This is a genomic window from Rhodococcus sp. YH1, assembly GCF_009939605.1.
In the GTDB taxonomy this organism is placed as follows: domain Bacteria; phylum Actinomycetota; class Actinomycetes; order Mycobacteriales; family Mycobacteriaceae; genus Rhodococcus; species Rhodococcus aetherivorans.
Genome location: NZ_WVTE01000011.1, coordinates 1 through 57,125 on the forward strand (window position 1 = coordinate 1; position 57,125 = coordinate 57,125).

The 57,125-nt window shown below is 68.4% G+C and carries 50 protein-coding genes and 3 pseudogenes (1 of these 53 running past the window's edge); 27 read left to right on the top strand and 26 right to left on the bottom strand.

Annotated elements, in window-relative coordinates; genetic code table 11:
* From AIIKEEIJ_RS01115 to AIIKEEIJ_RS01130, 4 genes are all read left to right on the top strand, one after another.
* A partial coding sequence (locus AIIKEEIJ_RS01115; RefSeq protein WP_161994729.1) for an alpha/beta fold hydrolase occupies positions 1-1,452 on the top strand: 1,452 nt, incomplete at its 5' end.
* Between the two features lie 1,077 nt (positions 1,453-2,529).
* Entirely contained in the window at positions 2,530-3,324 is a 795-nt protein-coding gene (locus tag AIIKEEIJ_RS01120) for an acyl-CoA thioesterase domain-containing protein (RefSeq protein ID WP_161994730.1), read from the top strand.
* A gap of 155 nt (positions 3,325-3,479) precedes the next feature.
* The gene (locus AIIKEEIJ_RS33895) at positions 3,480-3,938 is read left to right on the top strand and encodes a helix-turn-helix domain-containing protein (protein WP_161994731.1); all 459 of its coding nucleotides are present in this window, start codon (positions 3,480-3,482) and stop codon (positions 3,936-3,938) included.
* Between the two features lie 13 nt (positions 3,939-3,951).
* A complete protein-coding gene (locus tag AIIKEEIJ_RS01130) occupies positions 3,952-4,308 on the top strand; it encodes a HepT-like ribonuclease domain-containing protein (protein WP_050036019.1) in 357 nt (118 codons plus the stop codon).
* A gap of 151 nt (positions 4,309-4,459) precedes the next feature.
* Here AIIKEEIJ_RS01130 and AIIKEEIJ_RS01135 read toward each other — a convergent pair whose 3' ends face one another.
* Positions 4,460-5,065, bottom strand: coding sequence for a DUF2510 domain-containing protein (locus AIIKEEIJ_RS01135; protein WP_238406149.1), 606 nt, complete (start codon positions 5,063-5,065; stop codon positions 4,460-4,462).
* 143 nt (positions 5,066-5,208) lie between these two features.
* Positions 5,209-5,352 (bottom strand): annotated as a pseudogene (locus tag AIIKEEIJ_RS01140) (DUF4352 domain-containing protein); the annotation flags it as partial.
* Between AIIKEEIJ_RS01140 and AIIKEEIJ_RS01145 the strand changes: the two are divergent.
* A pseudogene (locus AIIKEEIJ_RS01145) lies at positions 5,347-8,334 on the top strand (type I restriction endonuclease subunit R); the annotation flags it as partial. The pseudogenes AIIKEEIJ_RS01140 and AIIKEEIJ_RS01145 sit on opposite strands and share 6 nt — an antisense overlap.
* Before the next feature lie 115 nt (positions 8,335-8,449).
* Here AIIKEEIJ_RS01145 and AIIKEEIJ_RS01150 read toward each other — a convergent pair.
* Both AIIKEEIJ_RS01150 and AIIKEEIJ_RS01155 read right to left on the bottom strand, forming a co-directional pair.
* Complete coding sequence (locus AIIKEEIJ_RS01150) at positions 8,450-8,938, bottom strand: hypothetical protein (RefSeq protein ID WP_144415053.1); 489 nt, start codon at positions 8,936-8,938, stop codon at positions 8,450-8,452.
* Positions 8,939-9,076: 138 nt separating this feature from the next.
* Positions 9,077-10,600: a serine hydrolase gene (locus AIIKEEIJ_RS01155; protein ID WP_161994733.1), complete on the bottom strand. Its 1,524-nt coding sequence runs from the start codon at positions 10,598-10,600 to the stop codon at positions 9,077-9,079.
* 200 nt (positions 10,601-10,800) lie between these two features.
* On the opposite strand from AIIKEEIJ_RS01155, the gene AIIKEEIJ_RS01160 reads away from it, so the two are divergent.
* Positions 10,801-12,537: a SulP family inorganic anion transporter gene (locus AIIKEEIJ_RS01160; RefSeq protein WP_161994734.1), complete on the top strand. Its 1,737-nt coding sequence runs from the start codon at positions 10,801-10,803 to the stop codon at positions 12,535-12,537.
* Between the two features lie 73 nt (positions 12,538-12,610).
* Here the strand turns inward: AIIKEEIJ_RS01160 and AIIKEEIJ_RS01165 are convergent, their stop codons facing one another.
* From AIIKEEIJ_RS01165 to AIIKEEIJ_RS01235, 14 genes and pseudogenes are all read right to left on the bottom strand, one after another.
* Positions 12,611-13,441, bottom strand: a complete 831-nt coding sequence (locus AIIKEEIJ_RS01165; RefSeq protein WP_161994735.1) for an alpha/beta fold hydrolase — start codon at positions 13,439-13,441, stop codon at positions 12,611-12,613.
* Between the two features lie 172 nt (positions 13,442-13,613).
* A complete protein-coding gene (locus AIIKEEIJ_RS01175; protein WP_006939919.1) occupies positions 13,614-14,021 on the bottom strand; it encodes a carboxymuconolactone decarboxylase family protein in 408 nt (135 codons plus the stop codon).
* Positions 14,018-15,598 (bottom strand): AMP-binding protein, encoded by a 1,581-nt coding sequence (locus AIIKEEIJ_RS01180; protein WP_161994736.1) that lies wholly within the window; start codon positions 15,596-15,598, stop codon positions 14,018-14,020. The genes AIIKEEIJ_RS01175 and AIIKEEIJ_RS01180 overlap by 4 nt, the downstream gene beginning before the upstream one ends.
* 40 nt (positions 15,599-15,638) lie before the next feature.
* On the bottom strand, positions 15,639-16,286 hold the full coding sequence (locus tag AIIKEEIJ_RS01185; protein WP_006939917.1) for a CoA transferase subunit B: 648 nt from the start codon (positions 16,284-16,286) through the stop codon (positions 15,639-15,641).
* Entirely contained in the window at positions 16,283-17,047 is a 765-nt protein-coding gene (locus AIIKEEIJ_RS01190) for a 3-oxoacid CoA-transferase subunit A (protein ID WP_161994737.1), read from the bottom strand. Before AIIKEEIJ_RS01190 ends, AIIKEEIJ_RS01185 begins: the two co-directional genes overlap by 4 nt.
* Positions 17,048-17,144: 97 nt before the next feature.
* Positions 17,145-17,738: an alpha/beta hydrolase gene (locus AIIKEEIJ_RS01195; protein WP_161994738.1), complete on the bottom strand. Its 594-nt coding sequence runs from the start codon at positions 17,736-17,738 to the stop codon at positions 17,145-17,147.
* A gap of 51 nt (positions 17,739-17,789) precedes the next feature.
* Positions 17,790-19,121, bottom strand: a complete 1,332-nt coding sequence (locus tag AIIKEEIJ_RS01200; RefSeq protein ID WP_006939914.1) for an MFS transporter — start codon at positions 19,119-19,121, stop codon at positions 17,790-17,792.
* Between the two features lie 175 nt (positions 19,122-19,296).
* On the bottom strand, positions 19,297-20,349 hold the full coding sequence (locus AIIKEEIJ_RS01205; RefSeq protein ID WP_006939913.1) for a 3-keto-5-aminohexanoate cleavage protein: 1,053 nt from the start codon (positions 20,347-20,349) through the stop codon (positions 19,297-19,299).
* A gap of 42 nt (positions 20,350-20,391) precedes the next feature.
* The gene (locus AIIKEEIJ_RS01210) at positions 20,392-21,291 is read right to left on the bottom strand and encodes a TauD/TfdA dioxygenase family protein (protein ID WP_029546439.1); all 900 of its coding nucleotides are present in this window, start codon (positions 21,289-21,291) and stop codon (positions 20,392-20,394) included.
* Between the two features lie 64 nt (positions 21,292-21,355).
* A complete protein-coding gene (locus AIIKEEIJ_RS01215; protein WP_161994739.1) occupies positions 21,356-22,330 on the bottom strand; it encodes an NADPH:quinone reductase in 975 nt (324 codons plus the stop codon).
* A gap of 475 nt (positions 22,331-22,805) precedes the next feature.
* A pseudogene (locus tag AIIKEEIJ_RS01220) lies at positions 22,806-25,593 on the bottom strand (cation-translocating P-type ATPase).
* Between the two features lie 28 nt (positions 25,594-25,621).
* Positions 25,622-26,422 (bottom strand): polyphosphate kinase 2, encoded by an 801-nt coding sequence (ppk2, locus tag AIIKEEIJ_RS01225; RefSeq protein ID WP_238406150.1) that lies wholly within the window; start codon positions 26,420-26,422, stop codon positions 25,622-25,624.
* A gap of 520 nt (positions 26,423-26,942) precedes the next feature.
* The gene (locus tag AIIKEEIJ_RS01230; RefSeq protein WP_006939902.1) at positions 26,943-27,986 is read right to left on the bottom strand and encodes a YeiH family protein; all 1,044 of its coding nucleotides are present in this window, start codon (positions 27,984-27,986) and stop codon (positions 26,943-26,945) included.
* Positions 27,987-28,042: 56 nt separating this feature from the next.
* A complete protein-coding gene (locus tag AIIKEEIJ_RS01235; RefSeq protein ID WP_161994741.1) occupies positions 28,043-29,080 on the bottom strand; it encodes an AraC family transcriptional regulator ligand-binding domain-containing protein in 1,038 nt (345 codons plus the stop codon).
* Between the two features lie 390 nt (positions 29,081-29,470).
* Between AIIKEEIJ_RS01235 and AIIKEEIJ_RS01240 the strand changes: the two genes are divergently transcribed.
* The 4 genes from AIIKEEIJ_RS01240 to AIIKEEIJ_RS01255 are packed head-to-tail and all read left to right on the top strand — an operon-like array spanning position 29,471 to position 31,890.
* Positions 29,471-29,968, top strand: coding sequence for a methylated-DNA--[protein]-cysteine S-methyltransferase (locus AIIKEEIJ_RS01240; protein WP_102800137.1), 498 nt, complete (start codon positions 29,471-29,473; stop codon positions 29,966-29,968).
* Positions 29,955-30,446 (top strand): RNA polymerase sigma factor, encoded by a 492-nt coding sequence (locus AIIKEEIJ_RS01245; protein ID WP_006939896.1) that lies wholly within the window; start codon positions 29,955-29,957, stop codon positions 30,444-30,446. Before AIIKEEIJ_RS01240 ends, AIIKEEIJ_RS01245 begins: the two co-directional genes overlap by 14 nt.
* The gene (locus AIIKEEIJ_RS01250) at positions 30,443-31,030 is read left to right on the top strand and encodes a methylated-DNA--[protein]-cysteine S-methyltransferase (RefSeq protein ID WP_161994742.1); all 588 of its coding nucleotides are present in this window, start codon (positions 30,443-30,445) and stop codon (positions 31,028-31,030) included. Before AIIKEEIJ_RS01245 ends, AIIKEEIJ_RS01250 begins: the two co-directional genes overlap by 4 nt.
* The gene (locus tag AIIKEEIJ_RS01255; protein ID WP_161994743.1) at positions 31,027-31,890 is read left to right on the top strand and encodes an AlkA N-terminal domain-containing protein; all 864 of its coding nucleotides are present in this window, start codon (positions 31,027-31,029) and stop codon (positions 31,888-31,890) included. Before AIIKEEIJ_RS01250 ends, AIIKEEIJ_RS01255 begins: the two co-directional genes overlap by 4 nt.
* Here the strand turns inward: AIIKEEIJ_RS01255 and AIIKEEIJ_RS01260 are convergent.
* From AIIKEEIJ_RS01260 to AIIKEEIJ_RS01275, 4 genes are all read right to left on the bottom strand, one after another.
* Complete coding sequence (locus AIIKEEIJ_RS01260) at positions 31,869-33,416, bottom strand: bifunctional 3'-5' exonuclease/DNA polymerase (protein ID WP_029546430.1); 1,548 nt, start codon at positions 33,414-33,416, stop codon at positions 31,869-31,871. The genes AIIKEEIJ_RS01255 and AIIKEEIJ_RS01260 overlap by 22 nt on opposite strands.
* A gap of 274 nt (positions 33,417-33,690) precedes the next feature.
* Complete coding sequence (locus AIIKEEIJ_RS01265) at positions 33,691-34,557, bottom strand: 3-hydroxyacyl-CoA dehydrogenase (protein ID WP_161994745.1); 867 nt, start codon at positions 34,555-34,557, stop codon at positions 33,691-33,693.
* Positions 34,554-35,219 carry a TetR family transcriptional regulator gene (locus AIIKEEIJ_RS01270; RefSeq protein WP_161994746.1) on the bottom strand — a complete coding sequence of 222 codons (666 nt, stop codon included), beginning with the start codon at positions 35,217-35,219 and terminating at the stop codon, positions 34,554-34,556. Before AIIKEEIJ_RS01270 ends, AIIKEEIJ_RS01265 begins: the two co-directional genes overlap by 4 nt.
* A 260-nt stretch (positions 35,220-35,479) precedes the next feature.
* A complete protein-coding gene (locus tag AIIKEEIJ_RS01275; RefSeq protein WP_050036004.1) occupies positions 35,480-36,805 on the bottom strand; it encodes a YhgE/Pip domain-containing protein in 1,326 nt (441 codons plus the stop codon).
* A 211-nt stretch (positions 36,806-37,016) separates the two neighbouring features.
* On the opposite strand from AIIKEEIJ_RS01275, the gene AIIKEEIJ_RS01280 reads away from it, so the two are divergent.
* The 14 genes from AIIKEEIJ_RS01280 to AIIKEEIJ_RS01345 all read left to right on the top strand — a co-directional run bounded on the left by AIIKEEIJ_RS01280 (position 37,017) and on the right by AIIKEEIJ_RS01345 (position 50,673).
* On the top strand, positions 37,017-37,214 hold the full coding sequence (locus AIIKEEIJ_RS01280; protein WP_161994728.1) for a hypothetical protein: 198 nt from the start codon (positions 37,017-37,019) through the stop codon (positions 37,212-37,214).
* Between the two features lie 274 nt (positions 37,215-37,488).
* The gene (locus tag AIIKEEIJ_RS01285) at positions 37,489-38,976 is read left to right on the top strand and encodes an AMP-binding protein (protein WP_161994747.1); all 1,488 of its coding nucleotides are present in this window, start codon (positions 37,489-37,491) and stop codon (positions 38,974-38,976) included.
* 60 nt (positions 38,977-39,036) lie between these two features.
* Entirely contained in the window at positions 39,037-40,104 is a 1,068-nt protein-coding gene (locus tag AIIKEEIJ_RS01290) for a zinc-binding dehydrogenase (RefSeq protein ID WP_161994748.1), read from the top strand.
* A gap of 122 nt (positions 40,105-40,226) precedes the next feature.
* Positions 40,227-40,991, top strand: a complete 765-nt coding sequence (locus AIIKEEIJ_RS01295; protein ID WP_161994749.1) for a glucose 1-dehydrogenase — start codon at positions 40,227-40,229, stop codon at positions 40,989-40,991.
* A 79-nt stretch (positions 40,992-41,070) separates the two neighbouring features.
* Positions 41,071-42,189, top strand: coding sequence for an extracellular solute-binding protein (locus AIIKEEIJ_RS01300; RefSeq protein ID WP_161994750.1), 1,119 nt, complete (start codon positions 41,071-41,073; stop codon positions 42,187-42,189).
* A gap of 85 nt (positions 42,190-42,274) precedes the next feature.
* Entirely contained in the window at positions 42,275-43,102 is an 828-nt protein-coding gene (locus AIIKEEIJ_RS01305) for a mycofactocin-coupled SDR family oxidoreductase (protein WP_161994751.1), read from the top strand.
* The gene (locus AIIKEEIJ_RS01310; RefSeq protein ID WP_161994752.1) at positions 43,099-43,911 is read left to right on the top strand and encodes an SDR family oxidoreductase; all 813 of its coding nucleotides are present in this window, start codon (positions 43,099-43,101) and stop codon (positions 43,909-43,911) included. The genes AIIKEEIJ_RS01305 and AIIKEEIJ_RS01310 overlap by 4 nt, the downstream gene beginning before the upstream one ends.
* Positions 43,912-44,011: 100 nt before the next feature.
* Positions 44,012-45,199: a thiolase C-terminal domain-containing protein gene (locus AIIKEEIJ_RS01315; protein WP_003934399.1), complete on the top strand. Its 1,188-nt coding sequence runs from the start codon at positions 44,012-44,014 to the stop codon at positions 45,197-45,199.
* Positions 45,196-45,684 carry an OB-fold domain-containing protein gene (locus AIIKEEIJ_RS01320; protein WP_161994753.1) on the top strand — a complete coding sequence of 163 codons (489 nt, stop codon included), beginning with the start codon at positions 45,196-45,198 and terminating at the stop codon, positions 45,682-45,684. Before AIIKEEIJ_RS01315 ends, AIIKEEIJ_RS01320 begins: the two co-directional genes overlap by 4 nt.
* Positions 45,681-46,118 carry an OB-fold domain-containing protein gene (locus AIIKEEIJ_RS01325; RefSeq protein ID WP_161994754.1) on the top strand — a complete coding sequence of 146 codons (438 nt, stop codon included), beginning with the start codon at positions 45,681-45,683 and terminating at the stop codon, positions 46,116-46,118. The genes AIIKEEIJ_RS01320 and AIIKEEIJ_RS01325 overlap by 4 nt, the downstream gene beginning before the upstream one ends.
* Positions 46,115-47,257 carry a thiolase C-terminal domain-containing protein gene (locus AIIKEEIJ_RS01330; RefSeq protein WP_161994755.1) on the top strand — a complete coding sequence of 381 codons (1,143 nt, stop codon included), beginning with the start codon at positions 46,115-46,117 and terminating at the stop codon, positions 47,255-47,257. The genes AIIKEEIJ_RS01325 and AIIKEEIJ_RS01330 overlap by 4 nt, the downstream gene beginning before the upstream one ends.
* Before the next feature lie 43 nt (positions 47,258-47,300).
* Positions 47,301-48,590, top strand: a complete 1,290-nt coding sequence (locus AIIKEEIJ_RS01335) for an acyl-CoA dehydrogenase family protein (RefSeq protein WP_161994756.1) — start codon at positions 47,301-47,303, stop codon at positions 48,588-48,590.
* A complete protein-coding gene (locus AIIKEEIJ_RS01340) occupies positions 48,590-49,714 on the top strand; it encodes a phosphotransferase (protein WP_161994757.1) in 1,125 nt (374 codons plus the stop codon). Before AIIKEEIJ_RS01335 ends, AIIKEEIJ_RS01340 begins: the two co-directional genes overlap by 1 nt.
* A gap of 89 nt (positions 49,715-49,803) precedes the next feature.
* Complete coding sequence (locus tag AIIKEEIJ_RS01345; protein ID WP_161994758.1) at positions 49,804-50,673, top strand: TIGR03619 family F420-dependent LLM class oxidoreductase; 870 nt, start codon at positions 49,804-49,806, stop codon at positions 50,671-50,673.
* Between the two features lie 12 nt (positions 50,674-50,685).
* Here the strand turns inward: AIIKEEIJ_RS01345 and AIIKEEIJ_RS01350 are convergent, their stop codons facing one another.
* The 4 genes from AIIKEEIJ_RS01350 to AIIKEEIJ_RS01365 all read right to left on the bottom strand — a co-directional run bounded on the left by AIIKEEIJ_RS01350 (position 50,686) and on the right by AIIKEEIJ_RS01365 (position 54,645).
* A complete protein-coding gene (locus AIIKEEIJ_RS01350) occupies positions 50,686-51,402 on the bottom strand; it encodes an SDR family NAD(P)-dependent oxidoreductase (protein WP_161994759.1) in 717 nt (238 codons plus the stop codon).
* 51 nt (positions 51,403-51,453) lie between these two features.
* The gene (locus AIIKEEIJ_RS01355; protein WP_161994760.1) at positions 51,454-52,350 is read right to left on the bottom strand and encodes an enoyl-CoA hydratase; all 897 of its coding nucleotides are present in this window, start codon (positions 52,348-52,350) and stop codon (positions 51,454-51,456) included.
* A 141-nt stretch (positions 52,351-52,491) separates the two neighbouring features.
* Positions 52,492-53,607: an MFS transporter gene (locus AIIKEEIJ_RS01360; protein WP_161994761.1), complete on the bottom strand. Its 1,116-nt coding sequence runs from the start codon at positions 53,605-53,607 to the stop codon at positions 52,492-52,494.
* A 249-nt stretch (positions 53,608-53,856) separates the two neighbouring features.
* Complete coding sequence (locus AIIKEEIJ_RS01365) at positions 53,857-54,645, bottom strand: GntR family transcriptional regulator (protein ID WP_161994762.1); 789 nt, start codon at positions 54,643-54,645, stop codon at positions 53,857-53,859.
* 126 nt (positions 54,646-54,771) lie between these two features.
* On the opposite strand from AIIKEEIJ_RS01365, the gene AIIKEEIJ_RS01370 reads away from it, so the two are divergent.
* From AIIKEEIJ_RS01370 to AIIKEEIJ_RS01380, 3 genes are all read left to right on the top strand, one after another.
* Complete coding sequence (locus tag AIIKEEIJ_RS01370) at positions 54,772-55,578, top strand: SDR family oxidoreductase (RefSeq protein WP_202916408.1); 807 nt, start codon at positions 54,772-54,774, stop codon at positions 55,576-55,578.
* A gap of 249 nt (positions 55,579-55,827) precedes the next feature.
* Positions 55,828-57,045, top strand: coding sequence for a CaiB/BaiF CoA transferase family protein (locus AIIKEEIJ_RS01375; RefSeq protein ID WP_029546412.1), 1,218 nt, complete (start codon positions 55,828-55,830; stop codon positions 57,043-57,045).
* Positions 57,042-57,125 carry the 5' portion of an LLM class flavin-dependent oxidoreductase gene (locus AIIKEEIJ_RS01380; protein WP_338020889.1) on the top strand. The gene runs 978 nt beyond the window's last position, so only the first 84 of its 1,062 coding nucleotides appear in the window; it begins with the start codon at positions 57,042-57,044; the stop codon falls past the right edge of the window. Before AIIKEEIJ_RS01375 ends, AIIKEEIJ_RS01380 begins: the two co-directional genes overlap by 4 nt.

Genomic DNA, 57,125 nt, shown 5'->3' on the forward strand with positions numbered 1-57,125 from the left:
GTCACCATCGACGCGCCGCCCGAGCAGGTCTGGCCGTGGCTGGTGCAGATGGGCTGGGACCGCGGTGGGTGGTACTCCTGGGATCACCTGGACAATGCCGGTCGCCCGAGCGCCCGGGAAGTGCATCCGGAATGGCAGGACATCCGGCCCGGCGACCAGCTGAAGTACTGGGCGCCCGGCGCGGGACCGATGGACGCGTACAAGGTCGCGCGGATCGAGCCGAACCGTTTCCTCGGGCTGTACGGGCTGATCGATCTGCGGGGCCGCACCCTCGACCCCGGGCAGCCGCGACCGTCCGGCTATCTGGAAGGACTGTGGGGCTTCCAGCTGAAGGAGCTGCCCGGCGGGCGCACCCGCCTCGTCATCAGCGGATATCAGGCGGGCCGACCGCGATGGATTACGCGCCTCGTCTACTCCGGAATCTTCCCCCCGGTCGTGTGGATCATGCAGGCGCGCATGCTGGTGGTCCTCAAAAGAAGAATCGAAAATAACTCGCGGGCAACAGATTCGAACACGGCGACAGGAGAGGCGCGAGGACGCGACTCGCGTGGTCCTTCGTCGGCGGTGGTGAAATGGCGCGGCAGCCTGCACCGCGTCCGGCCCGGCCGGGTCCCGATCCGGGACACCTCCCTCTACGTCGACGTGGTCGGGCAGGGACCTCCGTTGGTGGTCATGCACGGCGGACCGTCGGCGGACATGTGGACGATGCAAGCCTTCCGGCAGTGCGCGGACCGGTTCACGTTGGTGTTCTACGACCACCGCTGCAACGGGCGCTCGATCGGTGCACCCGTCGAAACGATGACGTGGGAGAACCTCACCGCGGATGCCGACGCCCTGCGCGAGAGTCTCGGTTTCGAGCGGTGGGCGGTGCTCGGGCATTCGTTCGGCGGGCAGGTCGCGCTCGAGTACGCTCTGCGCTACCCCGAGCGGGTCTCGCATCTCGTGCTGCTCGACACCGGCGCCGACAGTCACTGGGAGCGCCAGAACGTTCCGAAGGTGCTCCTCGAACGCGGCTACAGCCGGGAGAAGGCGGAGCTGGCGCGGCGGTGGTTCACCGGCGAGTTCACTCCCCGCGAGTACTTCCCGATCTTCGCGCAGATCGGGGACGCATACTTCTACCGTTCCGGCCTCGACATACTGGCTCGCGAGCTGAGCAGCGGAGCGTGGCGTTCGAGGCTGCGGCCGGCGCCGCTCATCTTCGCCGGCCGGCATCTGCTGAAGGACTGGACGGTCACCGATCGTCTCGGTGGGATCACCGCGCCCACGCTCGTCGTGGCCGGGCGCGAGGACTTCGTGTTCCCGCCGGAGTGCCAGCGGGAGCTGGCCGCCGGCATTCCCGGTGCGCGCCTTCGGATCATCGACCGGGCCGGGCACAACCCGCACGACGAGCAGACGGCCGAGGTCGTGCGGGCACTCGAAGACTTCCTGGGTGCCGACATTTCCGCCGGATAGATCGCGCGCCTCGGTTGTGGCGTAGGTGAACGTGCCGCGGCGCAGGACGCTTCGAGGAGACGGACGCCCTGCGGGCGACTGTCCTCGACCGAGCGGAGACCCTACGGGTCCCTGAGTCTTTCGGCCCCTTCCCCAACGCTGCCCGGTCGCCATACCCCGATAGACCTTCTCGGCCAGCACTTTCGGCCCCACGTCGCGGGCGACGTGCGGCTGTGCTGGACCCGAACGAACGTGTCGACCCGCGCGATCAGGTGCCCCGCCACCAGCTACGGGGACAAAGGTACTGGTGCCCAGTCGGTTTCGAGCACGACGAAGTCGCGCTCGCAGCGTCCGTGCGCTGACGTCGGACCACGGGAGAGTAGCGACGTGGACCGGTGTGTCTCGGTTACCGTTGCGCACACCGGGAACAGCGATGCACGACGAGCCCCTCGAAGCCGAGGGGCTCGTGCGTCAGGACGTCGACCGGGCGCGGCGGTGTGAGATCGGCGCGACGGAACGTGCGCGCGGTTGCGGATACACGCCCCTGCCGGGCGTGTGGATAGACTCCACCCTACGGTGCATGACAGCTCTTTCTGTCGTGTGCCCAGACCCCGGTGCGGTGCTGCAACACCTGCCGGGGTCGACCTGTTTTCAGGCCAATGGAGGGATGGTGGCACGGCCGACGCGTGCCGTCAACTCGAACGCGCGTTCGGATTCTGGGGCGCGCGTGGCGAAATCCGAAGAGAGGCCGGCGCGTCGAGCACGCCCGAGGTGGGACGCCCGGCGATGGTAGGGCGTGGCGTCAATTTTCCGATATGTCCTTCTTGTCGTCGGCGGGTTCACTGCGGGGCTGGTGCTGGCTGCCCCGAGCGTCGACACCTATCCCTTGGCCGACGGGTTGCTGCCCGGCCCGGTGTTCACCTCCGATGTCGCTGCCGCCGGAGCCGGAGGGCTCGCGGCACTGGCCGTGGCGACAGCGATTCGCCGGCGCGTGCTCGCGACCGCCCTGGTCGGCGCGATGGTCGTGGCCGTCGTCGCGCTGCCGGGAGGGTGGCGGTTCGACATGTACGTCGCGACGATCGGTGCGGGCCTGACTCCATGCGCGGATACTTCACCGAATCGGACGGCACGTACCTTCCCACGAAGTACGCCGTCAGCCCCTGGTCGTCGACGATGCTGGCCGGACCGTGCGTGACCGGCCTGCTCGCCCGGGAACTCGACAAGGACCACGGTCCCGACGGGTTCGTCCCCGCCCGGCTCACCGTCGACCTGTTCAGGCCGGTGCAGAACGCGCCCGTCCGGTTCGAGACGACCCGCGTGCGAGACGGCAACCGCATCCGCGTCGCCGACGCCTACCTGATCCAGGGCGACGACGTCACCGCCCGCGGGACCGTCGTCTACCTGCGCCCATCCGAGCAGCCGCCGGGCACCGTCTGGACCCGTGACGAGCACCCGACGCCGCCCGCCGAAGCACTCGACGGCCCGGAGGCGGGATTCGCACCCACCTGGTTCGGCAGCGACGCGCACCCTGAGGGCTGGTCGCAGGTGCGGTCCGAGCATCAGAACGCGAGCCGGAAACGCATGTGGTCCCGGCAGATTCCGGTGATCGTGGGGGAGGAGATGTCGCCGTTCGTGCGGACCGCGGTCGTCGGCGAGGGCACCAGTTTCATGGCCAACTGGAGCGACGAGGGCGTCGGCTTCATCAACGGCGACCTCACGCTGACCCTCTCGCGGCTGCCCGTCGGCACCGAGGTCGGCGTCGAAGCCGATCACCACCTCAGCGCCGCCGGCGTCGCGGTGGGCACCTCGGTGCTGTTCGACCGGTTCGGTCCGTTCGGGACGGGCGCCGTCACATGCCTGGCGAACGCTCGTCGTCAGGTGAACTTCGGTTGAGCGGCACTGTGCCGAGCGCGCAGTTCTCGTGGACGTTGCCCGGCGTGTCGTCACGAGAACTGCACATCCGAGCGAACCCGTGACTCCCCGCGGGGCATGGGCCGCGTCCGGCCCACATCGCTTCAAGCGATAACAAAATCTGTTATCGTGATGTCGTGGCCGTCGGCTTCGGTGACTTCGTTCGCATCCGGCGGGGGATTCTGAGTCTCTCGCAGCGGGAGCTCGCCGAGCGCTCCGGCATCAAGCAGCCTCTGATCGCCGCAATCGAGACCGGACGACGGCAGCCGTCCGAGCCGGCCCGTTCGGCGCTGACGGCAGCCCTGCCCGTTCGCCCCTCCGAGGCTCTGGCAGCCCGACGTGAAGAAGTGCGCGAACTCTTCGCCGAGGCGGGACTGCCGAACCCGAGGGTGTTCGGATCTGTGGCGCGCGGCGACGACGACTTCGCCTCGGATATCGACCTCATCGTGGATTTCAGCGATCGCCACGACATCGTCGACCTCCTCGGGTTGCAGCAAGCATTGGAAGACCTGCTCACCGTGCGGGTCGAGATCGTCGACGGGCGAGCCGGGGGGCGCGTGGGGGACCGGGCCCGGGAGGAAGCCGTGGCGCTGTGACATCGGAGAAGCTGTGACGTCGGAGGAGAATGCGGACGAGCGTGTTCGCCGTCGTTTACAGGACCTTGCCGACTTCGCGGCGGATGCCGCCTACACGGTGGGACTCGGTCTGGATGCCTACCTGGAGGACAGTCCCTACGGGCGCGTGCTGCGGAACAACGGTCGGCACATCCTGATCCAGGTGGCCACGGTCGTCGAGAAGCTGCCGGAGACGTTCAAGTCCGAGTTCCCCGGCGTCGACTGGGTGGCGATCGGACGGATGCGAAACCTGATCGCGCACCACTACGACAAGGTGAACGACCGTCTCGTCTACTCCGCCTTGGCGACCCGGATCCCCGAACTGAGCGCCACGCTGGGGCTGGGGCACTGAGCTCGGTTCTCCTCCGCTCACCTCGCAGGCTGGACAACGCCGGACATCGACAACCGTCGCTTTCGTTGTCGATGTCCGGAGCAGGTGTGGAGGGACGGGCGTAACGCCCTGAGGCGCGACAGGACGCCGAAGCGTGCGGCTGTCGTCGTCGCTACGGCGCCCCGAACCCGTAGGTGAAACTGCCCGTCGTCCAGTTCATCGTCGCGTGGTACTTGTACCCGCTCATCGTGCCGTCGCCGTTGTCCTCGGTCGCGACGAAGCATTCGAACACCGTCGTCGTCTCGGTGAGGTTGTCGGTGGACCCGCCGTTGACGGGTGAGCAGGTCACCTCGATCACCGGCCCGCCGAACATTCCGTTGTCGATGTGCTTGCTCGCCATCTGCTCCACACTCGACTCGATCTCAGAGACGGATCGCGCGCGGGAGGCGCGCTCGGCGTTGTCGCGCTGCTGCTGCGCCGCCTTCTCGGCGGCCAGGCGTTCCGCTTCGCGCTGTGCAGCTTCCTCTGCCGCCGCAACCTGCGCCGCAACCTGGGCGTCGTGATTCAGCTTCCAGGTGAACGCCCCACCACCCACGGCGAGCAGCAGAATTGCCAGCACGATCAGGAGCGGCTTCTTCCTGATTCGGCGCTTCTTGCCGTCGACGGCGCCGGAACCGGGGAAGTCCAGCCACCGGGTGCCGTCCCAGTAACGTTGTCCCCCGTTCGGATCGGGGTACCAGCCGGCGGGTGCGGGCGTCTTGTCGTCCGACATCGTCATGCCCTTCTTGGAAGTTGGGAGCGCCGGAACGAGCGAATGTGTCGTTCCGTCGATCTGAGGAGGTGAGCGATACATTCGCTCGCTCCGAAGGTGGGAAATTCCGGTGCGCCCGACCCCTCGCGGGCGCACCGGCCCCGGGGACGTCACCGCAGGGAGACGGTGACTCCGCCGGAGAACATGGAGTCGTGCAGTTCGATCGAGGCGGGAACCGCATCGACCGGCATGTCGAACACGACCGGCATCGTGACGGTGTTGCCGGGGTTGATCTCGTCCCAGAACGCGACGTCGAGCAGGCCGTGGACGTGGTCACCACCGCCGGATCCACCGACGCGATCTCCGAGAATCGCGCCGTGCACGCATACCTCACCGAAGGCTTGCGCAAGATCAACTATGTCGACGACAGCGGCGTGGAGGTCACACCCACGATCCGCCTGATTTCCGTGGACCCGGACGACAACGACTGGCTCGCCGCGCGTCAGGTGACCGTTATCCGCGGCGACCACGAGCGCCGCTTCGACGTGGTTCTGTACCTCAACGGGATGCCTGTCGCGGTGATCGAACTGAAGAACGCCGGCAGCGAGCATGCCGGGCTCAACGGTGCCCACGCCCAGCTGCACACCTACCTACGGGAGTTCCCGCTCGCGTTCCGCTTCGCCGTCGTCGCGCTCGTCTCCGACGGCATCACCGCCAAGTACGGGACGCCCTTCACCCCGTACGAACACTTCTCCCCCTGGAACGTCGACGACGACGGCCGCCCGATCGAACCCACCGGCGACCACACCGCCCTCGACGTCGCCCTGTACGGGCTGTTCAACCTCGAACGGTTCCTGCAGCTCGTACGCGACTTCACGGCGTTCGATCAGAGCGAGGGCGGGCTGATCAAGCGCATCGCCAAACCGCACCAGTACTTCGCCGTCACCAAAGCCGTCGCGTCGACCGTGCACGCCGTCGATTCCGAGGGCAAAGCGGGCGTCGTCTGGCATACCCAGGGCTCCGGCAAGTCGATGGAAATGGAGCTGTACGCGAACCAGGTGATCCGCCACCCCCGGCTCGCCAACCCGACCGTCGTCGTCATCACCGACCGCAACGAACTCGACGGCCAGCTCTACGAGACGTTTCTGCGCTCCCAGCTGCTGCCCGAGAAGCCGCGGCAGATCCGGCGCCGTGACGAACTCCGACAGGAACTGTCCGGCCGGACAACCGGCGGGATCTACTTCACGACCCTGCAGAAATTCGGGCGCAGCCGTGACGAACGCGAATCCGGCCACAGCCACCCCCTCCTCTCGGCCCGGCGCAACATCATCGTCATCGTCGACGAGGCGCACCGCAGCCACTACGACAACCTCGACGGCTACGCGCGTCACCTGCGCGACGCGCTGCCGCACGCGACCCTCATCGCCTTCACCGGCACGCCTGTCTCGTTCGAGGACCGGGACACCCGGGCGGTGTTCGGCGACTACATCGACGTCTACGACCTCACCCGTGCGGTCGAGGACGGCGCCACCGTCCCGGTCCACTTCGAAAGCCGGCTGGTCAAGGTCGCGTTCGCCGGCGACGTGACCGAGGAGCAGATCGACGCGTCCGCCGACGAACTCACCATCGGACTCGACGACACCGACCGCGACCGCATCGAGAAGTCCGTCGCGGTCGTCAACGCCGTCTACGGCGCGCCGGCCCGGCTGCACAAGCTCGCCGCCGACCTCGTCGAACACTGGGAGAGTCGCCGCGAGCAGATGGCCAAATTCGTCGGGTCCGACGACAACCCCACCGCGCCCGGCAAGGCCCTGATCGTGTGCGCGACCCGCGAGATCTGCGCCAATCTCTACGACGAGATCGTCGCACTGCGCCCGGATTGGCACTCGGGCGAGATCTCCAGCGGGCGAATCAAAGTCGTCTACTCGGGAACCGCGGCCGATCAGCCGCCGATCGACAGGCATGTGCGCCGCGACTCGGCGAACGCCGCGATCAAGAAGCGGCTCAAGGACATCGACGACGAGCTCGAAATCGTCATCGTCAAGGACATGCTCCTCACCGGCTTCGATGCGCCGCCGCTGAACACTCTCTATCTCGACCGGCCGTTGAAGGGTGCGCTGCTCATGCAGGCCCTCGCCCGGGTCAACCGCACCTTCCGCGGCAAACGCGACGGGCTGCTCGTGGCCTACGCGCCCGTCGCCGACAACCTCGCCGAGGCGCTGGCCGAGTACACGGCGACGGATCAGGAGACCAAACCGCTGGGCCGGCCGATCGAGGAGTCCGTCGACGCCGTCAAGAACCTGCTCACGGTGCTCGTGAACATGCTGCACGGTTTCGACTGGCGGTCGCGCCTCCGGTCCGCCACCGGACCGCGTGGCTATATCGAAGCCGTGCTCGCCACCGTGAACTACCTGGGCGACCCGAAGCTTCCGGAGAACCGGGTGCCGGAAGGGGACGAGACCCTGGCGGCCCGCTTCCGGAAATTCTCCTCCCAACTGTCCCGCGCCTGGGCGATCTGCGGCACTCATCCCGATCTGGGAGGGCTGGCCGCCGACGCGAAGTTCTTCGAGGAAGTCCGCGTCTACATGGCGAAGTTCGACGCCGAGGATCGGCAGGCGCGGGGGCTCGCTGTTCCGGAGGACGTGCGGCGTGCCTTGCGTCAGCTCATGGCCGCCTCGGTCGGATCCGGCGAGGTACTCGACATCTACGGCGCCGCCGGCATTCCGCGACCGTCGCTCACCGAACTCAATGCGGAATTCCTGGCACGGGCCGAACATGCGAAGAACCCGAACCTCGCGATCGAGGCGCTCCGCAAGCTCATCAACGAGGAAGCGCGAAAGGTTGCACGGCACAATCTGGTACGTCAGCGAGCGTTCTCACAACGTCTGCAGGAACTGATGAACAAGTACACCAACTCGCAGCTCACCTCCGCGGAGGTGATCGCCGCGCTGGTCGAGGTCGCGCAGGAGGTGCAGGCCGAGGGCGACCGCGGCCGCCGCTTCGATCCGCCGCTGGACTGGCACGAACTCGCCTTCTACGACGCCGTGGCCCAGAACGAATCCGCCGTCACCGAGCAGGGCGACGACGTGCTCGCCCAGATCGCCCGGGAACTCGTCGCTGTCATGCGTCGCGACGTCAGGACCGACTGGCGCGTGCGGGCGGACGTCAAGGCCAAGTTGCGCTCGCAGATCAAGCGGTTGCTCACGCGGTACAAGTACCCGCCGGACCGGCAGGCAGGCGCGATCAAGCTGGTGCTCGAACAGATGGAGTCGATCGCGCCGACGATGGCCGCGTGAGTGTGCACGCGTCTCGCGTGAGGCAGATGCGGGCACGAACCCCCACGTCCCTGCCAATACCGCAGTGGCGAAGTGGCCGCTCGGGGCGAGGCCGTCGGATCACCGCGTCGACCCGTCAGGGTCGTGTGTTCCCCGGATCGATGGGCTGCCCGAGACCGGTGGCACGCCCGGTTCGGTCGCGTTGCAGTTGCCATGTCACCTGGTAGGCCATCCGTCCCACACCACCTTCGCGCACATAGGCTTTCGCGCGCATCACCAGTACGAACGGGCTGCCCTGGATGCCCGTGAACTGGCGTTGTTCCAGGCCGACGACGGCGGAGTCGACCGCGAGGATCGCGCCCGTATCTCGAACGTGCAGGCTCGTCATCGAGGCGCTCACCATCGGCACGGCCACATCCTGGCGGGTGAACGTCTGGATGGTGTCGTCGGCGTAGGGGACGAACGAGAGGATGTCGACATGCTGGCCGCTGTCCTCGGCCGACAGATCGAACATGAGCCATCCGGAATGGATCATCAGCAGACCATTCGTGCCGGCATCGATCATGTAGGGCACTCGGAGGTGTTGGACAGCATCGATGTCGCGCACCCGAAGTCGGACGGTCATGTGTACTCCTGAGGAAGGGGCTGGGGCATTACCACCATCCCGCCGGGGCTTCCGGACGGTAACCCACCCCAGGGCTTCGGTTCGTCCCCCCTGCCCGCCGCCGGGCACTCCGGTCGGTGCGGGCGGACGCCGTGCCGGTCAGGGCGCGGGGGAGTGGCCCCGCCCCCGGGCAACCCGGCGGACGAGCAGCGTCGCGGCGGCGACGGCGCCCGCTCCCTCGGTCCACAACCTCGGGTTCGTCGCCGGCGGCCGCTTCCGGGCGGACAGCGGCATCAGCTCGAAGTGCACGGACATGTCGTCCGTTCCGGGCTCGCGCCCGAACACGACCCGGCTGGAGCCCAGCCCGTCGCCGAGGTCGAACCGGAACGCGTACGGATCGGCCGGGTCGTCGGGGTGCAGCGGCAGGCCCCGGTACAGCGGAGGCAGCGGGGTCAGGAACCGGAGCAGGAGTTCGCCGCGACGGACGAAGACCTCGACGCCGGCACCGATCATGGTCCTGACCCGGACGTCGGTGACCCGGCCGGGCAGGTGGTACCACCCGCAGAGGGGGGGCCAGACCTCGGGGCGCTGCGGAACGTCGGTGCGGATCTTCTCGCCCGGAACGCCGAGCACGGACCCGAGCAGCGTCCCGGTTTCCACCGGCAGCCACATCACGGCCCGGTGCGCTCCGTTGGTGAAGGCGAGGATCCCGACGCCGTCGCCCGGGGCGACGGTGATCTGCGAGTTGAAGCCGGGCAGGATGCCCTGGTGCTCGGCCACGTGGTGGCCGCCCACGTCGCCGCGGAAGAAGGTCAGGCCGACGCCGGGCAGCCGCGGATCGGCCTGGTACTGGGGCGCGAACATGGTGGCGAGCGTCGCGGGTTCGAGCACCGATCCGTGCTCATTGGTGCCGCCGCCCAGCAGCGCCGCGACGTAGCGGGCCATGTCCGTGGGTGTCGAGTACGCCGCGCCGGCTCCCGCCGTCACCGGTTCCCGCTCGGGGACCGCCCTCGGGCCACTCGAGCGCAGCGTGTAGCCGGTCGCGATCCGCGAGGCATCCAGCTCGGACCGGACGAGGCTGGTGCTCGTCATGCCGAGGGGTTCGAAGACGTGCTCGCGCAGGTAGCGGTGCAGCGGCTGCCCGGTCATGTCCTCGACCATCTGGCCGAGCGTCGCGTGCGAGTGGTTCCCGTACCGGAACCTGGTGCCGGGCTCCGCGTCGATGCGCAGTCTTCCTCGGTAGTGCTCGGCCAGGGATCGTGGCCGTCCGGGCTCGACGTTCTCCCCGAAATTCGGTCGGAGCGCGCCGGACGCCGGCGCCACCTCGCCGAGTCCCGCGGTGTGGGTCAGCAGGTGGCGCACCGTCGCGGGCCGCCAGCCGGACCGCGCGGGGACCAGCCGGAAGGCGCGCAGATAGTCGGCGGCGGGCGCATCGAGGTCGACGAGTCCCCGTTCCCACAGCTGCATGACCGCGATCGCCGTGAACGTCTTGGTGATCGATGCGATCCGGAAGATCGTGTCCTTGGTGACGGGTCTGTTCGACGGGATGTCCGCGACGCCGTGCCCGTGGAAGAACTCCAGCGTTCCGTCGCGGACCACGCCGACCGCCAGGCCGACGGCGGGCCGGCGGTTGAGGATCTCGTCGACGGCGGCCCGCAGCTCGGGCCTCTCGATCTCGGACATGGCTCCCCCCTCGGGCGTCCCGGCTCGAATCGATCGTAGGTGGGTTGCTCGCGTCGCGCCCGAAAGTGCGGTCCGCGCGGGCAAGAACACGCGCGAGAGAACACCGATGGGCGCGGGTGTTTCGGGCCGACGCAGCAACCGGTGCGTGTCTTGCCCACAATCGGCGTTTCCGACTGGGCCTGCGGTGCCATACTCTCTGAATGTCCTTCAGCCGAGCCCTGGCTGGGCTGCCCGGTGTCGTGACGGTACGCCGTTACCGCCGCGAATGGTTGCGCTCGGATGTGACGGCCGGGCTCGTTCTGACCGCACTGCTCATTCCTGCCGGCATGGGCTACGCCGAAGCCGCCGGGCTGCCCGCGTACGCGGGCCTGTACGCGACCATCGTGCCGTTGCTCGCGTACGCCGTCGTGGGACCGTCCAAGATTCTCGTTCTGGGACCGGACTCGTCGCTGGCGCCGCTGATCGCTGCGGCGGTGTTGCCGCTGACCGTGGCCGCGGACCCGGAAAGCGCACTGGTCCTGGCGGGCGTCCTGGCGGTGCTGGTCGGCGTGATCATGATCCTCGGAGGGTTGCTGCGGCTCGGGTTCGTCACCGAGTTGTTGTCCAAGCCGTTGCGCCTGGGCTATCTCAACGCGATCGCGCTCATCGTGATCGTCGGGCAGCTGCCGAAGCTGCTGGGCTTCTCGGTCGACGCCTCGGGCCTTCTCGACGAGCTCGCCGGGATCGTCGGGGCGGTGCTGGACGGGGACGTCGACCCGACGACGGCGCTCGTGGGCGGTGTGTCGCTGGCGGTGATCATCGGGCTCAAGGTGCTGCATTCCAAGGTTCCGGGTGTTCTGGTCGCGGTCGGGGGAGCCATGGTCGTCGCCTTCGCGATCGACCTCACCGACGACATCGACATGGTCGGAGCCCTGCCACGCGGTATGCCCCTCCCGTCGTTCGGCGGGGTGAGCTGGGATGAGGTGGCCGCGCTCGTGGGACCGGCGGCGGGTATCGCGTTGATCGCCTTCGCCGACTCCGGCGTGCTGTCGCGCACCTTCGCAGCCCGGCGGGGCGAGAACGTCGACGGCAGTACGGAGATGAAGGCGATCGGAGTCGCGAACGTGGCCAGCGGGGTGTTCGGTGGGTTCCCGATCTCGGCCAGCGGTTCCCGTACCCCGGTGGCAGAGGAGAGCGGAGCCCGCACCCAGCTGGCCGGAGTCGTCGGAGCCATAGCGGTGCTGTTGTTCGTTCTGCTCGCACCCGGAGTGACGGCGTATCTCCCCCAGGCCACGCTGGGGGCGGTGGTGATCGTCGCGGCGTGGGCGCTGGTCGACGTGCCCGGTGTGGTGCGGATGTGGCGGATGAGCCGCGTCGAAGCGGGTCTGGCCGCGGCAGCGTTCGTCGGCGTCGCCTTGGTGGGGGTCTTGCAGGGCATCCTGGTGGCGATCGGATTGTCCTTCGTGGCAGTGGTCGTGCGGGTATGGCAGCCCTATCGGACGGAGCTGGTCGCCCTTCCGGATCGGGATGGGTTCCACGACATCACCCGGCACCCCGAGGGCCGGCGCATCCCGGGTCTGGTCCTCGTTCGATTCGATGCTCCGTTGTTCTTCGCCAACGGGGAGATATTCGACAGCTACGTCCGTTCATTGGTGAACGACTCGGCGTCTCCCGTCGAATGGGTCGTCGTCGCCGCCGAACCGATCATCGGATTGGACACCACAGCCGTCGACGAAGTGGTCGACCTCGACCGGTATCTGGAGAGCCAGCACGTCAGGCTCGTCTTCGCAGAGATGAAAGGCCCCGTCAAGGATCGGCTCGTGCGCTTCGGCGTGGGTGACCGATTCGATACGTCGCGGTTCTATCCGACGATCGAAGCTGCGGTGAGCGCCTTCGAGCAACGGCGTCGGCGCCACGGCGACGACCGGCCCGAGGGCGACGGCCCGGAAACCTCGTGACGTACCGCGGATCGGTCCGACGGGCGAAGTGCGGCACGTGCCTCCCCGTCGGACCGTCGCGGCGTCGAAACCGTCATCCGGTCGCGAGAAACGCATCGATGACCGGCACGACCTCGCCGGCTCCGGTGAGCACGTCGATGTGCCCCCCGGAGTGCATATGCAGGGTGGCATGGGGAAGCAGCCGGTGCATGATGCGCGCATTGACGGCGGGAACGATCGGGTCGTCGGTGCCGGCGACCACGAGGACCGGTTGCCGGATCAGCGGCAGCACCGGCAGGCTCGTCCACAGGGCCCCGGCGAGCAGTTGCTGCAGATATCCGGTTCGCGACGTCGTGCGGGGCTGGCTGCCGAGCAGGCCGGCGACCGCGCCGGCGTTCGGGCGGGCGGTACCGCCGTACAGTTCCGCGACGTTCGCCGCGGCCCAGGCGGCGTCGTCGAATCGCCGGCGGGTGAGCATCTTCGCCAAGGTGCGCGGACTGCCCGGGACGGACACTGCCCCGGTGCTGGTGGCGACGAGCACGAGACGCCGGCAGCGGCGCGGATTCTGCAGGGCGAACTGCTGAGCCAGCGCGCCGCCCCACGAGTATCCGACGACGTCGACAACCCGGAGACCGAGGGCGTCGAGGACCCGGCCCACGACCCATGCCAGATACGGGAAGCCGTACGGCACCAGCGACGACGGCGACCCGCCGGCGCCGGGAACGTCGAAGCGCACGATCGTCGCCCCCGCGTTCCAGGACTCCACGATCGGACCGAGGATTTCCAATCCGGCGCCGAGACCGTTGCACAACACCACGGGAACTCCGCTCCCGTGGCGCACGCTGACCCGGATCCGGTGGCAGCCGACGCGGACGATCCGCTCCTCGAACCGGGTGTGGTGATCGAGCACGTTTCCGGCGGTCACGTGTAGAGCACAACCATCTCGGCGATACACACCGGTCGTGTCCCACCGTCGATCTCGCAGTTGATCTCGAAGACCACCTCGAGACCTGCCGGCTTGTGCTGAAGTCGAAGCGTCATGATTGTTCCTCGAGATGTGGGGCGTTCTGCCCGGGGAGTGCGGGAGCGGCGTTGTGTCAGGCGTGCCCGGCACGGTCCGATTCGGGCACCCGACCCTGGGAGGACAGTTCCTCGAGGAGGAGGGGCACGCCGATGTTCAGCGAGTGGATGCCGATGGTGGTCGCGAGCTTCAGGACTTCGACGATCTCGCGGGCGGTGACGCCCAGATCGAGTGCGGCTCGTATGTGTCGCCGCAGCCCGGGAGCGTACATGTGGGTGCAGGAGGCATCGACGGCGATGCACAGCAACTGGACGACCTGCGGTGAGAGCACGCCGCTCTGGTACGGCTGCATCGTCGCCGTCAGGTAATGCTCGGTCCATTCGGGATCGAGTTCCTCGATCCCGTCCCACAGCGGGTTCCAGGTGCCCTCCGCCTTCATGCGGTCGACGATGGAAGGAGCCGCACCGGGCGTGTGGGCGGTCATCGGCCGCGAACCTGGTCGACGACGGCCGAGACCAGCTCGCGCTTGAGGATCTTTCCGGTGGCGGTCATGGGCAGGGCCGTGGTGAATTCGACGGACCGGGGGTACTTGTAGCCGGCCATCTGGTCCTTGCACCAGTCGATCAGCTCCGTCTCGGTGATCCGTGCACCCGGTTCGAGGATGACGAATGCCTTGACTTCTTCGCCGTGCCGTTCGTCCGGGACGCCCACGACGGCTGCGAGCGAGACCGCGGCGTGCGTCATCAGTACTTCCTCGATCTCTCGGGGGTAGACGTTGAATCCGCCGCGGACGATGAGATCCTTGGCCCGGTCGACGATGTAGTAGAAGCCGTCCTCGTCGCGCCGTGCGAGATCGCCTGTGCGGAACCAGCCGTCGCGCATCACCTCGGCGGTGGCGTCGGGCCGGCCGAGGTAGCCCTTCATCACGTTGTGGCCGCGGAGTGCGAGCTCCCCGACCTGGTCGTCGCCGAGAACGGGGTTCCAGTGCTCGTCGACAAGCTTGGCCTCGATGCCCCAGACCGGAACACCGATCGAGCCGGGGCGGGGGTCGCGTTCGGGGTCGCTGAAGACCGCCAGCGGCGAGGTTTCGGACAGACCGTAGCCCTCGAGAATCCGCACGCCGAAGCGGCGTTCGAACTGGGCGTGGATCTCCACGGGCAGCGCGGCGCCACCGGAGATCGCGCGCCGCAGGGAGCGGGAGATGCGGTCGACGTCGACGGTGTCGTCGACCGCGCCGAGCAGAGCCCAGTACATGGTCGGCACCCCGGCGAAGACGGTGATGTCCTCGCCGACCATGAGCTCGAGCGCCGCCTTCGCGTCGAACCGCGGCAGGAGCACGAGGGTGGCGCCGACCGACAGGCCGGCATTCATCGTCACGGTCTGGCCGAAGGAATGGAACAGTGGCAGGGTGAGCAGGTAGGTGTCCGGGCGCAGCGAGGTGCTGTCGAACAACCGGTTGGCGGTCAGGGCATTGAGCAGCATGTTCGCGTGCGTCAGTTCCGCGCCCTTCGGCCGGCCGGTGGTGCCGCTGGTGTAGAGGATCACCGCGGTATCGCCGGGCTCGCGAACGACGGTGTCGAATGTGTCCGGACGGGCCTCGACGGCCCGGGCGAGGGTGTCGACGCCGGGGATCGGCGACGACGTGTCCGGGTCCGCGGTGAGCAGAATCATCTCACGGCATCCGGCGGCGTTGTCGAATCCGGCACGGCCGTATTCGCCCATGGGCAGGTCGTCGGTGCCCTCGAAGCAGAAGTAGAGGGCGGCACCGGAATCGTCTAGATGGTAGGTGATCTCGCGCGGCTTGAGCAGGATGTTCAACGGCACGACGATCGCGCCGGCCTTGAGGATCCCGTAGTAGACGGCGGGGAACTGCGGGGTGTTCGGGCACGAGAGCGCGACCGTGTCGCCGGGGCCGATGCCCCGAGCGGCGAGCAGGTTCGCCACCTGGTTGGCCAGGGCGTCGAGGTGGGCGTAGGTGAGGCGTTCCGTGCCGAAGACCAGTGCGACGCGATCGGGGTAGCGACGGACGGAGTCTTCCAGTAGTACGGAGAGATTGAGCACGAGAGTGTGTCCTGTCGTTGTGACGAGGGAGACGGTGGGGTCAGCCCAGGGGTGCGTCGGTGGCGGCGCGGACCTGCTCGGCGGTGACGCCGGGTGCGCACTCGACCAGCACCAGTCCGGTGTCGGTGACGTCGAGGACGGCGAGGTCGGTGATGATCCGCTGCACCACGGCCTCCCCGGTGAGCGGCAGGGTGCACCGCTCGACAATCTTCGATGCGCCGGTCTTGTCGGTGTGCTCCATCAGCACGATGACCGTGCGGGCGCCGTGGACGAGGTCCATCGCCCCGCCCATGCCCTTGACCATCTTGCCCGGCACCATCCAGTTCGCCAGATCCCCGGTGGCGGAGACCTGCATCCCACCGAGCACCGCGGTGTCGATGTGCCCGCCGCGGATCATCCCGAACGAGATGGCCGAGTCGAAGAACGCCGCACCGGGGTGGACGGTGACGGTTTCCTTGCCGGCGTTGATCAGGTCCGGATCGACGGCGTCCTCGGTCGGGTAGGGGCCCGTCCCCAGGATCCCGTTCTCCGAATGCAGCGTGACCCGCACGCCCTCGGGCAGGAAGTTCGGAATCAGCGTCGGCAGCCCGATGCCGAGATTGACGTACTGCCCCGGCGTGAGTTCCTGCGCGGCGCGGGCCGCCATCTCGGTACGTGACCAGCCGAGGGTGTCGATCACTGCGGTCATGCTCGGGCCTCCTTGGCGGCGCGCACGGTGCGCTTCTCGATCTGCTTGTCCTGCATTCCGGTGTGCACGATGCGGTCGACGAAGATTCCCGGAAGGTGCACCTGGTCCGGGTCGATCTCGCCGGGTTCGACGAGCTGTTCGACCTGGGCGATGCAGATCTTCCCGGCCATCGCGGCCAGCGGGTTGAAGTTCATCGCGGCCTTGTTGAACACCAGGTTGCCCTCGGTGTCGCCGCGCAGCGCATGGACCAGGGCGAAGTCCGCGGTGATCGATTCTTCGAGCACGTACCGCCTGCCGCGGAACTCGCGGATCTCCTTCGGCGGCGACGCGAGTGCGACGGATCCGTCCGCGTGGTAGCGCCACGGCAGCCCGCCCTGCGAGACGGGGGTGCCGACCCCGGCGGGAGTGAAGAACGCCGGGATGCCGGCGCCGCCGGCACGCATCTTCTCCGCCAGGGTGCCCTGCGGGGTCAGCTCCACCTCGAGTTCACCGGAGAGGTACTGACGGGCGAACTCCTTGTTCTCCCCCACATAGGAGGCGGTGACGCGGCGGATCCGCTTGTCGCCGAGCAGGATTCCCAGCCCGTGCCCGTCGACGCCGCAGTTGTTGGAGAACACCTCGAAATCGGTGCCCTTCCCCTCCGCGAGCGCCGCGATCAGCTCGTCCGGGATGCCTGACAGGCCGAAACCTCCGACCGCGAGCGAGGCGCCGGACGGGATGTCGGCGACGGCCTCGCCCGCAGTTGTGTAGATCTTGCTCAATTTCTTTCTCCGTACTGGCGCAGGACGCGCGATGCAGGGGGCGTGTGGCTGGCGTGAGGGGCGGGCCGGCGACCTCGAGTCGTGGCCCGCCCCGGAATCAGCACCGCGCTGCGGCGGATGCTGCGGTGTGCTCGATCAGTTCCTGCAGCAGCTCCTCGGCGCGCGGCCAATATCCGTAGCCGGCGGCGGGATTCAGGTGCCCGACGTTGCCGAGGTCGACCAGCCGGCTGCCCCACAGCTCGGCCATGCCGGTCACACGGCGGTGGCAGGCGAGTGGATCGTTGCGGCTTGCTGCGACGACACTCGGGAACGGCAGCCTCCGGCGAGGGATGGGGTTCCAGCCGCCACGGTCGAGGTCTTCGCCGGAGGGGTAGCCGGCGGGCAGCGGCAACTCCAGGTCCGCCGGGGTCGCCAGGAGGGCGCCCTGGATCGGCCGGGTGGGGTTCTGGGCCCAGTGGACTGTGGTCATGACTCCGGCGCTGTGGGCGACGAGCACGACCGGGCCGGAGATGTCGTTCAGGACGGTGTCGAGAGCGGCGACGCGGGCGGCACGGTCGAGCTTGTCGTGCTCGAGCGGGGGCACGGTGCGCGCGTCGTCGAGGCGTTCGGAGAGCAGGGTCTGCCAGTGGTCCGCGACGTGGTCTCGCAGACCCGGCACTATCACCACGGTCGGAGAGGTGGGGCTGTTCAAGATCGGCTCCAGGAGCTTGTTCGAAGTGACGGGGAAGCAGGAGTGTCTGCCTCAGCGGGCGACGGGAGTGCTCAGTGCGAGGAGTTTGCGCAGTCCCGCAGGATGGAGGCGCTTGCCGGCCAGCAGCGCGGCGATGGCGGCGAGGTAGACCAGGGGCGACAGCTGCAGCGCCTCTCGCAAGCCGAGCCGATCGGCGAGGATGCCGACGACGAACGGGCCGAGGGCGAGACCGAGCAGGTTGTTGGCGACGGTGAGCGTGCCCATCGCGGACGCGCGCACCGACGTGTGGGTCAGGTTCGCGACCATCGCTGCGGTTGGACCCGAGGAGCCGGCGGAGAAGAAGGCACCGATTCCGATGAGCACAAGCTGGGCAGGGCCGGCCTCGAGCCGGAAGGCGGTAAGCAGGCACACCAGCGCGATGATGCAGAAGACGACGGCAGCGGTCCACTTGCGGGTGATGTCGTGGCGGCCGAGGCGGTCGGTGATGATGCCGCAGACGACCATGCCACTGCCGACGAGAAGTACGACGATCGAGGCGGCGGCTCCGGCCTTGTCCGGGGCGAGGCCGTAGTACCGGTTGAAGTAGCTCGGAGTCCACGACAGCAGCACTGCGGCGGTGAATATCTGCAGTCCGCCACCGATGTAGGCGAACAGCACTGCCGGATTGGTGAACAGGCTCGACACCGGGGCGCGAAAGCCGTCGGGTGGGGTTGCGGTCTGCCTCGGGTGTTCGTCGGCGGCGTTCTCGGCGAGCCTGCGTTCGGTGACGAGCGTCCGGAACAGCGCAACCAGGATCAGGCCGAAGACCGCCATGGCCGCGAACGACCATCGCCAGCTCAGGTGCACGGCGATCACTCCGCCGAGGGCGACGCCGATCACCGACCCGAACGATCCGCCGGCCATGAAGGCGCCGCTGAGTGAGGCGTGCACCCGCGGGGCGAATACACTCAGCACCACCGCGATGCCCACGCTGCCGTAGGCGGCTTCGCCGACGCCGACGAGGAATCTGGCACCGAGCATCTGCTCGAAGTTGGAGGCGACCGCACAGAGCAGGGTGGCCGCGCTCCACAACACGGCCATGAGCACGAGGCTCTTGACCCGGCCCCACCGGTCCGCGAGCAGCGACAACGGCAGGGTGAGCAGGCCGACCATGAGGGCGACGATGCTGGTGAGGGAGGCGAGCTGTGAATCAGACAGGGCCCATTCGCTTTTCAGGAACGGGAAGACGGCGCTGAGGACCTGTCGGGACATGTAGTCCGAGAGCAGCAGCCCGAAGGTCAGGGCGAAGACGATCCACGGGTACGTCCGTGAGCGCGTGTGGGGGCGGGGACCGGCGGCCGGTGTGCCGGTCGGATTCTCCACGGGGGAGGTGGGCAGTCCCATGGGAACTCCTGTGGGCGAGGGTGGCGGTGAATGCGGAGGAACGACCGCGAGGAGGACAGAACGAGACGTCGTGGGCCTCTCCCGTGGCACCGCCACGGGAGAGGTGGCACCCACGGCCGGGGCACGCACGGTGCTGTGTGCGTGCCCCTCCGGGGAGGTGTCCGGTGTGCCTGGCTCAGGCGTGCTGGGTGAAGCCGCGCTGGCCGGGCTTGCGGTTGGGTGCGAAGCCGACCTTGGCGAGGGTCTCGTCGGCGTCGGCGTAGCGCTCGTCGAGCTTGTAGATCTCGCGGGCCTCCTTGCCGGTGGCCACCTGCCGGCCGAGTTCACCGGCGATGCGCACGAGCTGTTCGATCTGCTGGACCGAGGTCATCTTCTCCTTGGTCGGCGTCCACAGGGTATCCTCGTTGCCGACCCGGCAGTGCAGGCCCATCGCGATTGCCATGGTGTTGATCGGCAGTACCGACCGCATCAGGGTCTCGAGGGTCAGCACCGCGCCGTCGGGGGTGCGGCGGATGAACTCCATCATGTTGTAGGGGTTGGGGCCGTCGAACCCACCGCCGATACCGACCCAGGTCACCATCAGCGGGCCGGTGTAGACGCCGCGGCGGATCAGCCGTTCGACGGTTTCGAGCTGCGGGATACTCGAGAGCTGGAAGTGCGGCTGGATACCCTTGGCCTGCAAGCGCTTCAGGTGCTCTTCGACCCATTCCGGGCCGGCCGGGACGACCATCTCACGGTACGCCTCCCACACCTCGGGACGCTCGAAGGAGGTACCGCGGATGTCGTCGGGGGTCATCAACTCCACGATGTTCATCTGGCTGGTGTTGATGGCGATGGTGACCTGATCCGGGGCTGGATCGAGCTCGGCCAGCATGTGGCGGGCGTCGTCCGAGAGCCACTTGGCGTCGGCGCCCTCCCCCTCGGGGGCGAACGAGATCGACCCACCGACCTGCAGTATCATGTCGGGCACGGCCTCACGCAACCGGCCGAGCAGCTCGTTGAACTTCGACAGCCGCTTGGAGCCCTTGCCGTCGAGTTCACGCACGTGGATGTGCAGGACGGTCGCGCCGGCGTCGTAGCAGTCCACCGCCTGCTGGACGTGCTCGTCCATGGTCAACGGCAGGTCCTCGCGGAAGTCGTCGAGTTCCCATTCCGGGCCGTACGGCGCGGCGGTGATGACCAGTTTCTCCTGGTTCTCGGGGAACAGGGAATCGTCGAGGAAGTGCATCTGTGGTCTCCGTTTCAGAGTCGATGAGGAAGGAAGAGGAAGTCAGAAGGGGCGGTCGCCGATGATCCCGGCGCGCTCCATCTTGCGTACGGCGGGCCAATAGTCCTGCACCGCATAGTGTTGGGTGGAACGGTTGTCCCAGATGGCGATGCTGTTCTTCGTCCACCGCCAGCGCACCTGGTACTCGGGGATCGCGGCCTGGCTGATCAGGTACTGCAGCAGATTGCCGGCGCCGGGGGCGTAGTCGATCCCGAACCGGACATTGTCGGGGGTGTGGTAGTTGACCAGGTGCGTGGCAAAGGCGTTGACGAACAGGATCTTCTCGCCGGTCTCGGGGTGGGTGCGCACCACCGGGTGCTCCGCGTCCGGGTACCGCGCATGCAGCTGATGGCGCTGTTCCATCGGCAGGGCGGCACCGAAGCTCGCCTCGATGCTGTGCCGGGCCCGCAGTCCGGCGACCTGTTCCTTCACCGGCGCGGGCAGCCGCCGGTACGCCTCGGCCATGTTCACCCAGACGGTATCGCCACCGACCGGCGGCGTCTCCACGCACCGCAGCACGCACCCCATGGGCGGGTTCTGCCGCCATGTGGCGTCGCAGTGGTAGGCGTTCTCGTAGTGCTCGGGGGGGCTGTCGACGTCCTTGTAGATCCGCACCAGGCCAGGATTGTCGGGGTCGCTGCCGACCATCGGGTGATCCTCGAGCGGACCGAACCGTTCGGCCAGCGCCACATGCTCGGCGCGGGTGATGTCCTGGTCGCGGAAGAAGAGCACCTTGTGTTCGAGCAGGAGCGCGTGCAGCTGCTCGAAGAGCGCATGGTCACGCGAAACCTCCCCGAGGTCGACGTCGAACAGCTCGGCGCCGATGGTGCAGGTGAGCGGTTCGACGCGGAACTCCCGCGTGGTGGCCGTGGTCGTCTCCGACGGCCGGGTGGTGGTAGTCATGACAGATCCTTCGTGGGTGGTGGGATGGCGGTGGCGTCCGGAGCAACATCCCGCCCGGCCGGGGTCAGAGGGTGAAGACCGACGAGCCGATGCTGCGACCGGCTTCGAGATCGTGGTGGGCGCGGACCGCGTCTTCGAGTGCATACCGCTGGTTGATCTCGATCGCGATCTTCCCGGTGGCGACGTGGGAGAACAGCTCTCCGGCGAGTTCGGCGCGCTCGGCCGGGTCGGCGATGTAGTCCGCGAGCGCCGGACGGGTCACGAACAACGATCCCTTGACCGCGAGCTGCATTGCGTCGATCGGGGGGATGGGCCCGGAGGCGGTACCGAAGCAGACCAGCAGACCGCGGCGCGCCAGCGAATCGAGGGAGGTCGAGTACGTCGTCTTGCCGATGCTGTCGTACACCACGGGAACGCCGGCGCCGTCCGTCAGTTCCCGCACTCGCTGCGCGACGTCCTCCTGCGTGTAGATCACGACGTGATCGCACCCGTGGGCGCGCGCTGTCTCGGCCTTCTCCTCGCTCGAGACCGTCCCGATCACGTTGATTCCCAACAACTTCGCCCACTGGGTGAAGATCAGGCCCACGCCTCCCGCCGCGGCGTGCAGCAGTACGGTGTCCCCGGCCTTCAGCGGGTGGATGCGGCGCAGCAGGTAGGCGGTGGTCAAGCCGCGCATGGTCATCGCCGCGGCGGTGTCGAACCCGATGGCATCGGGCAGTGGGATCAGGTGTTCGACGGGCATCACGCGCTCGGTGCTGTAGGCGCCGAGCGGGCTGCCGGTGTAGGTCACCCGATCGCCTTCCCGCACGTGCGCCACGTCCGGTCCGACGGCCTCGACCACGCCGGCGGCTTCGACGCCCATGCCGGCCGGCAGGGGGGCGGGGTACAGGCCGGTGCGGAAGTACGTGTCGGCGAAGTTGAGACCCACGGCCTCGTGCCGGATCCGGACCTCGCCCGGGCCGGGGTCTCCGACCTCGACGGCTTCCCACCGCATGACCTCGGGGCCACCGGTTTCGTAGAAGCGGACGGCTTTTGCCACAGTCTTCTCCTTGTCGCGCCTGCCGGCCCGTTCCACCGGGCAGGCTTCGGCGTCTTGATGTTTCTCGGGATGTAATTGCTTCCCGCTGTACGGGATCCGGGCTGTCGAGGGCACGTTGCCGTGCTCGACGGCGGTCGGTGTTCCGGCGGGAGGAGGTGGGCGATGTCGCGGCCGTGGCCGACGTTCCCTCTCCCCAACCGGCTCTGTGTGATGGACCTAACAGTAGTGGAGTGCATGCCCGAATGCTTATCCCTGAGGGACGTAATTCTGTTCATTTGGGGACATGCCCTGTGTACTGGGGAAGGCTCCCGGTCCGGGCGGATCACCACATCCGGACTCGTCGATCGGATCAGGTCGGCGTGGGCCGCGAATCCGGTGAGGAATCAGCGCGTCCCGGGCCGGTTCCAGGGGACGGCGCAGCAGGCCGGCAACCGGTGTCGACTACCGAACCGGCTCGCGCCCGCCGGAGTCGACGTCAGTGCGTACCGGCTCGTTGCGGGCCGACTGCGGCCTCGGGCGAAAGCAGTGCCGGCGGTCCCGATCGGCGGCGGCGCAGCGCCTTCTCCGCTTCGACGACGATCGGGACGATCAGCGCCCAGCCGAGGCAGGCGAGCCACTGGCCTCCGGTCAGCGACGTGGTCATCAGAAGTTCTTGGAGGAAGCCGATTTCGACGGCGAATATGGTGACCACGACGGGAATCGACAGGATCTTCAGCGCCCCGAGTATCGGGGCCTCCAGGCCGGATTCCGGATCGCGGCGCATGACGAGTCCGGCGAGAACGGATCCGAACGACAGCACCACGAATGCCGTCGTCATGGGGACGTTCGCTTCGGTGGTGCTCATCTCGCCCGGGGCGAGGAGCATCGCGGCGAGGGTGACGGCGAACTGCAGGATGCCGTAGGCCAGCCACTGCGTGAACGCCCTCCGGTTGGCGATGGGCAGCTTCGGGTCGCGGGGCGCTTTGTTCATCAGGTCGGGCGCCGGCGGGTCGAGCATGATGACGGCGACCGGGAACAGAGTGATGAAGAAGTGCTGGAACAGCACCATCAGCGGGGTGAGTGCGACGCCGTCGTTGATGTCGAAGATGCTCGCGACGAGGAACAGCAGAACCAGTGAGAACAGTTTCGACATCTGGTAACGGATGTAGGAGACGATCTTGTCGTAGATGTTGCGGCCAAGGCGGATCGCGCTGATCAGGGTCCCGAAGTTGTCGTCGGTGAGGACCATCTTGCCGGCCTGTTTGGTGACTTCGCTGCCCGATCCCATGGCGACACCGATGTCGGCCTTCTTCAGCGCGGCGGCGTCGTTGACGGCGTCGCCGGTCATCGCCACGACCGCGCCGGTCTTCTGCATGACGTCGGCGAGGCGGAGTTTGTCCTGCGGGGTGACGCGACCGAACACGTGCAGGTCGGGCAGGGCAGCCGACAGTTCCTCGTCGGTCATGGCCTGCAGTTCGGTGCCACCGATCGCGCCCGGTCCGAGGCCGAGTTCGGCGGCGATGGCGGATGCGGTGATCGCGTGGTCTCCGGTGATCATTCGGACTTCGATGCCGGCCTCGTGGGCGGTGCGCACGGCATCGATTGCCTCCGGCCGGAGTGGGTCGATGATGCCGACCATACCGACGAACGTGAGGTCCTCGACGAACGACATGGGGTCGGCTTGCACGGCCTGCTCCTGCCCGTCGAGCACGCGTGCTGCGAACGCCAGGACGCGCAGGCCCTTCTCGGACATGGCCTGGTTCGCCGCGATCAGCTCCTGCCGGATGTCGCCGATCGGTACCGCCTGCCGGCCGGGACGGAAGGCGTTCGTGCACCGCGCGAGAACGACGTCCGGTCCGCCCTTGACCAGTTCCACGAATCGGGTGGTGCCGTCGACCGGTAGATAGTGGAACGTCGCCATGAACTTGTACGCGGAGTCGAACGGCACGGCGGCGACGCGGGGATACGTCCGCCGGGTCTGGGGAGCGTCGACGCCGACCTTCGCTGCGAGCACCACCAGGGCGGCCTCGGTGGGATCGCCGACCACCTGTCCGGAGTCGGAGACGGTGGCGTCGCTGTCGAGGCACAGCCCGTAGGCGAGCAGGGTGAAGTCGGGGGCCGACTCGCCCGCGACGTGGGTGACGCGCCCCGACTTGCTGTATCCCTCACCGTCGACGCTGTACCAGCGGCAGTGGAAGTACAGTGACCGCACGGTCATCTGGTTCATGGTCAGCGTGCCGGTCTTGTCGGAGTTGATCGCGCTGGTGGCGCCGAGGGTCTCGACGTCGGTGAGGTTCTTCACGACGGCCTTCGCCTCGGCCAGCTGGCGGGCGCCGTAGGCGAGCATGGCCTGGACGAACGTCGGCAGGCCGGTCGGGATCGCGGAGACGCCCATGGAGATGCCCAGCAGCAAGACCGTGGTCACGCTCTGTCCGCGGATCACTCCGAGGACGACGATGAGGGCGACCGCGGTCCACGCGATGATGCCGAGCACCTTGGTGAGCGAATTCAGTTCGCGTTGCAGCGGCGACTTGCTCGGCGTGACGGCCGAGAGCATCGAGGCGATGCGGCCCATCTGGGTGTGCATGCCGGTTTCGGTGACCACCATGGTGGCGGTGCCGCGCGTGACCGAGGTGTTCTGGAAGACCATGTTGCTGCGATCGCCGAGGGGGACGTCGGCGGCGCCGAGGGTCTGGGGATCCTTCGGGACGGGGGCGCTTTCGCCCGTCAGTGCCGCCTCCTGCGTCTCGAGGGTGGCCGAGGTGAGCAGTCGGCCGTCCGCGGGGGACGATGTCGCCCGCCTCGAGCTGCACGACATCGCCCGGCACCAGGTCGGTGGCGGCGAGCTGAACCAGTGTCCCGTCACGGGTCACCCGTGCCTGCGGGGTCTGCATCTTCGCCAGTGCGTCGACGCTGGCGCGGGCCTTCAACTCCTGCCGGGTGCCCAGGACCACGTTGAGTCCGACGAGTACGGCAACGACGATCGCCGTGGGGATTTCCCCGATGACGACGCTGACGACCGCCACCGCGATCAGCATCAGGTTCATCAGGTCCTTCAGCTGGAGCAGCGCGAGCGCCCATGCCGACGGTGCGGGTTCGGAGACGATGCTGTTGGACCCGTAGCGTCGGCGACGCTCGCCCGCCTCGTCGCTCGTCAGTCCGGTCTGCGTGTCGGTGGCCAGTGCGGACACCACGACGTCGGCCCTTTGGGTGTGCCACGTCGTGGGTGCTTGCCCGGTCGCGGGGGTGTCCGACCGTTTCGGCGTGCGTTCTGTCGAGGCCATGACTGACAGGTCCTTCCCGGCGCGGACGTCAGTAGGGAGTGGGGATCCAGTGCAGCGGTTGCGTCGTCACCCGGTAACCGTCGGGGCTTTGCCGCGCCGGCAGGCTGATGTCGCGACCTTCCAGGGGCTCGTAGGGGATCTTGCTCAGCAGATGGCTGATGAGGTTGAGCCGCCCGCGCTTCTTGTCGTCGTTGTCGGCGACGTACCACGGTGCCCAGCCGGTGTCGGTGAAGCGGAACATCTCGTCCCGCGCCCGTGAGTAGTCGTACCACCGGCTGTACGACTGCAGATCGAGGTCCGACAGCTTCCAGATCTTGCGCGGATCGTCGATCCGGCTCTGCAAACGTGCGGTCTGTTGCTCCTCGCTCACCTCGAGCCAGTACTTCAGCAGGATTACACCCGACTCCACGATTGCGCGTTCGACCGCCGGGACGAGCTGGAGGAAGTGGCGCGACTCCTCCTCGGTGCAAAAGCCCATCACCCGTTCGACGCCGGCGCGGTTGTACCAGCTGCGGTCGAAGATCACGACCTCTCCACCGGCGGGCAGATGCGGCAGATACCGCTGCACATACATCTGCGTCTTCTCCCGCTCGGTCGGTGCGGGCAACGCGACCACGCGGAACACCCGCGGGCTCACCCGCTCGGTGATCGCCTTGATGACCCCACCCTTCCCGGCGGTGTCACGCCCCTCGAACACGATGCAGATCTTCGCGCCCGACGCTTTCACCCATTCCTGCACTGCGACGAGTTCGGCGTGCAGCGGTCTGAGCAGGCGCCGGTACGCCTTGTTCTTCATCGGTGGGGTGAACTCGACGGTCGGCGCGTGCAATTCGCCGGTATCGGCACGAGGCTGCGGCCCGTGCTTCGCGTCCCTGTGCGCCGTGCCCTTCTTCTTCTTCTTCTTCTTCGATTTCGAGGGTGCGGATTTCGATCCCACAGCTGTATCTCCTGCCACCAGGAATCCGATGCGATCAAACCCGGGACCGGCCCGGGGCCTTTCCGGTCCGACGTCGAGTTCTCGAGTCCTGCACCGGGGGTGCGGACGATGCGGATGAATCGAGGGGGAATCGCCGGACGTCGCGCTCGCGTGTTCCGTCGATGGCGTGCATAGGTGGGATTCTCCTCCCCACAACGACGGGTTGGCCGCGTTTCGCGGCAGGACGGTCGGCGCTGTGCCGAATTCGAGGAGTGGTGCCTAATTCGAGGAGTGGTGCCTAATTCGAGGAGTGGTGCCGATTTCGAGGATCGGCGCCGATTTCGAGGAGCTGTGCCGATTTCGCGGAGCGGCGGGGTGCCTCCTGCCCTCGTTCCTGCGACCCTGCTCGGTGCCGGTCACCGGACGGGTTCGCTCATCCGAACAGCAGGATTCCCGTGAGTGCGAGGGCCGAGACCCATGCCGTGGATGCGGCGGCGAGGGCGAAGGGCCGCCAGCCCACGCCTCGGAGGACGTCGATGCGTACGCCGGTCCCGAGCGCGAACATGGCGGCGGTGAGCAGCGCGGTCTGCGCAAGTCGAGCCGACCCGAGGACCTGATCAGGGAGCAGACCGGTGGCGCGCAGGGCCACGCAGCCGAGGAAGCCGAGGAGGAAGAGCGGCACCAGCGGTGGGCGCCGCGTGTCGGCCTGCGTGGCGGTGACGCGGCGCGAGGCCACGCCGATCCAGGCGATCACGGGCGCGAGCAGCGCGACCCGGGCGAGTTTCACCGTCACCGCCACCGTGAGAGCGGTCGCTCCGGCCGCGCCGGCACCGTGGGCGTCGATGGCCCCGCCGGCGGCCACGACCTGCGCCACCTCGTGGATCGCGGCACCGGCCCACACGCCTGCCCGAGTGTGGTCGAGCCCGAGCGCGGACGCCGCGAGCGGGAGGCCGGGGATCATCGCAGTGCCGAAGACGACCACCAGTGCGACGGCGGTGACCACCTCCTGCTTCCGGGCCTCGACGACCCCGTCCGCGGCTGCGACGGCGGCCGCTCCACAGATCGAGAATCCGCACGCGATGAGCAGTCGCTGCGTCCAGCCGAGACCGAGGATCCGGCCCAGTGCCATGGTTCCGGCGATGCCGCAGGACACGACGGCGACGACGATGCCGAGCACGCCCCAGCCGAGGTCCAGGACGTCGGTGACCAGGAGCTGAAGTCCCAGGAGCGCGACTCCGACGCGGAGCAACCGCCGGGAAGCCATGGTGATGCCCGGTTCGGTGACGGTCGGCAACCTCGTGGTGTTGGCCAGCAGTGCACCGGCGAGAATCGCGATCAGCAGGGGGCTGAGGCCGTCGACGAGTGCCGACGCAGCGAGCGCAGCCGCGGCACCCGCGCCGCAGAGAACGAGTCCGGGGACGGGCGTGCGCAGGCGAACCGAGACCGGCGGTGCGGGCGTGGTGGGGGATACGGCCATGGTGCCCAGCCTGACGGCTCCCGGGGTGGGCGGATAGACCGTGTTTCCGCATCACGTCATATCGATTCGATATGACGCGCCCGGTGCTGATCCGACGACGATTCTCCGGCGCGCCACCGGCTGGGGGTGCACCCGAAGCGCTTCCGGAACCAGCGCGAGAAGCTGCTGGGCGAGGAGAATCCGAGCAGGTCGGAGACTTCGGTCAGGGAGTAGCGCCGGTTGCCGACCATGTGCCCGGCCAGTTCGGCGCGGACCGAATCCAGGAGCGACGAGAAGGTGTGGCCTTCGTCGGCGAGTCTGCGGTGCACCGTCCTGCGGTCCACCCCCAGGCTGCGAGCGACCTGCTCGATCGAGCAACGACCGGTGGGAAGCAGGAGTTCGATCAGTTCGCGGACACGATTGAGCGTCGTCGCCTCGCGTGTGGCGTGCATCGAGTCCAGGAGTTGTTGGGTGTAGGGCCGCAACAGCGGATCGGACATCGTATTGGGGGCGTCGAGATCTTTGGCATAGAGGGTGATTCCGTCGAAGTCCTGCTCGAATTCGACGACGGGTCCGAAGAGTCGGAGGTGAGTGCGCATGCTGCGCGGAGCCGGATGGGAGAACGACACGGTGACGGGCTGCCAGGCCGGCCCGAGAAAGCCTTGCAGCAACCGGTGCAGAACTCCGACGGCGAGTTCGACAGACTGGCGGAAGGTCCCCGGCTGCCCCAGGTCGAGGGTGAGTCGGAGGGTTGCGACACCGCCGTGCTCGTTCAGGCGGATGCGCAGGGCTTCGTTGTACATGTGCTCGTGGCGCATGAGGACCTTCAGGGCGCTGCGGACGTCCGGTTCCTCCCGGATGACCAGGCTCAGCGGGCCGAGGTTGGAGAATCGCCGGCGCTCGGCGAGGGCGAGGCCGAAGTCGTCCCGGCTGGACTCGGCGGCGGAGCGTTCGAGCAACTCGGCGATCGCCGCCGCCGGCACCCAGCGGTCCTGCAGGCTCAGGCTGGCCGGGTCCAGGCCCGCGCTCCTGGCGAGAGAGGCGGGATTCAAGCCCAGCGAGTGGGCGAGCTCGACGTAGTTGTTCAGTGAGGCATAGCGTGCGAGAGGCTTCAACTGCCGCTTCCTGTCCCGAATCGATAAGCCACGCGACGAGTGATGACGACTATATCGGCGTCGACCGGGAGGCTCGACGCCGCGACCGCGGGTTCGCCCGGCCCCGGGACGGGGCCACGCCCGCCGAGACGGGAAGAAAGAAAAAGGACCGGCACGTCCGGTCGCCTCACGGCGACAGGCGCAATGCAGCTCCAGCCGGACGGAACTCTGCAAAGGCAAAACAACTGAGCCCGGGGGACACGGAGCGTGCCGATCCGAACTCTTCAACACCGCCCCCGTCCCCGATATTCCATCCCCGCTCGGGTGAACTGCATCTCCGATCGCTGGTTTCTCACAATTCTCTCCGCCGATGCGTCTACCTCGTATACGCCGGATGGAAGGATCAACCCCGTGAACGCGACGCGAACCCACACGGTCGTCGACTCACCGATCGGACCGCTGACCCTGGTGCGGACGGACGGAGCACTCAGTGGCCTGTACCTCGCCGAACACCGGCACCGGCCCGGCCCGCGCACCTTCGGAGACGTCGCGGCGACCGGTTTCGAGGAGGTCACCGAGCAGCTCGCCGAGTACTTCGCCGGGCAGCGCACCGAGTTCACCGTGCCCCTGGCACTGCACGGCACCGCCTTCCAGCTCCGCGTCTGGCAGGCGCTGCGGACCGTCGCATACGGCACGGTGTGCACCTACACGGACCTGGCCGCCGCCGTCGGGCACCCCACGGCCGTGCGGGCGGTAGCCGCCGCGAACGGCCGCAACCCCGTCAGTATCGTCGTGCCGTGTCACCGCGTGATCGGCCGCGACGGCAGCCTCACCGGATATGCCGGGGGTCTCGCCCGCAAGCGCTACCTGCTCGACCGGGAGGCGCAGGTGACCCATGCCGTCCCCTGACCCGCTGCCGCCGTTCGAGCGGGTCGTCGCCGAGCACGGCGCCACCGTCCTGCGGGTGTGCCGCGCGCTGCTCGGTCCGGTCGACGCCGACGACGCGTGGTCCGAGACGTTCCTCGCCGCGCTGCGCGCCTACCCGGCGCTGCGTCCGGGCAGCAACGTCGAGGCGTGGCTCGTCACGATCGCGCACCGCAAGGCCGTCGACGTCCACCGTGCCCGGGCGCGGACCCCGGTGCCCGTCGCCGCCCTGCCGGAACGCCCCCTCGCCTCCGGGATGCCCGAGCCCGACGACGACCTGTGGTCGGCGGTGGCTGCGCTGCCGTTCACTCAGCGCGCCGCCGTCGTCTACCACCACGTCGTCGGCCTGCCCTACGCCGAGATAGCCGCGATCCTCGGCAACTCCACCGACGCCGCGCGCCGCGCCGCCGCCGACGGCCGGGCCGCGCTGCGCCGCCGCTACCCGACGGAGGAACCGTCATGACGCTCGAATCGTCGCCTGTCGATGCTGCCGACCTGACGCGCCTGCACGCGCGGCTGATCCTCGACGCCGAGGCCGCCGACCTGCTCGACGTCGCCTACCGGATCGTCGACACCCCCGTGGGACCGCTGCTGCTCGCCGCCACCCCCGCCGGCCTCGTGCGGGTCGCCTACGCCGCCGAGGATCACGAGGCGGTCCTCGCCCGGCTCGCCGCCGACATCAGCCCGCGCATCCTCGCCGCGCCCGCCCGGCTCGACGACGCCGCCCGCCAGCTCGACGAGTACTTCCGCGGCGCCCGCACCGCGTTCGACCTGCCGCTCGACCTGCGCCTGGCCCGGGGCTTCCGCCGCGAGGTCATCACGCACCTGCCGCGCATCGACTATGGCCGTACCGCCAGCTACGCCGAGGTGGCGGCCGTGGCCGGCAGCCCGCGTGCCGTCCGGGCGGTGGGTACGGCGTGCGCGCGGAATCCGTTGCCCGTTGTCCTGCCGTGCCACCGGGTGGTGCGCAGCGACGGAGACCTCGGCAGGTACGTGGGCGGCGTGGACGCCAAGCGCGCCCTGTTGCGGCTCGAGGCCGCGGCGTGAGCGTCGCCCTGCGGTTGACGGTGACGCCGCCGCTGGCCACCGCCTCGATGCTGGCGGCCCTGCGCAGCCACACCGTCGCCGGTCTCGAACGACACGACGCGGCCACCGGCACGCACGTGCGGTCGGTGCGGGGCCGGCACGGCCCGGCGGTGGTCGCGATCCGGCCCCGGCCGGCCGCCGAGCACGTGCCCGTCCGGATCGACGCGGACCGCCGCGACCTGCCCGAGGTCGAGCAGTTGGTCCGGCGGTGGCTGGACCTCGACGCCGAGCCTGCCGTGATCGACGCGGCGCTCGGCGCCGATCCGCAGCTCGCCCCGATGGTGGCGGCCCGGCCGGGACTGCGCGTGCTCGGGACGACGGACTGGTTCGACACCGCCGTGCAGACCGTGCTGGGCCAGCAGGTCAGCGTCGCCGCCGCCGCCACGTTCGCCGGTCGGCTCGTCGCCCGCTACGGAGATCCGGGATCCGGTGCTATGCGCTGCTTTCCGGCCCCGGAGCGGCTCGCCGCCGCGGATGCCGACGAGGTGCAGGGGGCGGTGGGGCTCACCCGGGCGCGGGTGCGGACCGTGCTGGCGCTCGCTCGCGCCGCGGCCGAGGGGCTCGATCCGGCCGAACCGGTGCGGTTCCGCACCGATCTGGCGGCACTGCCCGGCATCGGGCCGTGGACCGTGGACTACCTCGCCGTCCGCGTCCTCGGGGACCGTGACGCGTATCCCGCCGGAGATCTGGTGCTGCGCAGGGCCCTCGGCGTGGGTTCTGCCCGCGAGGCGACGGTCCGGGCCCGGCAGTGGAGTCCGTGGCGGGCCTACGCCGCGTTCCACCTGTGGACGCACTCCGCCTACGGCTCGTCCTCGCCGTAACGGTCCCTTATCGAGACATGCATGGGGAAAAGCACTTTCGTGTCACCGAACAACAGCCGGGTCGCCGACTCCACCGCGGCGGACAGGTGCGCCGTCGCGGCCTCCGGGGTGCGGGTGTGCACCACGATCTCGTCGTGCTGGAAGAAGACGAGTTCGCCGGTGTCGTCGGCGGCCAGGCGCAGGCGCAGATCGGCCAGCACGCACAGCGCCCATTCGGCGGCCGTCGCCTGAACGACGAAGTTGCGGGTGAACCGCCCCCGCGCCCGCGCATCGCCGTGCGCGAAGAAGTCGGCACCCGGCGGCGGGCACGCGCGGCCGAGCCACGAATGCACCACCTCACCGCGCTCGCCGGCACGTGCGGCGCGTTCCACGAACTCCACCGCCTCGGGAAAGCTCCTGCGCAGCAGGGTGAGCAGCGCACGTGACTCGCCGGCCGTCGCACCGTAGAGCACGCCGAGCACGGCCACCTTCGCCTTCGCCCGGTCACCGCCGAACGCGGCCGCAGCCACCGGTGCGTACAGGTCGTCGCCGCCCGCCGCGGCCGTCATCCGCGGGTCGCCGGACATCGCGGCCAGAATGCGCGGTTCGAGCTGGCCGGCGTCGGCGATCACGAAGACGTGCCCGTGCTCGGCGATTACGCTCGACCGCAGCGCCTTCGGGATCTGCAGGGCCCCGCCGCCGCGGCTCGCCCAGCGCCCGGACACCACGGCACCGGGCACATAGACCGGATGGAACCGCCCGCCGCGCACCCAGGTGTCGAGCCACTGCCACCCGTTGGTGCTGTGCAGCTTCGACAGATCCCGGTGCTGCAAGAGCAGCGGCACCGCCGGATGGTCGAGCTCGCGCAGCACCCATTTGCGGGTGGACGACAGGTCGATGCCTTCGCGTCGGAACGCCTCGAGAATTTCGGTGTGCGAGGCCGGATTCAGCGCACGGCCGAACACCTCGCCGATCCGTGCGTTCAGTTCGGTGATCCGGGGTGGCAGCCCGTCGTCGGCGGGACGCGGACCGAGGGTGCGCTCGAGCACGCGGCGGTGGGCGTCGGCGGAGAACGGCAACCCGTCGAAACCCATCTCCGCGGCGGCCAGCGTGCCCGCCGATTCGGCGGCGACGAGCAGTTCGAGCCGGGCATTGCCGGCGAGTTCGGTGCGCTGCCGCTCGAACTCGGCGAGCACGGTCTCGGGGTCGACGGTGGGGGCGACGTCGAACAGCCCGGGGCGCTCGTCGACCGGTTGTTGCTCCGGTGGTGCGGGAATCCCGGCGCGTACGTTCAGGATCGCGCGTGTGGACGCCAGATCGTGGCATCGGCGCACCCGGACCCCGGCGCGCAGCAGGGCGGGGTACACGGTCGCGGTGCCGGTCCAGATCCACCGCGGCGGGTCCGCCGCCTCGAGCGTCCGCGCGGCCGTCGCGAGGTCGTCGTGGTATTCGGCCGCGGCGAGCGGGCGTCCGTCGGCGCCGACCGGAACGGTCCATCCGCCGGGCGGCTGCCCGCCGGCGGTGTCGGGAACCAGTACGGTGCGCACCCGTCCAGTCTGCACCGCCGTGCCGACACCGTCGGCGGACGGTCCCGTCCACCGTCGCCTCCGGACCCGCACGGTTACTCGGAAAGCAGGCCGGACTCCTCGAGCAGGTCGCCGATCTCCGTCGTCTCCAGCTTTGCGATCAGATTCTCACGCAATAGTTTCGGACAGGGAGGCGAGCCCGGCCCCGACGAACCATGCTGTCCTCTCGTCCACCCCTGTGGGCTTGCGGGGCTGCTGTAGGACGTGAGGCGTCGCCCCTTCGCGGTATCTGCCGCTACTTGTCGTTGGGGTAGCGGTAGAACCCTTCGCCGGTCGCCACACCGAGCCTGCCGGCGTCGATGTAGTTCTCCTTCAACCATGCGGCGATGGTCCGGTCCTTCTCGTCGCCGAGGGACAGGATGTTGTAAGGCGTGGTGAGTCCGATGACGTCGTAGATCTGGAAGGGACCCATGGGTGCGCCAGTGGCGATCTGCCACACCCTGTCGACGTCCTCGGGGTCGGCGTAGCCGCCCGCGGCGAGCTCACCGGCGGCGTTGAGGAACGGCACCAGCAGCGAGTTCAGGACGTAGCCGGCCTTCTCCTTGTGGATCGGGACCGGGACCATGCCGATGGCCGCGGCGAAGCCGACGACCTGGTCGAACACCGCGGGGTCGGTGTCGTCGGTGCCCATGATCTCGGCCGTGTTGAACTTCCACACCTGGTTGGCGAAGTGCAGCGCGAGGAACTTGTCGGGACGGCCGGTGAAGTCCTTCATGTCGCTCGGCAGGAGTGTGGAGGAGTTGGTGGCGAAGATCGTCTCCGCGGGTGCGACCTCGCCCAGCTTCGTGTAGGTGTCCCGCTTGATGTCGAGGACCTCGGGCACGGCCTCGACGACGAGGTCGGCGTCGCGGACGGCGTCTGCGAGGTCGGAGGACAGGCGGATGCCGGTCGCGGCCGCCTCCGCCTTCCCGTCGCCGGCACCGGGAACCTCACGCTGGTACGTCTCGGCGAGCTCGCCGAAGCGCTTCTGCGCGTTGGCGAGGGCGTCGTCGCTGATGTCGTAGGCGGTGACGGCGAATCCGCTGTAGGCGGACTGGAACGCGATCTGCGCGCCGAGGACTCCGGTCCCGAGGACTGTCACCTTGCTGATCCGGCTGGTCATGCTTCCTTCTTTCGTTGTGGGGAGGACGCGCCCGGTTCCGGCCCGCTGCGGGCCGGGCGGTCGTCGTCGAGTGCCGCGAAGAAACCCGTGACGATCTGGTCGATCTGGGCGTGCAGGTCGGCCTCGGGGTCGTCGTCGGGATGCGCACCGGTGAATGCGCGCGCAAGTATCAGGTGCAGGATCGCGAAGATGCTCCGGCCGGCGTGCCGGGCCTGGTCCTCCGCTCGTCTCTCGTCCAGCCCGCGGTTCCGCGCGGCCTCGACGAGCCGACGCGCGATCGTCTCCTCGAAGCGGGCGACGAGATCGAGTCCCTCGGAACGGTATTTCTCGCTTGCGGAGCCGAACAGCAGCTCACGTTGGTAGTTCACCGTGTTCTCGACGTGGCTGTCGGCGGCCTCGAGAATAGGTCGGACGACGGCCTGCACCGCGTCCACCGGGTCGCGCCGCGATCGTGACGCGCGGTCGCCGGCGCTCAGGGCCGACCGGAACTGCTCGTTGTAGACCATCATCAGCAGTTCGCCCTTGGACGTCGCGTAGCGGAACAACGTTCCAGCCGCGACGTCCGCACGTTCGGAGATCTGCTGTGTCGTGACTCCCGCGAACCCCTTCTCGGCGAACAACGATGCGGCGGCGGCGAAGATGCGGGACTGCTTGTCACGCATGCTCCGGTCTCGACGACCCGGAGTTCCCGATGAGGTAACCATCCTGCGCCTCCCAAAATGAGTGGACTCATTAATGAGCGTACTCCGATACCGTCCTGCAGGCACCCGATGTGCCCGCCCGGCGTCGCCGTCGAGGACCCGTTTCATCCCCCGTTTCACCCCGTCGCGGCTGGGCCGGGCGGAATCGGAACGCTACGTTCGAGACCTGGGACCCCGCTGCTCTGCCCTCGAGGAGCAGCGGGGTCCTGTCTTTCGCGTCGTTACGCTGCGGCGGACACAGGCTCCGCGTCGCTGCGGCGGTGGAATCCGCGCACGTCGTAGATCCGGGTCACCACCCCACCCAGCACGAGGCCGATGCCGAGTCCGAGGAGTGTCATCAGGGCGCCCCGGGTCAGACCCGCCGGCCCGCTGCCGTCGAAGTACAGGATGGCCCGGGTCGCGATGTACACCTGGTGCATCGGTTCGAACGTCGACAGCCACGAGTACAACGGCGGCATGGCCTCGAGTGGCACGGTGCCTCCCGACGACGGCAGGCCCAGGATGATGAAGATCAACAGGTTCACCAGCAGTCCGGCGGAACCGAATACGGCCATCACCGAGATCGAGGTGACACCCACGGCGGTGATCGCGAGGGCGCCGTACTCCCACAGCAGCAGGGCGCGGGTCACGGGCATGCCGAGCAGGGTGGCGATCCAGAGGTAGAGCGCGGAGACGATCAGTGCCAGGATCACCATGATCGCCCACTTCACGAGCAGGACCCGGAACCGCGACAGGTGCGCCGTCTTCCGGTCGACGTACCAGGGCCCGTACTCGGTGGGGACGAAGCCGAGGGCGCTGTCGACGAGCGAGTTGACGATGGTGGCGCCGGTGAAGCCCGCGAGGATGAGCAGCAGCGTGTAGTAGAACGCGGACAGGCCCAGTCCGGTGCCGTCGGGCAGGGGCTTGTGCTCGACGAAGCGGATGTCGATCGGATCCGCCAGCACCAAGCGGCTTCCGCCGGACAACTGCAGATCCGGGGCGCTGGTGGCGAGGGTATCGGTGACCGTGGTGGTGAGTTGCTCCCCGACGGTCGTGTTCACGGTGGTCAGGGCGCGGTCGGCGATCGACTCGACGATGCCCTTGCCGAAGGTGCCGGTGCGCGGGTTGGTGTAGACGGTGATGATCGGCTTCTCGATGTCGCCGGGGATCACGCTGCCCTGCGCAAGGATCGACGTGCGTTTGGTGAAGTCGCTCGGAATCACGATCGCCCCGTAGAGCCGGCCCGAATCGAGTCCCGAGGTCGCCGCGGAGATCCCGACCTGTTGCAGATCGATCTCCTCCGGATCGACCCCGTCGGCGATGGCGGCGGTGATCTCGGCGCCGAGGTTGCGCTGCTGATCCGAACCGGGGAGCACGTCGCCGACATCCTGGTTCACGATCGCGACCGGGAACTTGTGCAAATTGTCGGCCGGATTGATCATGCTGCCGATGTAGAGGGCCGCCAGGGCCGCCATCACGGCGGTCACCACGACGACCGGCGCCAGCCAGAAGCGGGGGCTGCGCAGTGTGCCGGCGTGGGGGTCGGCGCTGATCTCCGTCGAACTCATTCCGGGCCTTCCATGGTGCGTGGAGTCGGGTAGTGCGGGTGGCCGGTCGGAACGGGCCGGCCACTCAATTGTGCACGCCCGTGAGCAGATAAGCGTCCTACTCGGCCCACTCGTGGCAGGAGACACGTCCCCGCCTCTCGCGCGAGATGGCTCACTCATGGGCACGCTAGGGGCCGAGTGAGCGAATGTATCGTGCTGTCGGTCTGATCGAGTGAGCGATACATTCGCTGTTCATCCCGCAGGGCGCGCCGTCATCGGTAAGAACGCCACCGCCGACGATGTCACCATCGGCCTGTATTTCCCGATCGGGTGCCTGCTCGTGGCAGGAGTGATGCTGGCGCTGGTGAAGCTGCCGCGGGTTGCGGCGCCGGCGGACACCACGAAACTGGTCAGGCCCACAAATGTCTGAGCCCGAGGCTTGACGCAGCCCTTCGACCTCATGGTCGGAGGGCTGCGCTGCGTCAGGAGTGCCTCTTGCCGCCTCGGCAGGTCGTCTTCCTGGGGTTATGCCGCACCGGGACGCAGAACTACTATTACCTTCACAAATATTGCCATAGTTGCTATGGTTCACATCGGGAGGGAGAAGTGACGTGAAGCACTTCCCTGTTCCTTCGAGGAGGGCGTCGGCCGGAAGCACAGATGAGGTCGTCGCATCGTGAGCGTGTTCTCAGACAGGTGGTGAAATGGGCATCGCAATGGTCCTGGATATGGCGTCGTCGGCCACACCCGATCGGCTCGCAATGGGACGCCGGGCCGATGGGGCTACCTACGGGCAGCTCGACGAGATCGCGTCGAGGGGAGCTACGGTCCTGGAGGAACTCGGGGCCCGCCATGTCGTCTTCGTGGGCGTGAACGGCCCCGTTCTGCCGGTCCTGATGTTCGCCTCGGCACGCGCCGGCATCCCGCTCGCGCCGCTGAACTACCGACTCGGCGCCGACCAGCTACGCGAACTGATCGAGCGGCTCGACCAGCCGATCGTCGTCGCCGACGACGTGTACGTCGACAAGCTCTCCGGGCTCTCGCACCGGATCGTCACGCCCTCGCAGTTCCTCGAGCTCGCACGCACGACGGAGCGGGCGACGGAGGATCGCTCGGCCGATGACGACACGGCGATCGTGCTGTTCACGTCGGGAACGACCTCGGCACCCAAAGGGGTGTTGCTCCGTCACCGACATCTGCTGTCGTATCTGCTCAATACCGTCGAATTCGGTTCTGCGGGAGAAGAACAGGCGACGCTCGTCAGCACCCCGCCCTATCACATCGCGGGTCTGGGGGCGGTGCTCAGCAACATCTACGCCGGCCGTCGGATGGTGCATTTGCCCGACTTCTCGCCCCAGGCGTGGCTCGATCTCGTCCGAGAGGAGGAGGTATCGAGCGCGATGGTCGTGCCGACGATGCTCGCGCGCATCGTGGAACATCTCGACGGCGCACCCGCCGACACACCGTCCCTCGCGTCTCTCGCGTACGGCGGAGCCCGCATGCCACAGCCGGTGCTCGAAAAGGCCCTGACGGCCTTCCCCGACACCGGCTTCGTGAATGCCTACGGTCTCACCGAGACCAGTTCGACGATCGCCGTGCTCGGTCCCGAGGACCATCGGGCAGCGTTCGCCGACCCTGCCCTCCGCGGCCGGCTTGCTTCTGCGGGACGCATCGTTCCCGGGATGCAGGCCCAGGTCCGGGACGAGGACGACGTGACCGTCCTCGCCGAGGGGGAGACGGGGCTGCTCTGGGTTCGCGGCGCACAGGTCAGTGGCGAGTACATGGGCAAGGGTTCGGTGCTCGACGCGCACGGCTGGTTCCCCACCCGCGACCGCGCCCGGATCGAGGGCGGCTTCCTCTACATCGGCGGCCGCGCCGACGACACCATCATTCGGGGCGGCGAGAACATCGCACCGGCCGAGATCGAGGACGTCCTTGTGCATCACGGCCAGGTCCGTGAGGCGGCCGTGATCGGTGTGCCGGACGACGAGTGGGGCGAGCGAATCTGCGCGGTGATCGTGCCGAACAGCGAGGTTCACGACGATGCACAGTCGTTCCGGGCCTGGTGCCGTGAGCGGCTGCGCGGCTCCCGCACACCGGACGACGTCGTGTTCGTCGACGAGCTGCCGCGGACGCCGACCGGCAAGCTCGTGCGGCGCGACCTCGTCGACCGGATCTGCGCCGTCGCCTGACCGCCACTTCCGGGTACCGCCCCGGGCGCTCATCAGCTCTTTCGCAGTTCCCGATCCGACATGGAGGACGAGACCGACGTGAACCTCACCGGCACAGCAGATCCGACTCAGCAGGCGTGGGTGCTGCGCGCCCGGCCGAGCGGCCGGCCACGCGGTACCGACGTCGAACTCGTGGCGACGACGATCGGCGCTCCCGGGGCCGGCGAGGTCCGCGTCGCGAACCTGGTGATGTCGGTCGAGCCGTACATGCGGGGGCGCATGGGCGGCGAGGCCACCTACGCGGAGCCCTACGAGATCGGCGAGCCGATGCTCGCCCCGACCGTCGGGCGCGTCACCGAGTCCTCCGAGAGCGCCGTCCCCGTCGGTGCTCTCGTCCTGCACGACCACGGTTGGCGGGAGCATTCGCTGGTCCCGGCATCCGAGTGCCGTGTCCTGCGGCACGACGACCTCCCGCCCGCCATGCATTTGGGATTGTTGGGGATTCCCGGCATGACGGCATGGGTCGGCGTCGAGCGGATCGCTCGCGTCGTGGCCGGCGATGTCGTGTTCGTGTCGTCGGCCGCCGGAGCGGTCGGCTCGACGGTTGTCCAGCTCGCGAAACTGCGCGGTGCCACGGTGATCGCGAGTGCCGGGTCGCCCGAGAAGGTTGCGCTCACGAGGAGCCTGGGAGCCGACGCCGCATTCGACTACCACGACGGCCCGATCAAGGATCTTCTGCGCCGTGCAATGACCGAACTCGGTGTCACGGGCGTGGACGTGTACTTCGACAACGTCGGCGGAGAACATCTCGAGGCCGCAATCCGGGTGATCAACGATCACGCCCGCATCGCGCTGTGCGGAATGATCAGCATCTACAACGCGTCCGCGCCGCAGCCCGGCCCGAACAATCTCCTCAAACTCATCTGGCGGCGCGCGCGTATGGAGGGTTTCCTCCTCGGCGACCACCTCGACGCCCGTGACGAATTCGAGTCCGAAATGGCTGATCTCGTCCGAACGAATCGAATTCGACCTGTGCACACCGAATTCCCCGGCGGTGTCGCGAGAGCGTGGGACGCCTTCCTCGGCATGCTCGACGGCACCGCCACCGGGAAGGCCGTGGTCCCGCTCGCAACGGACGCCGGCGCCTGACCGAACCGAACCCGTCGGCACACACCCGTCGGCGCCGCCCCTGCGGTGCCGCCCCCAACCTACCGAAATCCGGCACAGTCCCGAATCCCACGGGGCGGCCTCATATCCGAAGGAGCCATACGATGACCGACCAGGCGCTGCCGTTGGAAGGGAAGGTCGCCCTCGTCACGGGCGGGAGCCGTGGCCTCGGGCGGGAGATGACCCTCGCGTTCGCGCGGGCCGGTGCGGACACCGTGATCGTCAGCCGCAAGGTGGAGAGCTGCGAAAAGCTGGCTGCGGAGGTCGCCGAGACCACCGGTCGCCGGGCTCTTCCGCTGGCCTTCCACGTCGGCGACTGGGACGCTCACGAACCGCTCGTCGACCGTGTCTACGAGGAGTTCGGCCACATCGACGTCCTCGTCAACAACGCCGGTATGGCCCCGCTGTACCCGAGCCTGGACCAGGTGTCGGAAGCCCTGTTCGACAAGGTCGTCGACGTCAACTTCAAAGGGCCTTTCCGTCTCACCGCCCTGATCGCACCGCGGATGGCGGCCGGTACGGGCGGTTCGATCATCAACATCAGTTCGATCGCGGCCGAGCGACCGACCCCGAACGACCTGCCCTATGCGGCGGCGAAGGCGGGACTGAACGCCCTCACCAAGGGTTTCGCGCAGGCGTACGGGCCCACGGTCCGGGTCAACACGATCATGGCCGGTGCGTTCCTCACCGACATCAGCAAAGCATGGGACATGGATTACGCCAACGAGATCTTCGACGCCCTGCCGCTGCAGCGAGCCGGGAACCCGGACGAGATCGTCGGCGCCGCCCTGTATCTGGCCGGTCCCGGCTCCACCTACACCACCGGTGCGATCATCCCGGTCGACGGTGGCCGGACGTCGACCGCCTGATTGTGGCGAACCCGTGACCGCCAGAACGCACTGACCCATACCGTCGGCCGTGCCGACCGTTCTACAGGAGTCGTCCAGCATGCACCTTCTCGCCCGACGCTCGCGCCCTGACCGCACCGTCCGTCGCCGGTCCTCCCTCACCCGCGCCACCGCCGGGATCGCCGTCGCCGTCGTGTCCACGATGCTCGCCGCATGCGGTGGGGGCGGCGACGATCGCATCACCTCGGAGTCCGTCGGCGCCACCGGTCCGGTCGGGGACTCGGCCTGGCAGCAGGTCGTCGAGGCCGCCAGGACGGAGGGCGAGGTCACGATCTACTCGTCCAATGCGGCCGACGCCCTTGCCGAACTGGGCCGCCGATTCGAGGCGGACTACGGCATCCGAGTGAACGTCGTCCGTGACGTCGATGCGAACATCCACCAGAAGGTCGGGGCGGAGGCGGCCACCGGCAACCAGGTTGCCGACATCGTCACCCAGGCCACCTCTCCCTGGGTCGTCGAGCTCGCCGCTGCCGGCGGTGTCGTGAAGCCGATCGGCCCAGCCTTCACCGACCCGGCCTCCGAATACGACACCGACACGTTGCTGCGTGACTCCGGCGACTTCGTCTCCGGCGCCTCCGTGCTGACCTTCGGCTGGAACACCGACCGGTACCCCGCGGGACTGGAAAGCTACGAGGACCTGCTCGACCCGGCGCTGGCGGACGGCAAGATCGGCATCGTGCTGCCGACGTCGACCGCGCACGTCGACTTCTACGGCAGCTACCTCGAGCAGGTCGGTGGTGAGGGCTTCGTCGAGAAGCTCGCCGCACAGAAGCCGCGGATCTACCCCGGCGCGCTGCCGGTCGCGCAGGCCCTCGCGTCCGGCGAGATCGCCGCGACGGTGTTCGCCCAGGACCAGACGGTGGAGAAGAAGAACGGTGCACCGGTCGACAGCGGGTTCGACCAACTCGTGTGGGGTGCCCCGATGTACACGTCGATTCTCGCGAAAGCCCCGCACCCCAACGCTGCCCAGCTCCTCGCCAACTACATGATCACTCCGTCCGGGCAGGAGGCGCTCTCGTTCCGCAATGCGGCCGTACTGCCGAACATCTCGTCGGCGGTTACGACGATCGACACGGTGGCTCCGCAGGACCTGAGGGCGATGACTCCCGAGTCGTTGGAGGCGCTGAAGCTTCGCTTCGGCCGGCTGTTCAACCAGTGACGACGGCAGGCAACAGCGTCCGGTCGTGCGGTGCTCTCGAACCGGTCCGGGCGCACGACGGTACTTCCGAGAAGGAGACGGATTGATGGGAAGAGTTGAAGGCAAGGTCGCGCTCGTCACAGGCGCAGCCCGGGGACAGGGCCGGTCGCATGCGCTGCGGTTCGCGCAGGAGGGTGCGGATGTCGTCATCCTCGATGCATGCACCGAGATCGACTCGGTGCCTTACCCACTCCCGACCGAGGTGGAACTGAAGGAGACCGAGGCGCTGGTCGCCGCGACCGGGCGGCGCGTACTGGCACGCACCGCCGATGTGCGCAGCCAGGAGCAGCTCGACGCGGTCGTCGACGAGGCCCTCGCGGAGTTCGGCCACATCGATATCGTCGCCGCCAACGCCGGCATCGTCGGCTTCCGTCCTACGTGGGAGCTCAGCGACACCGAGTGGCAGGACATGCTCGACGTCAACCTCACCGGCGCCTTCCATACCGTCAAGGCGGTCGTGCCGGCGATGATCGAGGCCGGTCACGGTGGGTCGATCGTCATCACGAGCTCGATCCAGGCCATGCTCGGGTCCGCCAACATCGCGCACTACAATGCCTCCAAGAGCGGCGTCATGGGCCTGATGCGCACGCTCGCCGCGGAACTCGGCCCGCACGGCATCCGGGTCAACACCGTCAACCCGAGCGCCGTCGAAACCCCGATGCTGCTGAACGACGCCACCTTCCGGATCTTCGGCCCGGATCTGGACAATCCCGGTCGCGAAGACCTGTGGGAACGCTCCAAAGATCGCAATCCGATGGGCGTCGGATGGGTTTCGGCGGCCCACTTGAGCAACGCGGTGCTGTTCCTGGCCTCCGACGAAGCCCAGTTCATCACCGGGGTCGCACTGCCCGTCGACATGGGGGTCCGGTTGTGACGATCACCGACACTCGCGGAACGACATCCGCGGACCTGACGCAGCGGCTCGCCGGACGACGGGTGTTCCTCACCGGCGGCGGCAGCGGAATCGGCGCGGCCGTCGCACACCGCCTCGCCGCCGAGGGCGCGGCCGTCGCGGTCACCGACGCCCGTGAGGACGCGGCCGTGGAGGTCGCCGATGCGGTGCGCGCGGCCGGCGGCACCGTGATCGGGTCGGTGTGCGACGTCGGCGACGAGTCCTCCGTCGCCGCAGCCGTACGCGCGGCCGTCGCAGAATTCGGCGGGCTGGACGGGGTGGTCACGTGCGCGGGTATCTCGGGCACCGCCATGCTGCACGAGATGGACCTGGAGCACTGGGAGCGCATCCTGCGGGTGAACCTCACCGGCACCTTCCTGCCGCTGCGCGCGTCGATTCCGCACCTGCTCGACGCCGGCGGGGGGTCGATCGTCACCGTCGGATCGGTTGCGTCCCTCGTGTCCACGAATCTGAACACTCCCGGCTACGACGCGTCGAAGGGAGGCGTCCTGCAACTGACCCGCTCGGTCGCCATGGGGTACGCCGATCGGGGGATCCGCGCCAACTGCCTGTGTCCGGGTCTGGTGAGCACCGGACTGCGCGCGAATTCTGCTGCGCTGCAAGGGCCGGAACCGGAGGCTACGCGCAGCCGGGTCGTCGAGAACACAGCGCTGGCGCGGTCGGCCGACCCCGGCGAGATGGCGTCGGTGGTCGCGTTCCTGCTCTCCGACGACGCCTCGTTCATGACCGGAGCCGCGATTGCCGCGGACGGCGGCTTGACCGCGAACTGACGAGACCGGTGGAATCCGGCCTCGACCTCGAGCATTCCGAAAACGACAGAACCCATCCGCCCGCCGCTTCCCGGCGAGCGCTACGCAGAGGTGACCGCCTATGTCCACCGACCCCACCTGGCGCAGGGATGCCTGCGCGATCGCCGGCATCGGCACGACGGAGTACTCCCGCGACTCCGGTGTGTCGGTCACCGCTCTGGCCGTCGAGGCCGCATCGAACGCCCTCGCTGATGCCGGACTGACTCCGGCCGATGTCGACGGCATCGTCCGCAACGACATGGACCTGGTCTCGTGTGCGGCCCTGGCCGACGGACTGGGCGTTCCGAACCTGACCTACTGGGGCGAGGCCGGCCCGGGCGGCTCCGGACCGGCCGCGATGGTCGCGCAGGCCGTCGCCGCGATCATGAGCGGGCAGGCGACCACCGTCGTGGTCTTCCGCTCCCTCAACGGCCGCTCCGGCCGCCGCTTCGGTCTCTCCCCGGTCGCCACCCCCGAGGTCGGGGGCAACGAGACGTTCGAGGAGTTCTTCGGCCCCTACGGCCTGCTGTCATCGGGCCAGTACTTCGCCCTCGTCGCGCAGCGCTACATGACCGAGACCGGCCTCACCGCCGAGCAACTTGCGCAGATCGCCCTGGTGACCCGCCGCCGTGCCAACGCCAATCCGGCTGCACAGATGTACGAGCGCACCATGACACTCGACGACTACTTCGACTCACGCATGCTGTCGTCACCGCTGCGTCTGTACGACTACTGCCTCGAAACCGATGGTGCCGCCGCGGTCGTCGTCACCACCACCGAACGAGCCGAGGACCTGAGGCAGACACCGGCCCTGATCCGATCGGTCGCGATGTCCACATGTCCGCACCCACAGCCGGGCCTCATGTACCCGACGCTCATGCGTGAGGACATCACCGCCCTGCCGTCGCGGGTGTGTCAGGAGACGCTGTACTCGCGGGCCGGGCTCGGACCGGCCGACGTCGACGTCGCACAGATCTACGACTGCTATTCGATCACGGCGCTGATTCAGCTCGAGGACTACGGCTTCTGCAAGCGCGGGGACACCGGCGATTTCCTTGCCGACGGACAGATCGACCTCGGGGGGTCGATCCCGATCAATACGAGTGGAGGACACATGTCCGAGGGATACATCCACGGAATGAACCACGTCGTGGAGGGAGTGCGGCAGATCCGCGGCACCTCCACCAGCCAGGTCGAGGGAGCCCGGGTCTCCCTCGTCACCTCCGCGCCGCCGCCGGCGGCCAGCGCGCTGATCCTGGTGTCGGCATGAGTGCCGGCGGCACCGCCGTACCGGCGGACACCACGCGGGACCGGCTGCGCCCCCTCGTCACCGAGCGCGGCAGCAAGGGCTTCTTCGACGCCGCCGCGGACGGAGAGCTCGCGATCCTCACCTGTGAGGACTGCGGCCGCCGCATACACCTGCCCCGGCCGCGTTGTGTGTACTGCGCGAGCACGTCGGTGCGCTGGAAGCCGGTCGCCCGCACAGGCACCGTCTATGCCCACACGGTCGTCGAGCATCAGGTCCATCCGCTGTTTCCGGTGCCGTACACGGTGATCGTCGTCGACGTCGACGGTGAGGCGGACGGGGTTCGGCTGATCGGCAACCTGCCCGGCCGCATCGACGTCGCGGCCGGTACCCCCGTGCGTAGTGCGTTCGAGGACCTCGGCACCGACGCGGCGGGCAACCCTGTGGTGCTGCCGGTGTGGGAGATCGACACCGAACGCACGGCCGCTACGGATGGAGCCGGCCGATGAGCGCCTCCACCGCAACGTGGCGCCCCATCGACCCGGAGTTGTTCGTCGGCGGCGACGCCGGGGCCGCGCTGCGGGGCGCCCGCTGCCCGTCCTGCGGCACGGTCACCTTCCCGTACCAGAGCGGTTGCCCGCGGTGCGGCGCGAATGCGATGACGGATCTCGAACTGCCGCGCGAGGGCACCCTGTGGTCCTACACCGTGCAGTCCTTCCCGCCGAAACACCCGTTCGTGTGCGTCGAGCCGTTCGAGCCGTTCGGCGTGGGCTATGTCGACCTCGGTGACGTGATCGTCGAGTCCCGACTGACCGTCGCCGATGCGGGTGCGTTGCGAATCGACATGCCGATGCGGCTGACCACGATCGTCAACCACGTGGACGAGGACGGCACCGAGATCGTCACGTTCGCGTTCGCCCCGAGCAGTGAGGAGCAGCGATGAAGGTCGCGATCGTGGGTGTCGGCATCCACAGGTTCGGTCGCACGGAGGGTGTCAGCGGGCTCGAACAGGGCGCGCATGCGGCACGGCAGGCCCTGGCCGATGCCGGCGTCGAGTTCAGGGATATCCAGTTCGCGTACGGGGGCAGCGATTCGGCCGGCAACGCCGATACACTCGTCTCCGCTCTGGGCCTGACCGGGCTGCCGTTCGTCAACGTCAAGAACGGCTGCGCGACCGGGGGCAGTGCCCTGACCTCCGCGGTCAGCCGGATCCGTTCCGGCGAGTCCGATCTGGGGCTGGTCGTCGGGTTCGACAAGCACCCGCGTGGCGCGTTCAATGCCCGCCCCGAGGACAACGGGATCGGCCGCTGGTACGGCGAGAGCGGCATGATGGTCACCACCCAGTTCTTCGCAATGAAGATCCAGCGTTACCTCGTCGAGCACAACCTGCCCAGGTCGCTGCTCGCGACGGTCGCCGCCAAGGCCTTCCGCAACGGTGCACTCGCGCCGCACGCGTGGCGCCGCACACCGTTGACGGAGGAGCAGATCGCCGGCTCCACGATGGTCAACGACCCGCTCACGCAGTACATGTTCTGCTCACCGGCCGAGGGAGGGGTGGCCCTCGTCCTCGCCCGTGCGGACCGGGCCCACGAATACACCGATACCCCGGTGTTTCTCGGCGCTGCGGAACTGCGGTCCCGAGAGTTCGGCTCGTTCGAGGTGTTCAGCCCCTGGACGTCACCCGAGCGGACCGACGGGCCGACCGTCACCGCGTCCCGCGCGGCGTTCGAGGCCGCCGGCATCGAACCCGGGGACGTCGACGTCGCACAGATCCAGGACACCGAGGCCGGAGCCGAGATCATGCACCTCGCCGAGACGGGACTGTGCAAGCACGGCGAGCAGGAATCCCTCATCCGGTCCGGTGCCACCGAGATCGGAGGTTCGATCCCGGTCAACACCGACGGCGGCTGCCTGGCCAACGGCGAGCCGATCGGCGCGACCGGCCTGCGCCAGGTCTACGAGAACGTCGTACAGCTCCGCGGCGCGGCAGGGGACCGGCAGGTCCCGGGGGAGCCGAAGGTCGGCTTCACCCACGTGTACGGTGCGCCGGGTATCAGCGCCTGCACCGTCCTCACGCGCTGAGCGGCACATCCCGACTTCACCTTCCGAGTAGGAGACCACCGATATGGCATGGGATTTCGAAACCGACCCACAGTTCCAGGAGAAGCTGGACTGGGTGCAGCGATTCGTGGACGAGGAGGTTGCCCCGGTCGACCGCGTCGTTGAGCACGCATGGGATGTCACCGACCCCACCCGGAACAAGCTCATCCGGCCCCTGCAGGACGTCGTGCGCGGGCAGGGCCTGTGGGCATGCCACCTGGGTCCGAAGCTTGGCGGCCCGGGCTACGGGCAGGTCAAGCTCGCACTGCTCAACGAGATCCTCGGCGCGACCCACAGCGGCCCCGTGGTGTTCGGCTGCCAGGCACCGGACTCCGGCAACGCCGAGATCCTCGCGCACTACGGCACACCCGAACTCAAGGAGCGGTACCTCCGGCCCCTCATCGACGGCGACATCATGTCCTGCTACTCGATGACCGAACCGCAGGGCGGCTCGGATCCGACCAGCTTCGTCACCCGTGCCGTCCGGGATGGCGACCACTACGTCATCAACGGTGAGAAGTGGTTCTCCTCGCACGCCCGGTTCTCGTCGTTCCTGATCGTGATGGCCGTGACCGACCCCGCCGCCCCGCGGACGAAGCGCGCGTCGATGTTCGTCGTCCCCATGGACACCCCGGGCATCGAGATCATCCGCAACGTCGGGGTATGGGGACACAACGAGGCGGAGGGCACCCACGCCTACATCCGTTACACCGACGTGCGCGTGCCCGCCGACCACCTGCTCGGCAAGGAAGGCGAGGGCTTCGCCGTCGCGCAGACCCGCCTGGGCGGCGGACGCATCCATCACGCGATGCGCACCGTCGGGTTGGTCCGCGCCTCGCTCGACATGATGCTCGAGCGCGCGGTGTCTCGTGAGACGCGCGGCCGGAGCCTCGGCGACATGCAGTTGGTGCAGGACATGATCGCCGAGTCGTGGGCCGAACTCGAGCAGTTCCGCCTGCTCGTCCTGCGGACAGCCTGGAAGATCGACGAACTCGACGACTACAAGAAGGTCATCGCCGACATTTCCGCCGTGAAGATGGTGATGCCCAAGGTGCTCAACAACGTCGTGTCCCGGGCGATCCAGCTGCACGGATCGCTCGGCATCTCGAAGGAGATGCCGTTCGGCAAATGGCTGCTCGAGAGCTACCACATGGGCCTGGCCGACGGCGCCACCGAGCTGCACAAGCAGCAGATCGCCAAGCAGCTGCTGAAGAACGCCACGCCGGCCTCGGGCCTGTTCCCGACGACGCACCTGCCGGCGCTCGATGCGGCCGCCGAACTCAAGTTCGGCCTGCCCGCGGTGGGAGCCCAGTGATGAGGGGCTCGGTCGTGTCCGACGAGCAGCCCTCGGCCCCGAGCGTCGAGGAGCCACGCACGGAGGTCGCGCCGGTCCGCACGGGGGAGGACCTCGACTGGGCCGCGCTCGAGGCATACCTGCGGATGCACCTCGACGACCTCGACGGGGGGGAGTTCTCCGTCCTGCAGTTCCCGCGCGGCTCAGCGAATCTCACCTATCGTGTGGGCTTCGGCGACCGTCTCCTCGTCGTGCGCCGCCCGCCCTTCGGCCAGCTCGCTCGGGGCGCTCACGACATGACGCGTGAATATCGGGTCCTGTCCCGTCTGCACCGCGAGTACGACCGTGCCCCCCGGGCACTGTTGCACTGTGCGGACGAGAGTGTCGTCGGCGCCGAGTTCTTCGTCTCCGAGTACCGTGACGGCGTCGTGGTGTGGGATTCGGTGCCAGAGTCGATGTCCGGCGTCGACGATGCCGGCCGGAGGATCGGCTTCGCGGTGATCGATGCGCTCGCGGATCTGCATGCGGTCGATCCCGCCACATGCGACCTGGCCGGTCTCGGCCGGCCCGAGGGCTACCTGGAGCGGCAGGTGCATGGCTGGTCGGAACGGTGGAATGCCGTCGCCGAGTACGCCCCGGCCGAGACCGCGGCGCTCGTATCGGAGGTGTCCCGGCGGATCCGTGCGGCGATCCCGGCGAGCCAGCGGGCCGGGATCGTGCACAACGACTACAAGGTCGACAATTGCCAGTTCCCGCACGGCGACCCGGCTCGGGTCAAGTCGGTGTTCGACTGGGACATGGCCACGACTGGGGACGTGCTGGCCGACTTGGGCACGCTGCTCAACTACTGGCCGGACCGGACCGTGGATCCGGAGTCGGATGCGGCGTTCATCGTCGTACCCGGCATGCACGGCCTCGACCTGCCTTCGCGGGCGGAGGTGGTCGAGCGGTACTCGGCCGGTAGCGATCTGGACCTGTCGCGCGTCGACTGGTACGAGGCGTTCGGATGCTGGAAGACCGTGGTCATTCTGCAGCAGCTCTACGCACGGTTCGTACGCGGCGAGACCACCGACGCACGGATGGGTCAGCGCGGCGAATTCGTCGCGCCCCTCGCCCGTCGGGCGCTCGGTCTGCTCCCCGCCTGACCCAAGCCTCCGCACGCTCGTCCGCGCGGTGGCACCGGCCACCGCGCGGACGAATCGTCTCACCATCGATCACACGAAAGGCGAACTCCATGGCCTCCGTCGGACTGAGCGCATACGGGATGAACCCCACCGAACTCCTCGAACTGGCGACCTGCGCCGACGATCTGGGATTCGACGCACTGTGGCTGGGGGAGCACGTGCTCCATCCCGTCGCCTACTCCAGCAGCCACCCTTCTACGGGGACGGCGCAGCACCACACGGGGCCCATCGTCGATGTGTCGACGGAGCTGACGGATCCGTGGGCGGTGCACGCGGCCGTGGCCGCGACCACGAACCGCATCAAACTGGGCACGGCCGTGTATGTCGCTGCGCTGCGGCACCCGCTGCACACTGCGCGCACCACCATCACCGTGCAGGAACTCAGCGGTGGTCGCCTGCTCTTCGGGGTCGGTGCCGGTTGGCTCGAGGAGGAGTTTGCAGCGCTGGACGTGCCGTTCCGCAAACGCTTCTCGCGAACCGACGAGTGCGTGACCATCCTGAGGAAGGCGTGGTCGGGCAGGCCGTTCTCCCATGAGGGCGAGCACTATCGATTCGACGAGGTGCAACTGCATCCTCGCCCTGTGCATGTGCCCGTGATCCACGGCGGCAACGGACCGAAAGCACTCCATCGTGCGGCACGACTGGGGGACGGGTGGTTCTCCTCCGGCACGCCGAGCTTCGAGCAGGCGGTGGAGATGGTGACCGAGATCCGCAGGCTTCGGCACGAATTCGGTCGGACGGGCGAGTTCCCGTGCTACGTGCGTGTCGAGGCGGCGGACGCGGCGGACCTGCGGCGGTACCGCGACCACGGAATCGAGGACCTCGTGGTCTGGGCCGACTCGGTCTGGCAGGGCGACACGGTGGAAGAGCGGCGTGACTCCCTGGCCGCGGCCGCCGATCGTCTCGGTGTGAAATCGTGAAGGGTGTGAGAATCAGTTCGCGCCTGCAACATTCACGACCGGGATCGACGCGCCGCTGACCGCGCGCGAGGAATCACCGAGCAGGAAACCGATGACCTCGGCGATGTCGGTGGGGCGGGCCCAGGTGGAGCGGTCGGCCTCGGGCATCGCGGCGCGGTTGGCGGGGGTGTCGATCATGGCGGGCAGCAGGCCGTTCACCCGAATGTTGTCGTCGGCGTACTCCACTGCGAGTGCCTGGACCAGGGCGGAGACGGCAGCCTTGGAAGCGACGTAGGTGGCCGCGCCGGGGAAGGGCCGGACGGCGGCGGCGGAGCCGATGCAGACCACGGACCCACCGCCGTGGCGGATGAGTTCGGGCAGGGCGGCCTGGATGACGCGGTAGGCGATCTTGAGGTTGACCGAAAGCTGGGCGTCGAGGACCTCGAGGGGTGTTTCGTGGACCCGGCGGCCGGCAGCGAATCCGCCGACCAGGTTGACCACGCCGAACAGCGGCCGGTCCTCGTCCTTCGTCGCGCACTCCACGATCGCCTCGACGGCCTGCTCGTCGGACAGGTCGGCGCGGATCGTCTCGAGGTTCGGGTGCGGAGCGATGCGGTCGAGTTCGGCATCGACGTACCAGGGGACCACCAGTCGCCAGCCGGCGTCGAGGAGGTGGCCGGTGACCGCGGCGCCGAGGCCGCCGGTGCCGCCGGTGACGATCACGGTGCGGGCGGGGGACGTCTCTTTCATGGACAAGGCCTTTCGAGGTGCGAATGGGTCGTATCGGGATGGAAGGTGCGGTCAGGGCACGCGAGGGTCGGCGCGCCGGATCTCGGGGGCCGCACGCCAGTCGTCGAGCCCGTGCTCGACCGTGCCGATGCAGGTTTCACCACGGGTCAGCGCGGACCAGTGGGCGTGATTGAGCTGGTGCAGGGTGAAGCCCGCCTCGAGCGCGGACTGGAATCCGCCGGCGTCCTGGCTCTGGTTCACCGACTCCTTGATCAGCAGGGCTGCCATGGTGGGGATCCGGGCGATCCGGCGCGCGAATGCGAGAGTCGAGTCGGCGAGTTCGTTCTCGGGGAAGATCTTCGAAATCATGCCGAGGGCATGGGCATCGGCGGCATCGAGGCAGTCACCGGTCAGGAGAACTTCCTTGGTCTTGCGGTGACCGAACTCCCACGGATGGGCGAAATACTCGACGCCGCACATCCCCAACCGGGTGCCGACGACGTCCGCGAACGTGGTGTTCTCGGCTGCGACGATCAGATCGCAGCTCCACATCAACATGAGCGCCGCGGAGTACACGGCTCCGTGCACCTGCGCGATGGTGATCTTGCGGAGGTTACGCCATCGGCGGGTGTTCTCGAAGTAGTAGTGCCACTCCTGGTGGAGCCGCATCTCTATCTCGGAGTAGGTGGTTCCGTTGCAGGCGTAGGAGACGTGCTGGCCCGAGCCCGGAGCGCGCTCGCGCACGTCGTCCGAGGACCCGAGATCGTGCCCGGCCGAGAAGGACGGTCCGTGGCCCCCCAGGATGACCACGCGCACCGTGTCGTCGGCCTCGGCGCGTGCGTAGGCCTTGCCGAGTTCGACGAGCAGGCCCCGGTTCTGGGCGTTGCGCTGCTTCGGGCGGTCGAGCATGATGCGGACGATGCGACCCGCGTCGAGGGACTCGTAGGTCAGGTACTGGTAGTCGGTCATCACGGTCCTCACGGAGTCCGGCGCCGGCCGACGGTGTGTCCGCGCGCCCGACTAAATATTGCAATATTTGGTGTGGTTATCGATATGTACCGTATCCTTTGCTGTGGCGCAAGTCACCGGGTCGCTGTAAGGCTTTGCGGTTCAACGCTGCCGGCGGTGGTGAACGGGCAGTCGGCGCCGGCCGAGGGCCAGCACCCCCAACGCCAGCGCGACGGCGCCGGCGGCGGCGGCGAACGGAACGTGAGGGTTGAAGATCTCGCCCATCCAGCTTGCGGCCCACGGGGCGATCGCGCCGCCGCCGAAGCGCACGAAGCTGTACGCCGCGGCTGCGGTGCTCCCGTCCACCGGCGCGGCGTCCATGCCGATTTCGGTCACCAGGGTGTTGAGGACGCCCAGGAACAGGCCCGAGACGACAATGCATGCCACGACCGCCGGTCGGTTGCCGGTGAACACGGCCACGACTGCAAGGGTGAGGGCGAACAGGGCCAGGCCCAGGGCGGTCGCGCCGATCGCGCCGAGCGCGGTGCGCAACCGAGGCGCGACGGACACCGACGAGATCACCACGCACACGCCCCAGCCGCAGAAGACGAATCCGAGCGGGAGAGGATCGAGTTCGAGGACGAACGGCGCGTATGCGAACAGGGCGAAGAGGCCGAGGTGGTACAGCAGGGAGACGAGGGCGATCGACAGCAGGCCCGCGTGCCCGAGCGCCCGGAGCGGTGCGATGAGCGGGATCGGCCGGTCGGGCGTCGTGGCGGGCGGCAGCAGGACGACGAGCAGCGCGAAGGCCACGGCCATGAGTACGGAGGCGCCGAGGAAGGCGGCGCGCCAGGAGATCTGGCCGAGAAGTCCGCCGACGAGCGGGCCCGTCGCGATGCCGATGCCGACAGCGGACTCGTAGAAGACGATGACCCTCGGTGCACCGCCGGCCGCGGCACCGACGATCGCGGCCAACGCGGTCGCGACGAACAGCGCATTCCCCAGGCCCCATCCGGCACGGAAGCCGATGATCTGACCGAGGGTCCCCGACAGGCTCGCGCCCAGGGCGCACCCGGCGATGACGAACAGGCCGAACAACAGAGTCCTGCGGGTGCCGATGCGGCTGGAGACCGCGCCGGTCACGAGCATCGCGAGCCCCATCACGGCCATGTAGCCGGTGAACAGCAACGACACCTGTGACGGTGTGCCCCCGAGTTGCCCGGCCAGCGGGAGCAGGATCGGACTGACCACGCCGATGCCCATGAATGCGACGATCACGGCGAACGTGATCGCCCATACCGCACGCGGTTGCTTCGTCCGCCCCGGTACGACGGCCGGCGGGGGTGCGGGCGCTGCTGTGGACGATTCCGCCGGGACGGACGTCTCGTCGGTAGGCGTGGGAGGTGTGGTCGTCAAAGGGTCTCCGCTTTCGTTCGTCGCTCGACGGGACCCGGACGCGTTCGCAGCCCGTGCGTGCCCTAGGTGGCCGGCAAGCGCGGACTGAACGACGAGGAGCGGGCTAGCCGGTCAGAGCCACTCCACCCGCTCGTCGAGGATGCGCGGGTTCTGGCGGCTGATGCGGTCGATGACCTCGCGCATGTGTGCGCGGGTCAGAGTGCGGGCGAGTTCGGCGTTGCCGGCAGCGATGGCGTCGTGGATCTGGCGGTGCGGCTCGGTGAAGGCCTCCCGCTCCTTCTCGTTCCACTCCTCGGGGTGGGCGCCGAGCATCCGGTCGGTATACAGGTGGGCCAGGGCCGAACCGGTAAGGTCGAGGACGTAGTTGCCGGTCAGGTTCCGCAGCGCGCTGTGGAATCCGGTGGCGGTCTCGGTGACCTCTTCGTTCGACATGTCCGGTCTGAGATCGTGGGCGGCCAGGGGAGTGAGGTCGACGTCCTCTCCGGCGGCGATCCGATCGGCGAGCATTGCTGCGGCCAGCCCCTCCATCTCCAGGGCGGCCTCGGCGACTTCGCGGAACTGAATGCCGTTCGCCTGCAGATACATCGACAGCGTGTCGCCGAACTCGGAGCCCGAGGGCTCCGACACGATCGGGCCCCCGCCCAGGCCCTGCCGGACCGTCACCAGCCCCTGCGCCTCGAGCAGGCGCAGGCCCTCTCGCACCGACGCGCGGCCGACCCCGAACCGCTTGGCCATGTCGTTCTCGGACTCGAGCGCGGAACCTGGGCCGAGCCGGCGGTCGGCGATGTCCTTGGCGACCATGCGCGCGACCGTCCGCGAGACCTTCTCGTTCCGTGTCATCGCGATGGCGCGTCGGAGGGCCGCGGTTCCTGCGGGAGAACCCATGGTGTTGCGCGTCATTCGATGTCCTCGTCGGTTGTTCGGTCGGCGATCGGGATGGTGACGAGTATAGGGACCGAGACCCTCCCGACCGCGTCCTCCCTATTAACCATGCCAATATTTCGTATCTAATGCTATACCAAACTTATGACGCAGCACACAGTGGAACATTATCCGCAGCACTCCTACTCGCGGCACCAGTCACTGGCGGGGCAGAGTGCCCTGGTCACAGGTGGTAGCGAAGGCATAGGCCGCGGCATCGCGGAACGGTTGCTCGACGCCGGCGCGACGGTCGCGGTAGCCGCCCGTCGGTCGGAAATCCTCGACGAGGCGGTCGCGTCGCTGCGCGCTCGATGCGGCGACGAGTCGCGGGTCTCGGGCATCGTGGCCGACATCGCGGACGCCGACTCGGTGGCGGCGATGTTCGAACGGGTCGAGCGGGAGTTCGGATCGCTCAACATCCTGATTGCGAACGCCGGCAGCGGCACCGTGGCGCCGTTCCTCGAACTCACCGAGGAGCAGTGGCAGGCCTGTATCGATCTCAACCTCACCGGCACGTTCCGGTGCGTGCAGGCTGCGGCCCGCGCGATGGTCCCCCACGAGGGGACGAACCGCTCGATCGTCGTGGTCTCGTCGATCCGGGCGCTGGGAGTGCGGCCGAGCCTGGTGCCGTACGGCACCGCAAAGGCCGGTCTCAATCAGTTGGTACGAATGGCTGCGTTCGAGCTCGCTTCGACGGGTGTCCGGGTCAACGCGCTGTCCCCCGGTATCACGGCGACCCCGCTTACGCAGGAGCGCAATTCGCTCTTCGACGAACGTGCCGCCACTGTGCCCATGGGACGCGCCGGTACGCCGGCGGACATGGCGAGCGCGGCCCTGTACCTCGCCGGGCCGGAGTCCGCGTTCGTCACAGGGACGAACCTCGTCGTCGACGGCGGAGAGTCTCTGTACTGATTTCCCGCACCCGGTGGGTGTGCCGAGTCCCGGTCGCTGAACCGGCGACCTCCGTCGATGTGATGTACAACGCATAAAACCTTGCTATAGTTATGGTGTTTCCGCTCCCTCTCTGGAGCTGCTCCGCCGAATCCGTGCCCGCACGTCGCTGCGGCCGGCCGGAACCACCACCACGCGCAGCGCAACTGCCCCGTATGCCGAAAGCGGTGCAGCCGAATGCGACTGCGGTACGAACAAGGAGAACGCTCGATGACCAAGGTGATGAACGGAATCAAGGTCGTGGAGGTCGCGTTGTATGCGTTCGTCCCCTCGGCCGGCGCGATCCTGTCCGACTGGGGAGCCGACGTGATCAAGGTCGAGCACTCCGACTTCGGGGATCCGATGCGCACGACCGCGGCGTGGGGCGTGCCCGGCGACGTCGACGGCATGTCGGGTCTGTGGGAGATCAACAACCGTGGCAAGCGCGCCATCGCCCTCGACATCGCCACCCCGCAGGGTCGCGAGGTCCTCATGAAGCTGGTCGAGACGGCCGACGTCTTCTCCACCAACTTCCTGCCGGATGCGCGGACCAAGCTGGGTATCGACGTCGACGACATCATGGCGCGCAATCCGCGCATCGTCTACGCGCGCGGCACCGCCCAGGGGGTGGCCGGACCCGACTCCGAGAAGGGGGGATTCGACGGCATCACCTACTGGGCGCGCTCCGGTGCGGCGGGGTCGATCGCCCCCGGCGACCTCGAGTGGCCGGCCAACATGCCGGGCCCGGCCTTCGGCGACGTGCAGAGCGGCATGGCGCTCGCCGGCGGGATTGCGGCCGGACTGCTGCACCGCGAACGCACCGGGGAGGGCATCGTCGTCGACACGTCACTGTTCGCGGTCGGCGCGTGGGCGATGCAGGCGACCATCGCCGGCGCCCAGCTCGTCGGGGCCGCGGAACTGCCCTATCCGGACCGGTCCGCGCCGGTGAACCCGGTCTCGAACATCTACCGGACCAGCGACGGCCGGTACATCCATCTGGCGTTGTTGCAGAGCCAGAAGTACTGGCCCGGGCTGTGCGAGGCGATCGGCCGACCCGACCTGATCGACGACCCGCGTTACGCGACGTTCGAGGACCGCGCCCGCAACACTCGCGAGTGCACCGCCGAGCTCACCGAGGTGTTCCGGACCCGCACCCTCGCGGAGTGGACGGACATCCTCGGCAAGCAGGAGGGACAGTGGGACGTCTTCCGCAAGCCCCTCGACGTTCTGACGGACCCGCAGGCGATCGCGAACGAGTACGTCCGCACCGTCGAATACGAGGACGGACGCACGCTGGATCTCGTCACGGCGCCGATGCGATTCGGAAACGAGGCCCCGGTGCTCACCCGTGCTCCCCAGCACGGCGAGCACACCGAGGAAGTGCTGCTCGAGCACGGCCTCGACTGGGACCAGATCGTCCAGCTCAAGATCGACGGCGCCATCAAGTGAGCCGGATCCGGGATGCGGCAACGGGTGAGCGAGGCCGTCGCATCCGGGTCGGGCTGGGAGCGCTGACCGCCCAGACTGTC

What these genes read in the sequence shown, in the direction of transcription:
- AIIKEEIJ_RS01120 (WP_161994730.1), top strand. Translation starts at nt 2,530, where the DNA reads ATGCGCGGATACTTCACCGAATCGGACGGCACGTACCTTCCCACGAAG.
- AIIKEEIJ_RS01135 (WP_238406149.1), bottom strand. Translation starts at nt 5,065, where the DNA reads ATGACGATGTCGGACGACAAGACGCCCGCACCCGCCGGCTGGTACCCC.
- AIIKEEIJ_RS01150 (WP_144415053.1), bottom strand. Translation starts at nt 8,938, where the DNA reads ATGACCGTCCGACTTCGGGTGCGCGACATCGATGCTGTCCAACACCTC.
- AIIKEEIJ_RS01155 (WP_161994733.1), bottom strand. Translation starts at nt 10,600, where the DNA reads ATGTCCGAGATCGAGAGGCCCGAGCTGCGGGCCGCCGTCGACGAGATC.
- AIIKEEIJ_RS01160 (WP_161994734.1), top strand. Translation starts at nt 10,801, where the DNA reads ATGTCCTTCAGCCGAGCCCTGGCTGGGCTGCCCGGTGTCGTGACGGTA.
- AIIKEEIJ_RS01175 (WP_006939919.1), bottom strand. Translation starts at nt 14,021, where the DNA reads ATGACCGCCCACACGCCCGGTGCGGCTCCTTCCATCGTCGACCGCATG.
- AIIKEEIJ_RS01185 (WP_006939917.1), bottom strand. Translation starts at nt 16,286, where the DNA reads ATGACCGCAGTGATCGACACCCTCGGCTGGTCACGTACCGAGATGGCG.
- AIIKEEIJ_RS01200 (WP_006939914.1), bottom strand. Translation starts at nt 19,121, where the DNA reads ATGGGACTGCCCACCTCCCCCGTGGAGAATCCGACCGGCACACCGGCC.
- AIIKEEIJ_RS01205 (WP_006939913.1), bottom strand. Translation starts at nt 20,349, where the DNA reads ATGCACTTCCTCGACGATTCCCTGTTCCCCGAGAACCAGGAGAAACTG.
- AIIKEEIJ_RS01210 (WP_029546439.1), bottom strand. Translation starts at nt 21,291, where the DNA reads ATGACTACCACCACCCGGCCGTCGGAGACGACCACGGCCACCACGCGG.
- AIIKEEIJ_RS01230 (WP_006939902.1), bottom strand. Translation starts at nt 27,986, where the DNA reads ATGGCCGTATCCCCCACCACGCCCGCACCGCCGGTCTCGGTTCGCCTG.
- AIIKEEIJ_RS01245 (WP_006939896.1), top strand. Translation starts at nt 29,955, where the DNA reads ATGCCGTCCCCTGACCCGCTGCCGCCGTTCGAGCGGGTCGTCGCCGAG.
- AIIKEEIJ_RS01250 (WP_161994742.1), top strand. Translation starts at nt 30,443, where the DNA reads ATGACGCTCGAATCGTCGCCTGTCGATGCTGCCGACCTGACGCGCCTG.
- AIIKEEIJ_RS01265 (WP_161994745.1), bottom strand. Translation starts at nt 34,557, where the DNA reads ATGACCAGCCGGATCAGCAAGGTGACAGTCCTCGGGACCGGAGTCCTC.
- AIIKEEIJ_RS01270 (WP_161994746.1), bottom strand. Translation starts at nt 35,219, where the DNA reads ATGCGTGACAAGCAGTCCCGCATCTTCGCCGCCGCCGCATCGTTGTTC.
- AIIKEEIJ_RS01275 (WP_050036004.1), bottom strand. Translation starts at nt 36,805, where the DNA reads ATGAGTTCGACGGAGATCAGCGCCGACCCCCACGCCGGCACACTGCGC.
- AIIKEEIJ_RS01285 (WP_161994747.1), top strand. Translation starts at nt 37,489, where the DNA reads ATGGGCATCGCAATGGTCCTGGATATGGCGTCGTCGGCCACACCCGAT.
- AIIKEEIJ_RS01290 (WP_161994748.1), top strand. Translation starts at nt 39,037, where the DNA reads ATGGAGGACGAGACCGACGTGAACCTCACCGGCACAGCAGATCCGACT.
- AIIKEEIJ_RS01295 (WP_161994749.1), top strand. Translation starts at nt 40,227, where the DNA reads ATGACCGACCAGGCGCTGCCGTTGGAAGGGAAGGTCGCCCTCGTCACG.
- AIIKEEIJ_RS01300 (WP_161994750.1), top strand. Translation starts at nt 41,071, where the DNA reads ATGCACCTTCTCGCCCGACGCTCGCGCCCTGACCGCACCGTCCGTCGC.
- AIIKEEIJ_RS01305 (WP_161994751.1), top strand. Translation starts at nt 42,275, where the DNA reads ATGGGAAGAGTTGAAGGCAAGGTCGCGCTCGTCACAGGCGCAGCCCGG.
- AIIKEEIJ_RS01315 (WP_003934399.1), top strand. Translation starts at nt 44,012, where the DNA reads ATGTCCACCGACCCCACCTGGCGCAGGGATGCCTGCGCGATCGCCGGC.
- AIIKEEIJ_RS01320 (WP_161994753.1), top strand. Translation starts at nt 45,196, where the DNA reads ATGAGTGCCGGCGGCACCGCCGTACCGGCGGACACCACGCGGGACCGG.
- AIIKEEIJ_RS01325 (WP_161994754.1), top strand. Translation starts at nt 45,681, where the DNA reads ATGAGCGCCTCCACCGCAACGTGGCGCCCCATCGACCCGGAGTTGTTC.
- AIIKEEIJ_RS01330 (WP_161994755.1), top strand. Translation starts at nt 46,115, where the DNA reads ATGAAGGTCGCGATCGTGGGTGTCGGCATCCACAGGTTCGGTCGCACG.
- AIIKEEIJ_RS01335 (WP_161994756.1), top strand. Translation starts at nt 47,301, where the DNA reads ATGGCATGGGATTTCGAAACCGACCCACAGTTCCAGGAGAAGCTGGAC.
- AIIKEEIJ_RS01340 (WP_161994757.1), top strand. Translation starts at nt 48,590, where the DNA reads ATGAGGGGCTCGGTCGTGTCCGACGAGCAGCCCTCGGCCCCGAGCGTC.
- AIIKEEIJ_RS01345 (WP_161994758.1), top strand. Translation starts at nt 49,804, where the DNA reads ATGGCCTCCGTCGGACTGAGCGCATACGGGATGAACCCCACCGAACTC.
- AIIKEEIJ_RS01350 (WP_161994759.1), bottom strand. Translation starts at nt 51,402, where the DNA reads ATGAAAGAGACGTCCCCCGCCCGCACCGTGATCGTCACCGGCGGCACC.
- AIIKEEIJ_RS01355 (WP_161994760.1), bottom strand. Translation starts at nt 52,350, where the DNA reads ATGACCGACTACCAGTACCTGACCTACGAGTCCCTCGACGCGGGTCGC.
- AIIKEEIJ_RS01365 (WP_161994762.1), bottom strand. Translation starts at nt 54,645, where the DNA reads ATGACGCGCAACACCATGGGTTCTCCCGCAGGAACCGCGGCCCTCCGA.
- AIIKEEIJ_RS01370 (WP_202916408.1), top strand. Translation starts at nt 54,772, where the DNA reads ATGACGCAGCACACAGTGGAACATTATCCGCAGCACTCCTACTCGCGG.
- AIIKEEIJ_RS01375 (WP_029546412.1), top strand. Translation starts at nt 55,828, where the DNA reads ATGACCAAGGTGATGAACGGAATCAAGGTCGTGGAGGTCGCGTTGTAT.